The organism is Streptomyces spinosus (genome assembly GCF_020400655.1).
GTDB classification, from domain to species: domain Bacteria; phylum Actinomycetota; class Actinomycetes; order Streptomycetales; family Streptomycetaceae; genus Streptomyces; species Streptomyces argyrophylli.
On the sequence record NZ_JAINRC010000004.1, the window covers coordinates 56,482 to 112,323 of the forward strand.

The 55,842-nt window shown below is 73.6% G+C and carries 52 protein-coding genes, 2 pseudogenes and 1 riboswitch (1 of these 55 only partly in view); of the genes and pseudogenes, 26 read left to right on the forward strand and 28 right to left on the reverse strand.

Annotated features, from left to right (window positions below):
- Positions 1-38, forward strand: partial view of a nucleopolyhedrovirus P10 family protein gene (locus LG395_RS09505; protein WP_225809080.1) — the final stretch only. It extends 688 nt beyond the left edge of the window; only the last 38 of its 726 coding nucleotides appear in the window; the start codon falls outside the window, past its left edge; it ends in the stop codon at positions 36-38.
- 30 nt (positions 39-68) lie between these two features.
- Here LG395_RS09505 and LG395_RS09510 read toward each other — a convergent pair whose 3' ends face one another.
- The 4 genes from LG395_RS09510 to LG395_RS09525 all read right to left on the reverse strand — a co-directional run bounded on the left by LG395_RS09510 (position 69) and on the right by LG395_RS09525 (position 3,931).
- Positions 69-872, reverse strand: coding sequence for an enoyl-CoA hydratase/isomerase family protein (locus tag LG395_RS09510; protein WP_171157583.1), 804 nt, complete (start codon positions 870-872; stop codon positions 69-71).
- Positions 873-989: 117 nt separating this feature from the next.
- Positions 990-1,211, reverse strand: a complete 222-nt coding sequence (locus LG395_RS09515) for a helix-turn-helix domain-containing protein (RefSeq protein WP_004002281.1) — start codon at positions 1,209-1,211, stop codon at positions 990-992.
- Between the two features lie 335 nt (positions 1,212-1,546).
- Positions 1,547-3,145: an ABC-F family ATP-binding cassette domain-containing protein gene (locus LG395_RS09520; protein WP_103813044.1), complete on the reverse strand. Its 1,599-nt coding sequence runs from the start codon at positions 3,143-3,145 to the stop codon at positions 1,547-1,549.
- A 93-nt stretch (positions 3,146-3,238) separates the two neighbouring features.
- Positions 3,239-3,931, reverse strand: coding sequence for a hypothetical protein (locus LG395_RS09525; RefSeq protein WP_225809081.1), 693 nt, complete (start codon positions 3,929-3,931; stop codon positions 3,239-3,241).
- 235 nt (positions 3,932-4,166) lie between these two features.
- Here LG395_RS09525 and LG395_RS09530 point away from each other — a divergent pair, with 235 nt between their 5' ends.
- The gene (locus LG395_RS09530) at positions 4,167-4,403 is read left to right on the forward strand and encodes a VOC family protein (RefSeq protein ID WP_225809082.1); all 237 of its coding nucleotides are present in this window, start codon (positions 4,167-4,169) and stop codon (positions 4,401-4,403) included.
- A gap of 131 nt (positions 4,404-4,534) precedes the next feature.
- On the opposite strand, the gene LG395_RS09535 is transcribed toward LG395_RS09530, so the two are convergent.
- The 3 genes from LG395_RS09535 to LG395_RS09545 all read right to left on the reverse strand — a co-directional run bounded on the left by LG395_RS09535 (position 4,535) and on the right by LG395_RS09545 (position 8,157).
- Positions 4,535-5,950, reverse strand: a complete 1,416-nt coding sequence (locus LG395_RS09535) for a hypothetical protein (protein WP_225809083.1) — start codon at positions 5,948-5,950, stop codon at positions 4,535-4,537.
- 214 nt (positions 5,951-6,164) lie between these two features.
- Entirely contained in the window at positions 6,165-7,292 is a 1,128-nt protein-coding gene (locus tag LG395_RS09540; RefSeq protein ID WP_225809084.1) for an alpha/beta hydrolase, read from the reverse strand.
- A gap of 133 nt (positions 7,293-7,425) precedes the next feature.
- A complete protein-coding gene (locus LG395_RS09545) occupies positions 7,426-8,157 on the reverse strand; it encodes a class II aldolase/adducin family protein (RefSeq protein ID WP_171157578.1) in 732 nt (243 codons plus the stop codon).
- Between the two features lie 178 nt (positions 8,158-8,335).
- On the opposite strand from LG395_RS09545, the gene LG395_RS09550 reads away from it, so the two are divergent.
- From LG395_RS09550 to cobI, 10 genes are all read left to right on the forward strand, one after another.
- Positions 8,336-9,172, forward strand: a complete 837-nt coding sequence (locus tag LG395_RS09550) for a lysozyme (protein WP_225809085.1) — start codon at positions 8,336-8,338, stop codon at positions 9,170-9,172.
- A gap of 143 nt (positions 9,173-9,315) precedes the next feature.
- The gene (locus LG395_RS09555; protein WP_225809086.1) at positions 9,316-10,563 is read left to right on the forward strand and encodes an inorganic phosphate transporter; all 1,248 of its coding nucleotides are present in this window, start codon (positions 9,316-9,318) and stop codon (positions 10,561-10,563) included.
- A 34-nt stretch (positions 10,564-10,597) separates the two neighbouring features.
- Positions 10,598-10,825 carry a hypothetical protein gene (locus LG395_RS09560; protein WP_225809087.1) on the forward strand — a complete coding sequence of 76 codons (228 nt, stop codon included), beginning with the start codon at positions 10,598-10,600 and terminating at the stop codon, positions 10,823-10,825.
- Positions 10,826-10,983: 158 nt separating this feature from the next.
- Positions 10,984-11,125: riboswitch (cobalamin riboswitch) on the forward strand.
- Between the two features lie 101 nt (positions 11,126-11,226).
- The gene (locus LG395_RS09565) at positions 11,227-12,171 is read left to right on the forward strand and encodes a cobalamin biosynthesis protein (RefSeq protein WP_225809088.1); all 945 of its coding nucleotides are present in this window, start codon (positions 11,227-11,229) and stop codon (positions 12,169-12,171) included.
- Complete coding sequence (locus tag LG395_RS09570) at positions 12,168-13,676, forward strand: cobyric acid synthase (protein ID WP_225809089.1); 1,509 nt, start codon at positions 12,168-12,170, stop codon at positions 13,674-13,676. The genes LG395_RS09565 and LG395_RS09570 overlap by 4 nt, the downstream gene beginning before the upstream one ends.
- A complete protein-coding gene (gene cobN, locus LG395_RS09575; protein WP_225809090.1) occupies positions 13,673-17,323 on the forward strand; it encodes a cobaltochelatase subunit CobN in 3,651 nt (1,216 codons plus the stop codon). Before LG395_RS09570 ends, cobN begins: the two co-directional genes overlap by 4 nt.
- The gene (locus tag LG395_RS09580) at positions 17,320-19,320 is read left to right on the forward strand and encodes a putative cobaltochelatase (RefSeq protein WP_225809091.1); all 2,001 of its coding nucleotides are present in this window, start codon (positions 17,320-17,322) and stop codon (positions 19,318-19,320) included. The genes cobN and LG395_RS09580 overlap by 4 nt, the downstream gene beginning before the upstream one ends.
- Positions 19,320-19,919 (forward strand): cob(I)yrinic acid a,c-diamide adenosyltransferase, encoded by a 600-nt coding sequence (cobO, locus tag LG395_RS09585; protein WP_225809092.1) that lies wholly within the window; start codon positions 19,320-19,322, stop codon positions 19,917-19,919. The genes LG395_RS09580 and cobO overlap by 1 nt, the downstream gene beginning before the upstream one ends.
- Positions 19,919-21,286: a cobyrinic acid a,c-diamide synthase CobB gene (locus LG395_RS09590; RefSeq protein ID WP_225809093.1), complete on the forward strand. Its 1,368-nt coding sequence runs from the start codon at positions 19,919-19,921 to the stop codon at positions 21,284-21,286. Before cobO ends, LG395_RS09590 begins: the two co-directional genes overlap by 1 nt.
- Positions 21,283-22,014, forward strand: coding sequence for a precorrin-2 C(20)-methyltransferase (gene cobI / locus LG395_RS09595; protein WP_225809094.1), 732 nt, complete (start codon positions 21,283-21,285; stop codon positions 22,012-22,014). The genes LG395_RS09590 and cobI overlap by 4 nt, the downstream gene beginning before the upstream one ends.
- Positions 22,015-22,025: 11 nt before the next feature.
- Here the strand turns inward: cobI and LG395_RS09600 are convergent, their stop codons facing one another.
- The gene (locus LG395_RS09600; protein WP_171157557.1) at positions 22,026-22,754 is read right to left on the reverse strand and encodes a ZIP family metal transporter; all 729 of its coding nucleotides are present in this window, start codon (positions 22,752-22,754) and stop codon (positions 22,026-22,028) included.
- 82 nt (positions 22,755-22,836) lie between these two features.
- On the opposite strand from LG395_RS09600, the gene cobM reads away from it, so the two are divergent.
- From cobM to cobC, 6 genes are read left to right on the forward strand one after another with little or no spacing between them, the layout of a single operon-like run.
- Complete coding sequence (gene cobM / locus LG395_RS09605; RefSeq protein WP_225809095.1) at positions 22,837-23,655, forward strand: precorrin-4 C(11)-methyltransferase; 819 nt, start codon at positions 22,837-22,839, stop codon at positions 23,653-23,655.
- Positions 23,652-24,887: a precorrin-6y C5,15-methyltransferase (decarboxylating) subunit CbiE gene (gene cbiE, locus LG395_RS09610; protein ID WP_171157553.1), complete on the forward strand. Its 1,236-nt coding sequence runs from the start codon at positions 23,652-23,654 to the stop codon at positions 24,885-24,887. Before cobM ends, cbiE begins: the two co-directional genes overlap by 4 nt.
- Entirely contained in the window at positions 24,884-26,566 is a 1,683-nt protein-coding gene (gene cobJ, locus LG395_RS09615) for a precorrin-3B C(17)-methyltransferase (protein WP_225809096.1), read from the forward strand. Before cbiE ends, cobJ begins: the two co-directional genes overlap by 4 nt.
- The gene (locus LG395_RS09620) at positions 26,563-27,153 is read left to right on the forward strand and encodes a precorrin-8X methylmutase (protein WP_171157549.1); all 591 of its coding nucleotides are present in this window, start codon (positions 26,563-26,565) and stop codon (positions 27,151-27,153) included. Before cobJ ends, LG395_RS09620 begins: the two co-directional genes overlap by 4 nt.
- Positions 27,150-28,070, forward strand: coding sequence for a sirohydrochlorin chelatase (locus tag LG395_RS09625; protein WP_225809097.1), 921 nt, complete (start codon positions 27,150-27,152; stop codon positions 28,068-28,070). Before LG395_RS09620 ends, LG395_RS09625 begins: the two co-directional genes overlap by 4 nt.
- Positions 28,060-29,163 (forward strand): Rv2231c family histidinol phosphate aminotransferase CobC, encoded by a 1,104-nt coding sequence (gene cobC / locus LG395_RS09630; RefSeq protein ID WP_225809098.1) that lies wholly within the window; start codon positions 28,060-28,062, stop codon positions 29,161-29,163. The genes LG395_RS09625 and cobC overlap by 11 nt, the downstream gene beginning before the upstream one ends.
- A 244-nt stretch (positions 29,164-29,407) precedes the next feature.
- Here cobC and LG395_RS09635 read toward each other — a convergent pair whose 3' ends face one another.
- From LG395_RS09635 to LG395_RS09655, 5 genes are all read right to left on the reverse strand, one after another.
- Positions 29,408-30,319, reverse strand: a complete 912-nt coding sequence (locus tag LG395_RS09635; RefSeq protein WP_225809099.1) for an SCO1860 family LAETG-anchored protein — start codon at positions 30,317-30,319, stop codon at positions 29,408-29,410.
- Positions 30,320-30,474: 155 nt separating this feature from the next.
- Positions 30,475-31,566: an amidohydrolase family protein gene (locus tag LG395_RS09640; RefSeq protein ID WP_225809100.1), complete on the reverse strand. Its 1,092-nt coding sequence runs from the start codon at positions 31,564-31,566 to the stop codon at positions 30,475-30,477.
- A gap of 17 nt (positions 31,567-31,583) precedes the next feature.
- The gene (locus tag LG395_RS09645) at positions 31,584-32,378 is read right to left on the reverse strand and encodes an amino acid ABC transporter ATP-binding protein (protein WP_225809101.1); all 795 of its coding nucleotides are present in this window, start codon (positions 32,376-32,378) and stop codon (positions 31,584-31,586) included.
- Positions 32,375-33,208, reverse strand: a complete 834-nt coding sequence (locus LG395_RS09650; protein WP_171157537.1) for an amino acid ABC transporter permease — start codon at positions 33,206-33,208, stop codon at positions 32,375-32,377. Before LG395_RS09650 ends, LG395_RS09645 begins: the two co-directional genes overlap by 4 nt.
- On the reverse strand, positions 33,205-34,053 hold the full coding sequence (locus tag LG395_RS09655; RefSeq protein ID WP_171157536.1) for a transporter substrate-binding domain-containing protein: 849 nt from the start codon (positions 34,051-34,053) through the stop codon (positions 33,205-33,207). The genes LG395_RS09650 and LG395_RS09655 overlap by 4 nt, the downstream gene beginning before the upstream one ends.
- A gap of 139 nt (positions 34,054-34,192) precedes the next feature.
- Here LG395_RS09655 and LG395_RS09660 point away from each other — a divergent pair, with 139 nt between their 5' ends.
- The 5 genes from LG395_RS09660 (at position 34,193) to thpD (ending at position 38,780) form a co-directional block, all read left to right on the forward strand.
- Positions 34,193-35,293 carry a pyridoxal-phosphate-dependent aminotransferase family protein gene (locus LG395_RS09660; RefSeq protein WP_171157534.1) on the forward strand — a complete coding sequence of 367 codons (1,101 nt, stop codon included), beginning with the start codon at positions 34,193-34,195 and terminating at the stop codon, positions 35,291-35,293.
- A gap of 348 nt (positions 35,294-35,641) precedes the next feature.
- On the forward strand, positions 35,642-36,160 hold the full coding sequence (gene ectA / locus LG395_RS09665; protein ID WP_171157532.1) for a diaminobutyrate acetyltransferase: 519 nt from the start codon (positions 35,642-35,644) through the stop codon (positions 36,158-36,160).
- 13 nt (positions 36,161-36,173) lie between these two features.
- Complete coding sequence (ectB, locus tag LG395_RS09670) at positions 36,174-37,445, forward strand: diaminobutyrate--2-oxoglutarate transaminase (RefSeq protein ID WP_225809102.1); 1,272 nt, start codon at positions 36,174-36,176, stop codon at positions 37,443-37,445.
- 30 nt (positions 37,446-37,475) lie between these two features.
- Positions 37,476-37,880, forward strand: a complete 405-nt coding sequence (locus LG395_RS09675; protein ID WP_171157528.1) for an ectoine synthase — start codon at positions 37,476-37,478, stop codon at positions 37,878-37,880.
- Positions 37,881-37,886: 6 nt separating this feature from the next.
- Entirely contained in the window at positions 37,887-38,780 is an 894-nt protein-coding gene (gene thpD / locus LG395_RS09680) for an ectoine hydroxylase (protein ID WP_171157526.1), read from the forward strand.
- An 86-nt stretch (positions 38,781-38,866) separates the two neighbouring features.
- Here the strand turns inward: thpD and LG395_RS09685 are convergent, their stop codons facing one another.
- The 4 genes from LG395_RS09685 to LG395_RS09700 form a co-directional block, all read right to left on the reverse strand.
- Positions 38,867-39,928 (reverse strand): aminotransferase class V-fold PLP-dependent enzyme, encoded by a 1,062-nt coding sequence (locus LG395_RS09685; protein WP_171157524.1) that lies wholly within the window; start codon positions 39,926-39,928, stop codon positions 38,867-38,869.
- A gap of 95 nt (positions 39,929-40,023) precedes the next feature.
- A complete protein-coding gene (locus tag LG395_RS09690) occupies positions 40,024-40,743 on the reverse strand; it encodes a DsbA family oxidoreductase (RefSeq protein WP_225809103.1) in 720 nt (239 codons plus the stop codon).
- Positions 40,744-40,847: 104 nt separating this feature from the next.
- Positions 40,848-41,450, reverse strand: a complete 603-nt coding sequence (locus tag LG395_RS09695; protein WP_225809104.1) for a DUF1349 domain-containing protein — start codon at positions 41,448-41,450, stop codon at positions 40,848-40,850.
- A 31-nt stretch (positions 41,451-41,481) separates the two neighbouring features.
- A complete protein-coding gene (locus LG395_RS09700; RefSeq protein WP_171157518.1) occupies positions 41,482-43,011 on the reverse strand; it encodes an aldehyde dehydrogenase (NADP(+)) in 1,530 nt (509 codons plus the stop codon).
- Between the two features lie 152 nt (positions 43,012-43,163).
- On the opposite strand from LG395_RS09700, the gene LG395_RS09705 reads away from it, so the two are divergent.
- The 3 genes from LG395_RS09705 (at position 43,164) to LG395_RS09715 (ending at position 46,000) form a co-directional block, all read left to right on the forward strand.
- Positions 43,164-43,937, forward strand: a complete 774-nt coding sequence (locus LG395_RS09705) for an IclR family transcriptional regulator (protein ID WP_171157516.1) — start codon at positions 43,164-43,166, stop codon at positions 43,935-43,937.
- A gap of 40 nt (positions 43,938-43,977) precedes the next feature.
- Positions 43,978-44,451 (forward strand): GNAT family N-acetyltransferase, encoded by a 474-nt coding sequence (locus LG395_RS09710; RefSeq protein WP_225809105.1) that lies wholly within the window; start codon positions 43,978-43,980, stop codon positions 44,449-44,451.
- A 94-nt stretch (positions 44,452-44,545) separates the two neighbouring features.
- Positions 44,546-46,000: a peptidoglycan D,D-transpeptidase FtsI family protein gene (locus tag LG395_RS09715; protein WP_225809106.1), complete on the forward strand. Its 1,455-nt coding sequence runs from the start codon at positions 44,546-44,548 to the stop codon at positions 45,998-46,000.
- 4 nt (positions 46,001-46,004) lie between these two features.
- Here the strand turns inward: LG395_RS09715 and LG395_RS09720 are convergent, their stop codons facing one another.
- The 11 genes and pseudogenes from LG395_RS09720 to LG395_RS09770 all read right to left on the reverse strand — a co-directional run bounded on the left by LG395_RS09720 (position 46,005) and on the right by LG395_RS09770 (position 55,790).
- Positions 46,005-47,402 carry an NCS2 family permease gene (locus LG395_RS09720; protein ID WP_225809107.1) on the reverse strand — a complete coding sequence of 466 codons (1,398 nt, stop codon included), beginning with the start codon at positions 47,400-47,402 and terminating at the stop codon, positions 46,005-46,007.
- Positions 47,403-47,623: 221 nt separating this feature from the next.
- Positions 47,624-48,421 carry an HAD family acid phosphatase gene (locus LG395_RS09725; protein ID WP_171157510.1) on the reverse strand — a complete coding sequence of 266 codons (798 nt, stop codon included), beginning with the start codon at positions 48,419-48,421 and terminating at the stop codon, positions 47,624-47,626.
- A 155-nt stretch (positions 48,422-48,576) separates the two neighbouring features.
- A pseudogene (locus LG395_RS09730) lies at positions 48,577-49,524 on the reverse strand (pectinesterase family protein).
- Between the two features lie 269 nt (positions 49,525-49,793).
- Positions 49,794-50,490 (reverse strand): annotated as a pseudogene (locus LG395_RS09735) (carbohydrate ABC transporter permease); the annotation flags it as partial.
- Positions 50,433-52,166, reverse strand: a complete 1,734-nt coding sequence (gene araD, locus LG395_RS09740; RefSeq protein ID WP_225809108.1) for an L-arabinonate dehydratase — start codon at positions 52,164-52,166, stop codon at positions 50,433-50,435. The pseudogene LG395_RS09735 and the gene araD, both read right to left, overlap by 58 nt.
- The gene (locus LG395_RS09745; protein WP_225809109.1) at positions 52,163-53,074 is read right to left on the reverse strand and encodes a dihydrodipicolinate synthase family protein; all 912 of its coding nucleotides are present in this window, start codon (positions 53,072-53,074) and stop codon (positions 52,163-52,165) included. The genes araD and LG395_RS09745 overlap by 4 nt, the downstream gene beginning before the upstream one ends.
- Entirely contained in the window at positions 53,071-53,727 is a 657-nt protein-coding gene (locus LG395_RS09750; protein WP_225809110.1) for a GntR family transcriptional regulator, read from the reverse strand. Before LG395_RS09750 ends, LG395_RS09745 begins: the two co-directional genes overlap by 4 nt.
- A 302-nt stretch (positions 53,728-54,029) precedes the next feature.
- Positions 54,030-54,311 (reverse strand): hypothetical protein, encoded by a 282-nt coding sequence (locus LG395_RS09755; protein ID WP_171157502.1) that lies wholly within the window; start codon positions 54,309-54,311, stop codon positions 54,030-54,032.
- Between the two features lie 37 nt (positions 54,312-54,348).
- Positions 54,349-54,654: an NIPSNAP family protein gene (locus LG395_RS09760; RefSeq protein WP_171157500.1), complete on the reverse strand. Its 306-nt coding sequence runs from the start codon at positions 54,652-54,654 to the stop codon at positions 54,349-54,351.
- A gap of 99 nt (positions 54,655-54,753) precedes the next feature.
- Entirely contained in the window at positions 54,754-55,341 is a 588-nt protein-coding gene (locus LG395_RS09765; protein WP_225809111.1) for a TIGR03086 family metal-binding protein, read from the reverse strand.
- A gap of 2 nt (positions 55,342-55,343) precedes the next feature.
- Complete coding sequence (locus LG395_RS09770) at positions 55,344-55,790, reverse strand: DUF6010 family protein (RefSeq protein ID WP_225809112.1); 447 nt, start codon at positions 55,788-55,790, stop codon at positions 55,344-55,346.
- Positions 55,791-55,842: the final 52 nt, after the last annotated feature.

Here is a 55,842-nt window from a genome sequence, read left to right on the forward strand (position 1 = left end):
GCCCGACGGTGGCCGTGCTGGTCACCGCGGTGGGCTGACCGGCTCCAGGCGCCCGGCCGGGCGCCGGCTCATTCGCCGAGGCCGGCCAGGTCCCGCAGCCGTCGTGCCTGGGCGGCGCGCTCGGCCGCGCGCTGCTCCTCGTACGTCCGGTCGAGGGCACCGCGGAGCAGCGCCTTGGTCTCCACCACCGCGTCCCGCGGGGCGGCCATGACCGCCGCCGCCAGGTCCCGCACCGCCCCGTCCAGTTCCCCGGCGGGCACGGCGAGGCTGGCCAGCCCGCTCGACACCGCTTCCTCGGCGCCGACGAACCGCCCGGTCACGCAGATCTCCAGCGCGCGGGCGTACCCGACGAGGCCGACCAGCGGGTGGGTGCCGGTCAGATCGGGGACGAGGCCGAGGCTGGTCTCGCGCATGGCGAACTGCACGTCGTCGGCGACGACGCGGAGGTCGCAGCCGAGGGCGAGCTGGAAGCCGGCCCCGATGGCATGCCCCTGGACGGCGGCGATGGACACGATGTCGGTCCGCCGCCACCAGGTGAACGCCTCCTGGTATTCGGCGATGGTCGCGTCGATCCCGGCGTCGTCACGGCGCGCGAGGTCGATGAAGGTCGGCTCGCCCGGGATCCCCTCCGGGGTGAACATCTGACGGTCCAGCCCGGCGGAGAAGGACTTGCCCTCGCCACGCAGCACGACGACCCGGACGGAGCCCGGCAGCGACCGCCCGGCCTCGGCGAGCGCCCGCCACAGGGCGGGGCTCTGGGCGTTGCGCTTGGCCGGGTTGGTCAGCGTCACCGTGGCGAGCGCGTCGTCGACGGTGAGCCGTACGCCGTCCTTGTCGAGTGCGGGAGCGAGGTCCTGCTCGGGCGAAGCCATGGGGCGCCTCCGATGGGTGCGGTCAGCAGAGCGAAGCTAAGTGACTGCACAGTAACCACCCGGCCGGTCGGTCTGCCGACCGGGTGGCCACCATCGAAGCCGATGGGCCGCCCGGAGTCAGGACGAAGCGGCCTTCTTGCCCCGGGTCGCTCCGCCACGCCCACGGAGCGTGACGCCCGACTCGCTGAGCATCCGGTGCACGAAGCCATACGAGCGGCCGGTCTCCTCGGCCAGCGCCCGGATGCTCGCACCGGAGTCGTACTTCTTCTTCAGGTCTGCCGCGAGCTTGTCGCGCGCGGCGCCGGTCACCCGGCTGCCCTTCTTCAGAGTCTCGGCCACCCGTGCCTCCTCATGGGAAGTGCGCTCTGGTCTCCTCATGATCACCCCTCCTGGGCGTGATGGCCACCCATTCGGCAAGGTCCGTGAGACATCGTTGTGACGACAGGAGCCGGTCCCCACAAGCGGAATGGGTGATTCCATGGGGTGCGACCCATAGGGCCGTCCGGGTGGATTCGTGAAGTGCCAGGTCAGGAACGCGCGGCGGCCGATCCCCCGACAGCCGGGGGATCGGCCGGAAAATGCGTGTACGACACACCGCGGTACGAGGAGATCTCACACAGATGATGGATCACCGATGGGCCGAATGATCCAGAGCCGGTGGATCAGTCCTGCGGTCAGGCCAGGGCGACGAGATCCGCGTAGTCGGAGCCCCACAGGTCCTCGACGCCGTCCGGCAGCAGGATGATCCGCTCCGGCTGGAGCGCCTCGACGGCGCCCTCGTCGTGGGTGACCAGGACGACCGCGCCCTTGTAGGTGCGCAGGGCGCCGAGGATCTCCTCGCGGCTGGCCGGGTCCAGGTTGTTGGTCGGCTCGTCCAGGAGCAGCACGTTCGCCGAGGAGACGACGAGCGTGGCCAGGGCGAGCCGGGTCTTCTCGCCGCCGGAGAGGACACCGGCCGGCTTGTCGACGTCGTCGCCGGAGAACAGGAAGGAGCCGAGCACCTTGCGGACCTCGACCAGGTCCATGTCGGGGGCGGCCGAGCGCATGTTCTCCAGGACCGTGCGGTCGGCGTCCAGGGTCTCGTGCTCCTGCGCGTAGTAGCCGAGCTTGAGCCCGTGACCGGGGACGACCCGGCCGGTGTCCGGCGTCTCCACCCCCGCGAGCAGCCGCAGCAGGGTGGTCTTGCCGGCGCCGTTGAGGCCCAGGATGACCACCCGGGACCCCTTGTCGATGGCCAGGTCGACGTCGGTGAAGATCTCCAGCGAGCCGTACGACTTCGACAGGCCCTCGGCCATCAGCGGGGTCTTGCCGCAGGGCGCGGGCTCCGGGAAGCGGAGCTTGGCGACCTTGTCGGACATCCGGACGTCCTCGAGGCCGGAGAGCAGCTTCTCGGCGCGGCGGGCCATGTTCTGCGCGGCGACCGTCTTGGTGGCCTTGGCGCGCATCTTGTCGGCCTGGGCGTTGAGCGCCGCGGCCTTCTTCTCGGCGTTGGCCCGCTCGCGCCTGCGGCGCTTCTCGTCGGCCTCGCGCTGCTGCTGGTAGAGCTTCCAGCCCATGTTGTAGATGTCGATCACGGACCGGTTCGCGTCCAGGTAGAACACCTTGTTGACGACGGTCTCGACCAGGTCGACGTCGTGGGAGATCACGATGAAGCCGCCGCGGTAGGTCTTCAGGTAGTCGCGCAGCCAGATGATCGAGTCGGCGTCGAGGTGGTTGGTCGGCTCGTCCAGGAGCAGGGTGTCCGCGTCGGAGAACAGGATGCGGGCCAGCTCGATACGGCGGCGCTGACCGCCGGAGAGCGTGTGCAGCGGCTGGCCGAGCACCCGGTCGGGCAGGTTCAGGGCGGCGGCGATCGTGGCGGCCTCGGCCTCGGCGGCGTACCCGCCCTTGGTGAGGAACTCCGTCTCCTGGCGCTCGTACTGCTTCAGGGCCTTCTCGCGGGTGGACCCCTTGCCGTTGGCGATGCGCTCCTCGTTCTCGCGCATCTTGCGGATCAGTACGTCGAGTCCGCGGGCGGAGAGGATGCGGTCGCGGGCGAGGACGTCCAGGTCACCGGTGCGGGGGTCCTGCGGGAGGTAGCCGACCTCGCCGGAGCGGGTGATCGTGCCGCCCGCGGGGATGCCCTCACCGGCCAGGCACTTGGTGAGAGTGGTCTTGCCTGCGCCGTTGCGGCCGACGAGGCCGATGCGGTCGCCCTTGGCGACACGGAAGGTGGCGTTCTCGATGAGGACGCGCGCACCGGCGCGCAGCTCGATACCGGAGGCGGAGATCACGGACAGACTCCAGGGCGTACAGGGGTTGGCGGGTGGGCGGCTGAGGACGTTCCCGCCGTCTAATGCGCGAGGAGAAAGGCCATGGGGGAAAGTCTAACGGGGTCGTGCAAGCGGTTTACCGCCTCCGGTCCCGCGGGGCGCGGGCGCGGGGGATCCGTTGCCCAGCGGGGTGCGGCCCGGCGCGATCCGGCCCAGGTCGTCCAGGGCGACGAGCTGGCCGGTCCACGCGGCGTCCGCGCAGGGCTGGGCGAGGAGCAGGGCCGCGCCCCGGCGCACGGCGCCCTCGGGGAGGAAGGCGCAGCCGTCCCGGGCGGGCAGCACCCAGCGCAGGTCGCCGTCGGCGGTGCGGTACGCGGTGACGCGGCGGGGGGCCACCACGGCGAGGATGCCGCGGCCGAGGGGGCGCAGCACGCCGGCGCCGCCCTGGGCCGGGAGCCACTCGGCCGCGTCGGGCAGGGCCCGGTGCCAGCGCACGGACCGGCCGTCGGTGGCGGTGAGCAGACCGTCGTCCCAGAGCGCGATCGCCTCCCCGCGCGCGTGCACCACGTCGACGGGCCGGTGCCCCGCGCGCGCGTAGCGCCACCGGAGCGCTCCGGTACGGCTGTCGTGGGCGGCCACGGCGCCGTCCCGCACCCGCGCCGCCCAGGTCCCCGTGACCGGCCCGGCGGTCAGGAGCCGGTCGCCGTAGGGAACCGGCCGCAGCTGCCGGGCGGCGCCGAGCAGGCCGAGGGTGACGACGGCCAGGAGGAGGGCGACGGCGAGGCGGCCCACGGGTGGAAGTGCCACCTCACCCCCTTCGGGTACCACCGTCCCAGGATCAGCCGCCGAGCGTAGTCACCGCGGACCGGGCCGGCCCGGTGGCCGGGCGGGCGCGGGCGGGAAGTCCCCCCGTTCGGCGGGGCGGGGGCCGTCCGCCGGGGCGCCCGGCGCCGGACCCGGCCGGCGCGCCGGCGCGCCGCGTCCCGTCGCGCCGGGGCGTTGTCGGTGGCGGCTGCGAGACTCCAGGAGCGGGGCGCAACCGATGCACGAGGGCGTGACCGGCATGGCGGGCCCGGGTGGCGGCGCACGGCCGGGCATCCGTCCCACGCTGCCCCACGCGGACGCCGGGGCGGCGATCCGGCGGCTCACGGGGGCCCTGGGCGTCACCGGGCTGCCGGTGTACGAGGCACAGGACGGCAGGGTGGTGCACGCCGGGCTGGTCCGGAGCGGCGTGGCCGCCCGCGCCGGCGGGCCGTGGAGCACGCGGTGGAGATCCTGATGCCCCCGGCGGACCGGGACCACGGCTCGCGGGACTACGCGCGGGGGCGCGTCCGGAGCTTCAGGACGTACGCCCCCCGGGACCGGCGCCCGAGCCGCTCCCCCGCCGCACCCGCGCCGTCGGCCTTCCGCTCAGCCTCCGGTGTGCACCTGGAACGCGGCCCGGCGGACGGCTTTGGCCAGGGCCGGGTCGGGGTGGGCGGCGGCGAGGGCGACCAGGACCTGCACGGTGCGCGGATGGCCGACGGCGCGGACCTCGTCGAGCAGCTGGGGCACGGTGGGCTGCACCGCGGACTCCAGGTGCCGGACCAGCATCGGCGCCTCGCCGTGGTCGGCGACGGCGGCGGCGGTGTCCACCCAGAGCCAGGTGGCCTCGTCCCGGGTGAGCACCTCGTGGGCGTCCTCCGGGTCGACGCCGTCGTGCTCGGCCAGCCACAGCAGGGCGTACGGCCGCAGGGCCGGCTCGTCCACGACGGACCGCACGTCGGGCTCGGCGGGGGCGCCGACGACGCGCAGCGCCTCGAAGGCCAGGCCGCGCAGCAGGGCGTCGTCGCCCCGGGCGGCGGCGATCAGCTCGGTGACGGCGCTGCCGACGGGGCGGGCGGCGAGCCAGGCGCGGTACTCGGCGCGGGCCGCGTTGGGACGGAGCTGGGCGCAGCCGCGCAGCATGTCCTCGGCGGACTGCTCGATGTTGCCGGCGGGGCTCTGCGCGGCCACGCAGATCTGCTCCAGCTTGACCCAGACCGCCCAGTTGCCGAGCGGGGTGAGCGTGGCCTGGCCGTCGCCGTAGGTGAGGGCGCCGACGGAGGCCAGGGCGCGCAGCGCCCAGTCCAGCAGGGGGGCGAGCGGGGCGTCGGCGGGGACGGATTCCGCCGGGGCCGGGGCTCCGGCGGGCTGTCCGGTGCCGGGTTCGTAGGCGACCTCGCAGCGTTCGGTGCGCAGTTCGGTGACCCGCTGCTGGAGCAGGTCGAGCAGCTGTTCGACGGGGACCGGTCCGGCGGACAGCTGGAGGAAGGAGAGCACCTGGGGCATGGCCGAGACGACCTCGGCGACGGCGGCCGACTCGTGTCCGTCGGGTTCGGGGCAGGCGAGCGACCAGGCGTCGAAGAGGGCGACCCAGCCGCGCAGCACGGCGCTGTCGTCGCGGTCCCAGGCGCGCAGTCGCCAGCCGGGGCGCGCGCTGTCGCCGTGCACCTCGACGAGTCCGGCGAGGCGGGCGGTGTCCCAGTGGACGCGGACCTGAGCGTCGCTCAGGCCGAGGTCGGCGGCGGCGCGTTCGGTGGTGGCGTCGGAGAGGGTGGCCTTGCCGTCGGCGGTGGCGCCGGCGCGGCCGGGGCCGAGCGCGGTGTCGGCCCAGCGGGCGACGCGGACCGCGCCGGCCAGACCGGCGCGGGCCATTCCGGCCAGTTCGGCCGGTGCGGGGGTGCCCTCCGGCGGCCGGGGTGCGGGGCGGCGTGGGCGCCGCTGGTTCACAGCTCTGGGGGCGGCGGCCAGGGGTCGCGGTCGGACGAGTCGAAGCCTGGAGTCGCGCGGGATACGGGACGTCACGGGTGCAGTCTTCCGGTTGACGGTCCGAAAACCCAAACGGAATGTCACGGCGGGCGACGGGGCTGGCCAACGCACCGGGTGCGCAAGGGCCGGGGAGGCGCGATCGCGCCAGTCGTACGCCCCTAAACGGAATGTTTCGCGCCGGTGCCGGCGGCACGGGCTCCGGGGCGTCCCGCCGGCCCGGGAGGCAGCGGTGTCACAGCAGCCCCTTGCGTCACATCAGCGGGGTCAGGAACCGTCGCAGCTGCTCCTCGTACTCCCCGGGGTCCGCGTTCCACATCGCCGCGTGCGGGGCGTCCGCGACGGTGTGCAGGGAGACGAGGTCGGCGCGGCGCCGGGCGAGCCCGCGGGAGAACTCCCAGGGGGCGACCCGGTCGCCGGGGCCGTGGATGATCAGGGTGGGGACCCGGAGCCGTCGGGGGTCGGCGATCTCGGCGACCCGGTCGGCGTGCAGTCCGGCCCGGCCCTGCGCGGCCCGCACAGCGAGCGGCAGCAGCGGTCGCGGGGTGTGGCGGGCCCTGGCCAGGGCCCGCAGGGTGGCCTCCCAGCTGAGCACCGGGGAGTCCAGGACGAGGCCGGCGATGCGGTCGCGGACCGCGGAGTGCTCGGCGGCGCGCAGGGCCATGGTGGCGCCGGTGGACCAGCCGAGCAGGACGACCCGGCGGGCACCGTGGCCGAGGGCGTGACGGATCGCCGCCTCGACGTCCCGCCACTCGGTGTCGCCGAGGTGGTTCAGGCCGTCCGGCGGGCGCGGGGCGCCGAGGTCGCCGCGGTAGGCGAGGGCGAGGACGGGCAGCCGGCGGCCGTGCAGGAAGCCCATCACGTTCATGGTGTGCTCGCGGGTGGTGCCGAGGCCGTGCACGGCGATCACCCAGGTGTCCCGCTCGCCGGGCACGAACCAGGCGGGCAGGGGGCCCAGCTCGCCGGGCACGTCGACGTCGGTGTGGTCCAGGCCGAGGGCGGCGCCGGGGTCGCCGACGTACACGTGGGGGGTCAGCCAGGCCGCGTCGCCGGGGGCGAAGGTGCCGTGGGTGACGCGTTCCAGACGCCGTACGACCGTGTCCGCGGTGTGCTGGGCCCCCTCCAGGACGGGGCCGACGACCGCGTGGGAGCCGTCGCCGGCGAGGCCGTAGGTGCCGGGGCGCAGGGCCGCCAGGTCGCGGGTGAGCGTGATCTGGCCGGCGGCCGTGCCGTGCACGGTGAGGCGGGGCTCGGTGGGCAGCGGGCGGCCCGCCGGGGTCTTCAGCGCGGCGTCGCTGGCGAGCCGGCCCGCGGCGACGGACGCCATCGCGGCGGCCAGGACCGCGGTGAGCCCGGCGGCGGTGGCTTTGACGGTGCGCACGGCTCCAGTGTCGGCGGGGCCGCCGCCACCGGCCAGCGGAGGCGGGGACCGCCACGGTGCGGGCGGGTGCGGCACCGCCCGGTGCGGACGTCGTGGCTGGGCGCCGTCGCGACGCGTCGAGGACAGCAAGGGGTCACCTCCGTTGGCCGTATCCCTTCAAGCGTTCCCCGGCTTCGGCCAGTTGTGCCTCCGTCAGCAGGGAGGGGGTCAGACCCGGCACGGAGGACGCCGTGAGCCACAGCCGGCACATCCACTCCAGCTGGGCGGTGCGGTCGTAGGCCTGGCCGAGCGTGGCGCCGTAGGTGATCGTGCCGTGGTTCCGCAGGAGGCAGCCGGAGCGGCCGGTGAGGGCGCGGAGCATGTTTCCGGCCAGCTCGTCGCTGCCGTAGGCGGCGTAGGGGGCGACGCGCACGGGGCCGCCGAGGGCGGCGGTCATGTAGTGGACCGGCGGCAGCTCGGACACCAGCGTGGAGACGGCGGTGGCGTGCACGGCGTGGGTGTGGACGACGGCGCGGGCGTCGGTGGTGCGGTAGACGGCGAGGTGCATGGGCAGCTCGCTGGTCGGCGTGAGCGTGCCGAGCACCTGGCGTCCGGTGAGGTCGACGCCGGTGATGTCGTCCGGGGTGAGCCGGTCGTAGGGGACTCCCGACGGTGTGACCAGGACGAGGTCCCCGACGCGGGCGGAGACGTTGCCGGAGGTGCCGACCACCAGTCCGTCGGCGACGGTCCGGCGTGCGGTCGCGACCAGTTCCGCCCAGAGCCGCGCCTCGTCCCGAGGCGCCCGCCCCTGCCGCACGTCCGGTCGCCCGCTGTCCTGCCGCCCGTTCTGGTGCCCGTCGTCCGTGTTCCGCAGCGTTTCAGCCATGCCGTGATCCTGTCAGCCCGACCGGCGCGGAGCGCCCGGGGCGGCCGCTGCCGTGCGGAAACGATACGGCCGAACGGGCGGACATCACGCCGAAACGCCATGAACCGGCGTCGACGCGGTGACCAGCGGGCCTTCAATGATCCCTCTTGCCGACTGGACGTCCACCCCGGGGAGACGCATGGCCCGTGAACGCACCCCTGCCCGCCGCCGTGCCGGTGCCCTCGCGGCGGCCACGGCGGTCCTCGCCCTGGCGACCGTCACGACCGCCTCCGCCGGACCACTGGTGCCGCCCGGCGGACCGCGGGCCGCAGCGCCCCCGGTGCCGGGCGCGCTGTCGGTGCTGTCGGGGCTGCCCGCGCTGCCGCTCCTGTCCGGGACGCCGCCCAGGGGGCACGACGTGTCGTCCCACCAGAGGGGGGTCGACTGGGCGGCCGCCCGGGCGAGGGGCGCGCGGTTCGTCTACGTCAAGGCGACCGAGTCCACGGGCTACCGCAACCCCTACTTCTCCGGGCAGTACTCGGGCGCCCGCGCGGCCGGCCTGATCCGGGGCGCGTACCACTTCGCCCGGCCGGACCGGTCCTCCGGCGCCGAGCAGGCGGCCTACTTCGTGCGGCACGGCGGGGGCTGGCGGGCGGACGGCTGGACGCTGCCGCCCGCGCTGGACATCGAGTACAACCCCTACGACGCGAAACACAAGTGCTACCGGGTGGGCAAGGCCCGGATGGTCCGCTGGATCCGGTCGTTCAGCGACGAGCTCAAGAAGCGGACCGGCCGCCGTCCGGTGATCTACACCACCACCCAGTGGTGGAAGATGTGCACCGGGAACAGCCGCGCCTTCTCCTCCTCGCACGCCCTGTGGATCGCCCGCCACGGCACCTCACGGCCGGGCGCGCTGCCGGGCGGCTGGCGGTACTGGACGTTCTGGCAGCACGCCGTCAAGGGCAGGCTGCCGGGTGACCAGGATCTCTTCAACGGCTCCCTGAGCCGGCTGCGGATCTTCGCGCGCGGCCACTAGCCAAGGCGCGCCTGGGCCGACGGCGCGAAGCGGAACCCCGTACGCGTGTTACCGACACCCTCACGCCCGCCTCAGTTCATCTTCCGTTCACCCAGGTTGCCTACGTTCATCCAGCCAATGACCTCGAACGATTGCCTGGGTAAATGGAAAGCTTCTCGCTGATCCTCGCGATTGTGGTGGTAACCGCACTCGCGTTCGATTTCACGAACGGTTTCCACGACACCGCGAACGCGATGGCCACCACCATCTCCACAGGCGCCCTGAAGCCGAAGATCGCGGTCGCCATGTCCGCCGTCCTCAACCTCGTGGGCGCCTTCCTCTCCGTGGAGGTCGCGAACACGATCTCCAAGGGTCTCGTCGACGAGACCGGCATCCGTCCCGAGGTCATCTTCGCCGCCCTGGTCGGCGCGATCCTCTGGAACCTGCTGACCTGGCTGGTGGGTCTGCCCTCCAGCTCCTCGCACGCCCTCATGGGCGGCCTGGTCGGCGCCACCGTCGCCTCCGCCGGCTTCGGCGCCGTCCACGGTGACGTCCTGGTCACCAAGGTGCTGCTCCCGGCCGTCGCCGCGCCGGTCGTCGCGGGCCTCGCCTCGCTGCTGGCCACCCGGTTCTCCTACGGCGTCGGCGGCACCGCCGACGGCGAGGCCACCCGCAAGGGCTACCGCGCCGGCCAGATCGCCTCCGCCGGCCTGGTCTCCCTCGCGCACGGCACCAACGACGCCCAGAAGACGATGGGCATCATCACCCTCGCCCTCGTCGCGGGCGGCTCCATCGCCCCCGGCTCCAACCCTCCCACCTGGGTGATCCTCTCCGCGGGCATGGCCATCGCGCTCGGCACCTACATCGGCGGCTGGCGCATCATCCGCACCATGGGCACGGGCCTGACCGACCTGGAGCCGCGCCAGGGCTTCGCCGCCCAGACCAGCGCCGCGACCGCCATCCTGGCCTCCTCCCACCTCGGCTTCTCCCTCTCCACCACGCACGTCGTCTCCGGCTCGGTGATGGGCGCGGGCCTCGGCCGCAAGGGCGGTGTGGTCCGCTGGTCCACCGCGACCCGCATGTTCGTCGCCTGGGCGCTGACCCTGCCCGCCGCCGCGCTGGTCGGCGCGGGGGCCGAGTCCGTGACCGGCCTGGGCGACTGGGGCACCGCCGTCGTCGCCGTCTTCCTGGTCGCCGCGAGCGCCGCGATCTGGAAGATCTCCCGCCGCGAGGTCGTCGACCACACCAACGTGGTCCAGGAGACCGAGCCGGCCGGTGTGGTCACCACCGCCATCGCCGCCGTGACCCCGCCCCCGGCGGGCATGGTCACCGAGGACCTGACGGCCACCATCCCGGCCCCGGCCACCGAGCCCGCCCCGGCCCCGGCCGCCCCGCCGGCCGCCGCGGTCTGACCCCGCGCACACGGTTACTGAAGGAAGCATCCCCATGAAGATCGACTGGGCGGCCCTCGGCTCCGTCTTCGGCGTCAGCCTCGCGTCCACGGTGGGCCTGGTGGTCCTGTTCACCCTTGGCATCAACGGCCTGTCGCGCCGTGAGAAGGCCGCGGCCCGGGGCGGGTCCGCCGCCCTCGCCGTCACCGGCGCCTACCTGTGCTTCGCGGCCTGCGCGGCGGCGGTGGCGTACGGCATCTACCTGATCGTCGTCAAGCCCTGACGGTCCGGAACCTGACAACGGCCCCGCCGGGCCACCGCCTCGACGGGACCGGCGGGGCCTTCGCATGCCGTCGCACCGGCCTTGCGGCCGCCGCCCGGCAAACCGGCGGTGTGGGCCTCGGCACAGTCCGGCGTCCCAGGTCAAAGGCAAGTTGACGGCCGTTCCGGGCACGTGGTGGACTGCCCAGGCCATGTACGGCGGCAGGAGAGGAAGCCGGTGCGAATCCGGCGCGGTCCCGCCACTGTCACCGGGGAAGAACCCCCGGGAGCCAGGAACTCTCACCGCCGATTCACGTCGAACCAGGGCGCGGACACCCTGAGTGAGGACACATATCGCCATGCTCGGCTGCCGATCGAGGACCCGTACCAGGACCGTTCCTGTTCCCCCCGCCGGCTGAGCCGATGGGTGCCGATCGCACATACGCGTACGGTGCCGCCGCCGGCGTCCTCGGTGACCTGCTCCTCGGCGACCCGCGCCGCGGGCACCCGGTCGCCGTGTTCGGCCGGGCGGCCGGGGCCGTGGAACGCGCCCTGTGGCACGACCACCGTGGCTGGGGCGCCCTGCACACCGCCGTGTGCGCCGGCGGCGCCGTCGCCCTCGGCGCGCTGGCCGCACGCGCCGTACGCCCCCGCCGTACCGCTTCCACCGCGCTGACCGCCGCCGCCACCTGGGCCGTCGTCGGCGGCACCTCGCTCGCCCGGGAGGCCCGCGCCATCGGGCGCGCCCTGGAGGCCGGGGACGTCGAGGCGGCCCGGGCCCGGCTGCCGCACCTGTGCGGCCGGGACCCGCAGGCCCTGGACGCCGACGGCATCGCGCGGGCCGTGGTCGAGTCGGTCGCCGAGAACACCTCCGACGCCGTGGTCGGCGCGCTCGTCTGGGGCGCCGTGGCCGGGGTCCCGGGGCTGCTCGGGTTCCGGGCGGTCAACACCCTGGACGCGATGGTGGGTCACAAGTCGCCCCGCCACCGGCGCTACGGCTGGGCCTCCGCCCGCCTCGACGACGTCGCCGGCTGGCCGGGCGCCCGGCTGACCGCCGCGCTCGCCGCCGTGGCCGGACCCGATCCGCGTGGCGCCCTGCGCGCCTGGAGGGCCGACGCGCACAGGCACCCCAGCCCCAACGCCGGTCCCGTGGAGGCCTCCTTCGCGGGCGCCCTCGGCGTCCGCCTGGGCGGCACGCTCTCCTACGGCGGCCGGGTCGAACACCGCCCGCCGCTGAACGGCGCCACCGGACGGCCGGTCCGCGCCACCGACATCGACCGGGCCGTGCGGCTCTCCCGCCGCGTCGGCCTGCTCGCGCTCGGCACCACGCTGGGCGCGCGCGCCCTGCTGAAAGGACGTGGCAAGTGAACGGTGGTCTCCTCGTCGCCGGCACCACCTCCGACGCGGGCAAGAGCGTCGTGACGGCGGGCATCTGCCGCTGGCTGGTGCGCCAGGGCGTGAAGGTCGCGCCGTTCAAGGCGCAGAACATGTCGCTGAACTCGTTCGTCACGCGCGAGGGCGCGGAGATCGGCCGGGCGCAGGCCATGCAGGCCCAGGCCTGCCGGGTCGAGCCGACCGCGCTGATGAACCCCGTGCTGCTCAAGCCCGGCGGCGAGCAGAGCAGCCAGGTGGTGCTGCTGGGCAGGCCGGTCGGCGAGCTGAGCGCGCGCGGGTACCACGGCGGGCGCCGGCAGCGGCTGCTGGGCACGGTGCTGGACTGCCTGGCCGAACTGCGGGGCACGTATGACGCGGTGATCTGTGAGGGGGCGGGAAGTCCTGCCGAGATCAACCTGCGGCGGACCGACATCGTCAACATGGGGATCGCGCGGAACGCGCGGCTGCCCGTGCTCGTCGTCGGCGACATCGACCGCGGGGGTGTGTTCGCCTCCTTCTTCGGCACCGTCGCCCTGCTCTCCCCCGAGGACCAGGAGCTGGTCGCCGGGTTCCTGGTGAACAAGTTCCGGGGCGATGCCGGCCTGCTGGAGCCCGGGCTGGACATGCTGCGGGACCTCACCGGACGGCGGACGTACGGCGTGCTGCCGTTCCGGCACGGGCTCGGCATCGACGAGGAGGACGGCCTCAGGGTGTCCCTGCGGGGCACGGTCCGGGAGTCCGCCGTGGCGCCCCCGGTCGGCGAGGACGTGCTGCGGGTCGCCGTGTGCGCGGTGCCGCTGATGTCCAACTTCACCGACGTGGACGCGCTGGCCGCCGAACCGGGTGTGGTCGTGCGGTTCGTGGACCGCCCGGAGGAGCTCGCCGACGCCGATCTCGTCGTCGTCCCGGGCACGCGCGGGACGGTGCGGGCGCTGGAGTGGCTGCGCGAGCGCGGGCTGGCGGACGCGCTCGTCCGCCGGGCCGCCGAGGGGCGCCCCGTCCTCGGCGTGTGCGGCGGCTTCCAGATCCTCGGCGAGCACATCGAGGACGACGTCGAGAGCCGGCGCGGGCATGTCGACGGGCTCGGCGTCCTGCCCGTGCGGGTACGGTTCGCCCGCGAGAAGACCCTCACCCGGCCCAGCGGCGAAGCCCTCGGCGAACGGGTCGACGGCTACGAGATCCACCACGGGGTGGCCACCGTCGAGGGCGGCGAACCCTTCCTGGACGGCTGCCGGGTGGGCCAGACCTGGGGCACCCACTGGCACGGCTCGCTGGAGTCGGACGGCTTCCGGCGGGCCTTCCTGCGCGAGGTGGCCGCCGCCGCGGGCCGCCGCTTCGTGCCCGCGCCGGACACCTCCTTCGCCGCGCTGCGCGAGGAGCAGCTCGACCGGCTCGGCGACCTGATCGAACAGCACGCGGACACGGACGCGCTGTGGCGGCTCATCGAGTCGGGCGCGCCGCAAGGACTGCCTTTCATTCCACCGGGAGCGCCCGCATGAGCACAGTGTTGTTGTTGTCGACCGCCGACACGGATCTGCTGGCCGCCCGGGCGTCCGGCGCCGGCTACCGCATCGGCAACCCCACCCGCGTCGACGTCACCGGGGAGCTGCCCGCTCTGCTCGAGGGCGCGGACCTCGCCGTCGTGCGGCTGCTGGGCGGCAAGCGGGCCTGGGAGGACGGGCTGGCCGCGCTGAAGGCGTCCGGCGTCCCCACCGTGCTGCTGGGCGGTGAGGCCGTGCCGGACGCCGAGCTGATGGCGGAGTCCTCGGTGCCGGCCGGCGTGGTCGCGGAGGCGCTGAGGTACCTGGTCGAGGGCGGCCCGGCGAACCTGCTGGAGCTGTCCCGGTTCCTGTCGGACACCGTGCTGCTGACCGGTGAGGGCTTCGAGGAGCCGCGCCGGATGCCGGAGTTCGGCGTGCACGGCGCGTACGAGCTCCAGGACGGCCGGCCGACCGTGGGCGTGCTCTTCTACCGGGCGCACGAACTGAGCGGCAACACCGCCTTCGTGGACACCCTGTGCGAGGCGATCGAGGCGCGCGGCGCCAACGCCCTCCCGGTGTACTGCGGTTCGCTGCGCGGCGCGGACCCCGCCCTGTACGAGCTGCTGGGGCGGGCCGACGCGCTGGTCGCCACGGTGCTCGCGGCCGGCGGCACGCACGCCTCCCAGGCGTCGGCGGGCGGTGACGAGGAGTCCTGGGACATCGGCGCGCTGGCCGAGCTGAACGTGCCGGTGCTGCAAGGGCTGTGCCTCACCTCCTCGCGGGCCGCGTGGGAGGAGTCCGACGCGGCCCTGTCCCCCATGGACGCGGCGATGCAGGTGGCGATCCCGGAGTTCGACGGCCGGCTGATCACCGTGCCGTTCTCCTTCAAGGAGCAGGGCCCCGACGAGGTGCCGGTGTACGTCGCCGACCCCGAGCGGGCCGCCCGCGTGGCCGGGATCGCCCTCAGGCACGCCCGGCTGAAGCACAAGCCGAACGCGGAGAAGAGGATCGCGCTGGTCTTCACGGCGTACCCGACCAAGCACTCCCGGGTGGGCAACGCGGTCGGTCTGGACACGCCCGCGTCGGCGGTCCGGGTGCTGGACGCGCTGCGGGACGCCGGGTACGGGGTCACGGAGTACCCGTCCGGCGGCGACGAGCTGATCCACCGGCTCATCGAGGCCGGCGGGCACGACGTGGAGTGGCTGACCGAGGAGCAGCTGGCCGCCGCGCCCGCGCGGGTGCCGCTGGCCGACTACCGGGCCTGGTTCGAGAAGCTGGACCCCGCGCTGCGGGACGCGATGACCGAGGCGTGGGGCGAGCCGCCGGGCGGCCTCTACGTCGACGGCGACGACATCGTGCTCGCCTCTTTGCGGTTCGGCAACGTCGTGGTCATGATCCAGCCGCCGCGCGGCTTCGGCGAGAACCCGATCGCGATCTACCACGACCCCGACATGCCGCCGTCGCACCACTACATGGCGGCGTACCGGTGGCTCGAGAACTCCTTCGGCGCGGACGCGATCGTGCACATGGGCAAGCACGGCACGATGGAGTGGCTGCCGGGCAAGGGCCTGGGGCTGAGCGCCGGCTGCGCCCCGGACGCCGTCCTCGGCGACCTGCCGCTGATCTACCCGTTCATCGTGAACGACCCCGGCGAGGGCACCCAGGCCAAGCGGCGCGGGCACGCCACCGTGGTCGACCACCTGGTGCCGCCGATGGCCCGCGCGGACACCTACGGCGACCTGGCCAAGCTGGAGCAGCTGCTGGACGAGTACGCGCTCGTGTCCGACCTGGACCCGGCGAAGGCGCCGGCCGTCCGCGCGCAGATCTGGACCCTGGTCAAGGCGGCGGAGCTCCACCACGACCTGCACGTCGACGAGCAGCCCGGCGACGACGCGTTCGACGAGTTCGTCATGCACATCGACGGCTACCTGTGCGAGATCAAGGACGTGCAGATCCGGGACGGCCTGCACATCCTCGGCGGCGGCCCGGTCGGCGAACCGCGGGTGAACCTCGTGCTGGCCGTGCTGCGCGCCTCGCAGGTGTGGGGCGGCCGGGCGAACGCGCTGCCCGGTCTGCGGGCCGCGCTGGCGGCGCACTTCGGGCTGGCGGAGAAGGAGCTGCTCGCCGAGCCGGGCACCCCGGTGAAGGTGCCGGTGGAGCTGACGGACCTGGTTCAGGGCCCGTCCCGGAGCGCCGCCGACGCCATCGACCTGCTGGAACAGCTGTGCCGGCGGATCGCGGAGGGCATGGAGGCGCGGGCGTGGGACCGTACGGTCGTCCCCGCCGTCCTGCGGGGCGTGCTCGGCGCCGACATCCCCGACGCGGTCGCCGTGCTGGAGTTCGCGTGCGACGAGGTCGTCCCCCGGCTGGCGCGGACCACCGACGAGATCGGGCACATCCTGCGGGCCCTGGACGGCGGTTACGTCCCGGCGGGCCCGTCGGGCTCCCCGACCCGGGGCCTGGTCAACGTCCTGCCGACGGGCCGCAACTTCTACTCGGTCGACCCCAAGGCGATCCCGTCCCGGCTGAGCTGGGAGGTCGGCCAGTCGCTGGCGGACTCGCTGGTGCAGCGGTACCTGAGCGACACCGGGGAGTACCCCCGGTCGGTGGGGCTCACGGTGTGGGGCACGTCCGCGATGCGCACCCAGGGCGACGACATCGCCGAGATCCTGGCACTGCTGGGCTGCCGCCCGGTGTGGGACGACGCCTCGCGCCGGGTGACCGGCTTCGAGGTGGTCCCCCTCGCCGAGCTGGGGCGCCCGCGCATCGACGTCACGGTCCGCATCTCCGGGTTCTTCAGGGACGCGTTCCCGCACGTGGTCGGGCTGATCGACGACGCGGTGCGGGCGGTGGCGGAGCTGGCGGAGCCGGCCGAGTCCAACTACGTGCGGGCGCACGTGGAGGAGGACGCCGCCGGGCACGGCGACCGGCGCCGGGCCACGGCCCGGATCTTCGGCTCGAAGCCGGGGGCGTACGGCGCCGGTCTGCTGCCGCTGATCGACGCCCGGAACTGGCGCAGCGACGCCGACCTGGCCGAGGTGTACGCCGTCTGGGGAGGCTACGCCTACGGGCGCGGCCTCGACGGGCGCGCGGCGCGCGGGGACATGGAGACGGCGTTCCGGCGGATCGCGGTGGCGGCGAAGAACGTCGACACCCGTGAGCACGACCTCGTCGACGCCGACGACTACTTCCAGTACCACGGCGGCATGGTCGCCATGGTCCGGCACCTGACGGGCGCCAACCCCGAGGCGTACGTGGGCGATTCGGCCGTACCGGACCAGGTCAGGACGCGGACGCTGGGTGAGGAGACGCACCGGGTGTTCCGGGCGCGGGTGGTCAACCCGCGCTGGATGGCGGCCATGCGCCGGCACGGCTACAAGGGCGCCTTCGAGATGGCGGCGACCGTGGACTACCTCTTCGGCTACGACGCGACGGCGGGCGTGGTCGACGACTGGATGTACGAGAAGCTCAGCGCCGAGTACGTCTTCGACCCGGAGAACCGGGACTTCATGAAGAAGTCCAACCCGTGGGCGCTGCGCGGGATCACCGAGCGGCTGCTGGAGGCGGCGGACCGCGGCCTGTGGGCGGAGCCGGACGCGGACACGCTGGAACGGCTGCGCGCCACCTATCTGGAGCTGGAAGGCGACTTGGAGGGCGACCAGTGACCACCCCGTTCCCCTTTACGGCCGTCGTCGGCCAGGACGACCTGCGGCTCGCGCTGCTGCTGAACGCCGTGTCGCCGGCGGTCGGCGGTGTGCTGGTGCGCGGCGAGAAGGGCACCGCGAAGTCCACGGCGGTACGGGCGCTGTCGGCGCTGCTGCCTCAGGTGGCCGTCGTCCCCGGGTGCCGGTTCTCGTGCGATCCGGCCTCCCCCGACCCCGGCTGCCCGGACGGACCGCACGAGCCCGGCGAGGGCGCCGAGCGTCCGGCGCGGATGGTCGAGCTGCCGGTCGGCGCCTCCGAGGACCGGCTCGTCGGCGCCCTCGACATCGAGCGGGCGCTCGCCGAGGGAGTGAAGGCCTTCGAGCCGGGCCTGCTGGCCGAGGCGCACCGGGGCATCCTCTACGTCGACGAGGTGAACCTGCTCCACGACCACCTGGTCGACCTGCTGCTGGACGCGGCGGCGATGGGTGCCTCGTACGTGGAGCGCGAGGGTGTGTCCGTGCGGCACGCGGCCCGGTTCCTGCTCGTCGGCACCATGAACCCCGAAGAGGGCGAGCTGCGCCCGCAGTTGCTGGACCGGTTCGGGCTGACCGTGGAGGTGGCCGCCTCACGGGAGCCGGAGCAGCGGGTGGAGGTCGTGCGGCGCCGGCTGGCGTACGACGACGATCCGGCCGCCTTCGCCGCGCGCTGGGCCGGCGAGGAGGCCGCCGTACGGCAGCGGATCGTGGCGGCGCGGGACCTGCTGCCCCGGGTGCGGCTGGGCGACGGGGCGCTGCGGCAGATCGCGGCGACCTGCGCGGCCTTCGAGGTGGACGGCATGCGCGCCGACATCGTGATGGCCCGTACGGCGACCGCGCTGGCCGCGTGGGCCGGGCGGACCGACGTGCTCGCGGAGGACGTGCGGCAGGCCGCGCTGCTGGCGCTCCCGCACCGCAGGCGGCGCAACCCGTTCGACGCGCCGGGCCTGGACGAGGACAAGCTGGACGAGACGCTGGAGCAGTTCTCCGGTGAGTCCCCCGACGACGATCCCGGCCCCGACGGCCCCGGTGGGGGCGGCGGACAGCCGGCGCCCGACAGCGGTCCGCGGGGCGACGGCGCCGGCGACGCGCGACCCGAGACGGGTGAGGGCGGGCAGCCGCAGGCGTCCGGCGGGCGGGAGCAGTCGGCCGTACGGGCCGCGGAACCCTTCCGGGCCAAGGCGCTGACCGTCCCCGGTGTCGGCGAGGGTGTGGCCGGGCGGCGGTCGCGGGCACGGACCGAGCACGGGCGGACCACCGGGGCCCGGCGGCCCCGGGGGGCGCTGACCAAGCTGCACCTGGCGGCGACCGTGCAGGCCGCCGCGCCGCACCAGCGGGCGCGGGGCAGGTCCGGGCCGGGGCTGGTCGTGCGGCGGGACGATCTGCGGCAGGCGGTCCGTGAGGGGCGCGAGGGCAACCTCGTGCTGTTCGTCGTGGACGCCTCGGGGTCGATGGCGGCGCGGCAGCGGATGAGCGCCGTGAAGGGCGCCGTGCTGTCGCTGCTGCTGGACGCCTACCAGCGACGGGACAAGGTGGGCCTGGTGACGTTCCGGGGCTCGGGCGCCGAGGTCGCGCTGCCGCCGACGTCCTCGGTCGACGCCGCCGCCACGCGGCTGGAGTCGCTGCCGACCGGGGGGCGTACGCCGCTCGCCGCGGGGCTGCTCAAGGCGCACGAGGTGCTGCGGGTGGAGCGGCTGCGGGACCCGGCGCGCCGGGCGCTGGTGGTCGTGGTGACCGACGGGCGGGCCACCGGCGGCCCCGAGCCGGTCGCCCTCGCGGGGCGGGCGGCGCGGCTGTTCGCGGCCGAGCAGGTCGCGTCCGTGGTCGTGGACTGCGAGTCGGGGCCGGTGCGGCTCGGGCTCGCCGGACAGCTGGCCGGTGAGCTGGGCGGCACGGCCGTCACGCTGGACGACCTGCGGGCCGACTCGATCGCCGGGCTGGTCAGGGATGTGCAGGGGACGACGAAGAGGAGGGCCGCGTAATGCCGCAGGGACAGCCGAGTGTCGTACCGGACGACGGGCTGACGACCCGTCAGCGCAGGAACCGTCCGCTGGTCGTCGTGCACACGGGCGTCGGCAAGGGCAAGTCCACCGCCGCGTTCGGGCTCGCGCTGCGCGCCTGGAACCAGGGGTGGCCCATCGGGGTGTTCCAGTTCGTCAAGTCGGCGAAGTGGAAGGTCGGCGAGGAGAACGCGCTCAGGGTGCTCGGCGCCTCCGGCGAGGGCGGGAGCGTCGACTGGCACAAGATGGGCGAGGGCTGGTCGTGGGTCCAGCGCGACGCGCAGATGGACAACGAGGAGAAGGCCCGCGAGGGCTGGGAGCAGGTGAAGCGGGACCTGGCCGCCGAGACGTACCGGCTGTACGTGCTCGACGAGTTCGCGTACCCGATGCACTGGGGCTGGGTCGACACCGACGAGGTCGTCGACGTGCTGCGCGGCCGTCCCGGCACCCAGCACGTGGTGATCACCGGGCGGAACGCGCCGGAGAAACTGGTGGACCTCGCCGACCTCGTCACCGACATGTCCAAGGTCAAGCACCCCATGGACGCGGGGCAGAAGGGCCAGAAGGGCATCGAGTGGTGATGTCCGTCCCCCGGCTGGTCATCGCCGCGCCCTCCTCGGGCAGCGGCAAGACCACCGTCGCCACGGGGCTGATGGCCGCGTTCGCCGCGCGGGGGCTCGCCGTGTCCCCGCACAAGGTCGGACCGGACTACATCGACCCCGGGTACCACGCCCTCGCGACCGGACGGGCGGGGCGCAACCTCGACGCGTACCTGTGCGGGCCGGAGCTGATCGCTCCGCTGTTCCTGCACGGGGCGCGGGGGTGCGACCTCGCGGTGGTCGAGGGCGTGATGGGGCTGTTCGACGGGGCCGCCGGCGAGGGTGAGCTGGCGTCCACCGCACAGGTCGCCAAGCTGCTGCGGGCGCCGGTGGTGCTCGTCGTGGACGCGTCCTCGCAGTCGCGGTCGGTGGCGGCGCTGGTGCACGGGTTCGCGTCCTGGGATCCCGAGGTGCGGGTCGGTGGCGTGATCCTGAACAAGGTCGCCTCCGACCGGCATGAGCAGTTGCTGCGGGAGGCGCTGGACGCGGCGGGGGTGCCGGTGCTGGGCGCCTTGCGGCGGGCCGAGCAGGTGGACGTGCCCTCGCGGCACCTGGGGCTGGTTCCGGTCGCCGAGAGGCGCGCCGCCGCGGTCGACGCCGTCGCGGCGATGGCCGCGCAGGTGGTACGAGGGTGTGACCTGGAAGCGCTGGAGGCACTCGCCCGCAGCGCCGGTGCCCTCCCGGGGGGCTCCGCCCCCTGGACCCCCGAGCCGCCCGCCCACGACGACCCGTCGGCCGGCGGGCGCGGGCCCGTGGTCGCCGTGGCCGGCGGGCCCGCCTTCACCTTCTCCTACGCCGAGCACACCGAGCTGCTCGCCGCCGCCGGTGCCGAGGTCGTCACCTTCGACCCGCTGCGGGACGAGCGACTGCCCGGGGGAACCGCCGGGCTGGTGATCGGCGGCGGCTTCCCCGAGGTGTACGCCGCCGAGCTGTCCGCCAACGAGCCCCTGCGCAAGGCCGTCGCGGACCTCGCGTGCTCCGGCGCCCCCGTGGCCGCCGAGTGCGCCGGTCTCCTCTATCTGTGCCGCGAGCTGGACGGGCAGCCCCTGTGCGGGGTGCTCGACGCCACCGCGCGGATGACCGGCCGGCTGACCCTCGGCTACCGGGACGCCGTGGCCGTCGGCGACAGCGCGCTGGCGGCGGCCGGGACGCGGATGCGGGGTCACGAGTTCCACCGCACCGCCGTCGAGCCGGGCGCCGGCGCCGCTCCCGCCTGGGGCGTGCGGGCCCCGGTCCGGCGGGTCGAAGGTTTCGTACAGCAGGGCGTGCACGCGAGTTACCTGCACACGCACTGGGCGTCCGAGCCCGGTGTCGCCCGTCGGTTCGTGGAGAGGTGCCGGACGTCATGAGCAGCAGGCTGGTCGGGGTCGGGGTCGGTCCCGGTGATCCGGAGCTGGTGACCGTGAAGGGGGTCAACGCGCTGCGGGCCGCCGATGTCGTCGTCGTACCCGTCCTGGACACCGGGGAGCGGGGGCGGGCCGAGGCGACGGTCCTGCACTACGTGCCCGCGGAGAGGATCGTCCGGGTGGTGTTCGCGCTGAACGAGCGGACCGACCGGGCGCGGCGGGAGGCGGCCTGGGACGCGGCCGGTGCCCGGGTCGCCGAGCTGCTCGCCCGGCACGGGTCCGTCGCGTTCGCCACCATCGGCGACCCGAACGTGTACTCGACGTTCACGTACCTCGCGCAGACCATCGCCGAGCTGGTGCCGGGTGTCACCGTGGAGACGGTGCCCGGGATCACCGCCATGCAGGATCTCGCGGCGCGCTCGGGGGCCGTGCTGACCGAGGGCACCGAGCCGCTGACCCTGGTGCCGGTGACGGCCGGGTCGGCGGTGCTGAAGGAGGCGCTGGCGGGGCCGGGGACGGTCGTGGCGTACAAGTTCGGGCGGCAGGCCGCCGAGGTCGCGGAGGCGCTGCGGGAGACCGGGCGGCTCGGGGACGCGGTGTGGGGCTCGGCGCTGGGGCTGCCGGAGGAGTCGGTGCGGCCGGCCGCCGAGCTGGACGGGACGCCGCTGCCGTACCTGTCGACGCTGATCGCGCCACCGCGCCGGGACGGCGGCCGGGGCGGAAAGCTGTGACACGGCCCGGTTCATCCCGTGACGCCCACCACCAGCCAGATGAAGGCCGCGCCCGCGATCGTGCACAGCAGGGTGGAGCGGGCGGGGTGTTCGTGGTGGGCCTCGGGGAGGATCTCCGCCGCGGCGAGGTACAGCAGCGCGCCGCCGAACAGGCCGAGATAGCCGCCGAGGACGCCCGCCGGGACGGTGAGGAACGTGGACGCGGCGGCTCCGGCGACGGGGGCGACCGCGTCCGCGAAGAGCATGGCCAGGGCCTTGCGGCGGGCGTTGCCGTACAGGCTGGTGAGGGTGAAGGTGTTGAAGCCGTCCGCGAAGTCGTGGGCGATGACGGCCAGCGCGACCGCGGTGCCCATCCCCTCGCCCACCTGGAACGACGCGCCGATCGCCACGCCGTCCATCAGGCTGTGGCCCACCATCGCCCCGGCCGCCGTCAGGCCCACCTCGGGGGCCCTGTGCCGGTGTTCGTCCGCCCCGTGCGAGGCCCGGCGGACCGCCAGCAGGCGTTCCACCAGATGGGCGAGGAGGAAGCCGGCCAGGAACAGCAGGAGCGCGGCCGGGACGCCGTGGACCTCGGCGCCCGCCGCCCGCAGCGCCTCGGGCAGCAGGTCCAGGCAGGCCACCCCGAGCATCAGCCCGCCGGCCAGGCCCAGCACCAGATGGCGGCGGTCGGTCACCCGCTGTGCCGTCCAGCCGCCGGCCAGCGTCATCAGGAACGCGCCGAGCGCGACGAAGACCGCCATAGGCCCTTGCTATCGGATGGAACCGCGTTCCCGCACGTCCGACAGCCATAACCGCAGTACTCGTAGGAGAGGACCGATTCCCATGGCCGATGCCCCCACCGGCAAGGTGACCTTCGTCGGTGCCGGCCCCGGCGCCGCCGACCTGCTGACGTTCCGTGCCGCGCGCGCCATCGCCGAGGCCGACGTCGTGATCTGGGCCGCGAGCCTGGTCCAGGCGGAGGTCCTCGGACACGCCCGCGAGGACGCCGAGATCCTGGACTCGGCGGCCATGTCGCTGGAGGACGTCGTCGCGGTGTACCGACGCGCGTTCGAGGAGGGACTCCGGGTGGCCCGCATCCACTCCGGCGACCCGGCCCTGTGGGGCGGCACGCAGGAGCAGCTGGACCGCTGCCAGGAGATCGGCATCGCGACCGAGGTCGTGCCGGGCGTCTCCTCCTTCTCCGCCGTGGCCGCGCTGGCCCGGCGCGAGCTGACGATTCCCGAGGTCGCGCAGTCCGTGGTGCTGACCCGGCTGGGCGGGGGCAAGACGCCGATGCCGCCCGGCGAGGAGGTCCGCGAGTTCGCCCGTCACGGGACCACCATGGCGATCTTCCTGTCGGCGGCGCGCAGCGGGCAGCTGGTGCGGGAGCTGCTGGAGGGCGGCTACCCGACGAGCACCCCGGTGGTGATCGCGTACCAGGCGACCTGGCCGGAGGAGCTGGTCGTGAAGTGCACGATCGGCACGCTGGAGGAGACCGTCAAGGAGCACCGGCTCTGGAAGCACACACTGTTCCTGGTCGGTCCGGCGCTGGACGCGCACGGAACGCGTTCGCACCTGTACCACCCGGGTCACTTCCACGGCTACCGCAAGGCCGACCCCGAGGCGCGGCGGGCGCTGCGCGAGCAGCGGGCGAAGAGTTGATCACCGTCGTCGGTGCGGGGACCGGGGCGCCGGTGCCCGCGGACGTCCTCGCCGGGGCCGCGCTGGTCGTCGGCGGGCGGCGGCACCTGGACGCCGTACGGCTGCCCGAGGGGGCGGAGCGGGTGGTGCTCGGTCCGCTGGCTCCGGCGCTGGAGGCCATCGCCGGGTACGTCGGCAAGGAGCTGCCGGTGGTCGTGCTGGCGTCCGGGGACCCGGGGTTCTTCGGGATCGTGCGGGCGCTGGCCGAACGGTTCGGGTCCGGGCTGCTGGACGTGCGGCCGGGGGTGTCCTCCGTGGCCGCCGCCTTCGCCCGGATCGGACTGCCCTGGGACGACGCGGTCGTGGTCAGCGCGCACGGCCGGGACCTGCGGACGGCGGTGAACGTGTGCCGGGCGCGGCCGAAGGTGGCCGTGCTGACCGGGCCCGGCGCCGGTCCGGCCGAGCTGGGGGCCGCGCTCCCCGGTGACCGGACCCTGGTCGTGGCGCGCGCGCTCGGCGATCCGGGGCGGGAGCGCGTGGAGCGGGTGACGGCCGCCGAGGCGGCGGCGCGGGACTGGGGCACGGCGGTGAGCGTGGTGCTGTGCCTGGACGAGTCGCGGGCGCTCGGCGCGGTGCGGACGGTGGCCGGTGTGCCCGGCGCGCCGGACCGGTGGGCCCTGGAGGAGGGCGCGTTCGCGCACCGGGACTCGATGATCACCAAGTTCGAGGTGCGGGCGCTGGCCCTGGCCCGGCTGGGGCCGCGCCTGGGCGACCTGGTGTGGGACGTGGGCGCCGGGTCGGGCTCGGTCGCGGTGGAGTGCGCGCGGCTCGGGGCCGCCGTCGTCGCCGTGGAGAAGACCCCGGACGGGGTGGCGCGCATCCGTGCCAACGCGGACGCCCACGGCGTCGGCGTGGAGGTGGTGCACGGCTCGGCGCCGGACGCCCTGGCGGGGCTGGCCGGCGATCCCGACGCGGTGTTCGTCGGCGGCGGGGGCCGGGAGCTGCCCGCCGTGGTGACCGCGTGCGCGCGGCGGGCCCGGCGGACGGTCGTCGTCGCCATGGCCGCGCTGGACCGGGTGCCGGCGGCCCGGCAGGCGCTGGCGGAGGCCGGGTTCACCTGCGACGGGGTGCTGTTGCAGTCCTCGCGCCTCGCGCCGCTGCCGGGGGACGTCACCCGGCTCGCGGCCACCAATCCTGTGTTCCTGCTGTGGGGCGTGAGAACCCCGGTGTCTAGTGAAGGAGTAGTCCAGTGATCGGCCTGTTTTCCGCCACCGCGGCGGGGGCGGCGGCGCGGGACCGGCTGGCCGCGGCCTGGCCGGAGCGCACGCGCGTCTACGAGGGTCCCGTCGGGGAGGCCGTCCGGGCCGCGTTCGCGGAGTGCGAGCAGCTGGTGTGCTTCCTGGCGACCGGCGCGGTGGTACGGCTGCTCGCACCGCTGCTCGCCGGCAAGGCGGCCGACCCGGGTGTGGTGTGCGTGGACGAGGGCGGCCGGTTCGCGGTGTCGCTGCTCGGCGGGCACGGCGGCGGTGCCAACGCGCTCGCCCGCGAGGTGGGCGCGGTGCTGGGCGCCGAGCCGGTGGTGACGACCGCGACGGACGCGGCCGGGCTGCCGGGCCTGGACACGCTCGGGCTGCCGTACGAGGGGTCGGTCGCCGCGGTCTCCCGTGCGCTGCTGGACGGCGAACCGGTCGCGCTGGAGGCGGAGGTGGCGTGGCCGCTGCCGCCGCTGCCGGTGGCAGCCGAGGGGGCGTACACGATCCGGGTGACCGACCGGGCCGTCACGGCGGGCGAGCGGGAGGTGCTGCTCCGGCCGCCGTCGCTGGTGGTCGGGGTCGGCGCGTCGAAGGGCGCGCCGGCCGAGGAGGTCGTCGGCCTGGTCGAGGAGGCGCTGCGGGAGGCGGGCCTGTCGCCGCGGTCGGTCGCCGAGCTGGCCACCGTGGACGCCAAGGCCGGGGAGCCGGGCATCGTGGCCGCCGCCGAACGGCTCGGGGTGCCCCTGGTGTCGTACTCCGCCGGGGAACTGGCGGCGGTCGAGGTGCCCAACCCGTCCGAGGCGCCCCTCGCGGCCGTCGGCACCCCGTCGGTCGCGGAGGCCGCCGCCCTGGTCCGGGGCGGTGAACTCCTCGTCCCCAAGCGGAAGTCGGGCGCGCGGCCCGCCATGGCGACCTGTGCGGTCGTACGGCGTCCGGGGCGCGGACGGCTGGCGGTCGTCGGCCTCGGGCCGGGCGCCCGGGACCTGCTCACCCCGCGCGCGGCGGCCGAGCTGCGGCGGGCGTCGGTGCTGGTCGGGCTCGACCAGTACGTGGACCAGATCCGCGATCTGCTGCGGCCCGGCACCCGGGTGCTGGAGTCGGGGCTCGGCGCGGAGGAGGAGCGGGCCCGGACGGCGGTCGCACAGGCCCGCGAGGGGCACGCGGTGGCGCTGATCGGCAGCGGGGACGCGGGCGTGTACGCCATGGCCTCCCCGGCGCTCGCCGAGGCCTCGGACGACATCGACGTGGTCGGGGTGCCCGGGGTGACGGCCGCGCTGGCCGCCGGGGCGGTCCTGGGCGCGCCGCTGGGCCACGACCACGTGTCCATCAGCCTGTCCGACCTGCACACGCCCTGGGACGTCATCGAGCGCCGGGTGCGCGCGGCGGCCGAGTCGGACCTCGTCGTCACCTTCTACAACCCACGCTCCCGGGGCCGCGACTGGCAGCTGCCGAAGGCGCTGGGCATCCTCGCCGAGCACCGGGACGCCGGAACTCCGGTCGGTGTCGTCCGCAACGCCTCCCGCGCCGACGAGTCCGCCCGGATCACCACGCTCGCCGCGCTCGACCCCGCGACGGTCGACATGATGACGGTCGTGACGGTGGGCAACACCGCGACCCGGAACATCGCCGGGCGCATGGTGACACCGCGCGGCTACCGCTGGCAGGAGGACCCGAGGTGAACCGCGTCGTGCACCCGATCGAGCAGGAGTCCTACCGGCGGCTGCGCGCCCGCCTGGACACCTCGCACTTCCCGCCGCTGACCCGGGCGGTGGTGGAGCGGGTCATCCACTCCGCCGCCGACCTGGAGTACGCGGACGACCTCGTCATGGACGAGGGCGAACTGGCGGCCGCGCACGCGGCGCTGCACGCAGGGGCGCCGGTGGTCGTGGACGTCGAGATGGTGGCCGCCGGGATCACCCGGCGCGAGACCGTCTGCCGGCTGAGGGACGCGGTGGCCGGGCCGGGCCTGACCCGGTCGGCGCACGCGATCCGGCTCGCGTACGAGCAGGTCGGTCCCGGTGCCCTCTGGGTGATCGGCAACGCGCCGACCGCGCTGGAGGAGCTGCTGACCCTGGACGCCGCCCCGGCGCTCGTCATCGGCCTGCCCGTCGGCTTCGTCGGTGCGGTCGAGTCCAAGGCCGCGTTGCGGATGAGCGGTCTGCCCGCCGTGAGCAACGTGTCCGAGAAGGGCGGGTCGGCGGTCGCGTCCGCCGCGCTCAACGCCCTGCTGTACCACCCCGCTTCACACTCCGAGGAGAACGCGTGACCACCCCGCCCGCCCTGCTCATCGCCGGCCACGGCACCCGTGACGACGCCGGCGCCGAGGCGTTCCGTGCCTTCGTCCGGGAGCTGGGGCGCCGCCACCCCGGGCTGCCCGTCGCCGGCGGTTTCATCGAGCTGTCCCCGCCGCCGCTGGGCGAGGCCGTCACCGAGCTGGTCGAACAGGGCGTACGCCGGTTCGCCGCCGTGCCGCTGATGCTGGTGTCCGCCGGGCACGCCAAGGGTGACATCCCGGCGGCGCTGGCCCGTGAGAAGGAGCGCCACCCGGGCATCTCGTACACCTACGGCCGTCCGCTGGGCCCGCACCCGGCGCTGCTGGGCGTGCTGGAGCGGCGGCTGGACGAGGCGCTGGGCGGCACGGACCGCTCGGAGGCGACCGTGCTGCTGGTCGGGCGCGGCTCCACCGACCCCGACGCCAACGCCGAGGTGTTCAAGGCGGCGCGGCTGCTGTGGGAGGGCCGGGGGTACGCCGGGGTGGAGACGGCGTTCGTGTCGCTCGCGGCGCCGGACGTGCCGAGCGGGCTGGACCGGTGCGCGGCGCTGGGGGCGCGGAGGATCGTCGTCCTCCCCTACTTCCTGTTCACCGGCATCCTGCCGGACCGGGTGCGGCGGCAGACCGAGGAGTGGGCCGCCGCGCACCCGGGGACCGAGGTGCGCTCGGCCGACGTCCTCGGGCCCGAGCCGGAGCTGCTGGACCTGGTGATGGAGCGGTACGAGGAGGCCGTCAAGGGCGATCTGCGCATGAACTGCGACTCGTGCGTGTACCGGATCGCGCTGCCCGGCTTCGAGGACAAGGTCGGGCTGCCGCAGCAGCCGCACTTCCACCCGGACGACGACGACCACCACCACCACGGGCACGGGCACCACCCTCACGGGGGGCACTCGCACAGCCATGCGCACTGAAGCGACCGCCTGGTCCGGCGGGTCCGGGCACGACCTGCGGCACCACGGGGACGCGGAGGTGCGGGACGACGGGGCCGCGTTGGTCGACCTCGCCGTCAACGTCCGTGCGGACACGCCCCCGGGGTGGCTGCGAGAGGAGATCGCCGGCTCGCTGTCGTCCCTCGCGGCCTACCCGGACGGGCGGGCCGCGCGGGCGGCGGTCGCGGCGCGGCACGGGCTGCCGGTGGAGCGGGTGCTGCTGACGGCGGGCGCGGCGGAGGCGTTCGTGCTGCTCGCCCGGGCGCTGAAGGTCCGTCGGCCGGTCGTCGTGCACCCGCAGTTCACCGAGCCGGAGGCCGCGCTGCGGGACGCCGGGCACAGCGTGGACCGGGTGCTGCTGCGGGAGGCGGACGGGTTCCGGCTGGATACGGCTGCCGTGCCGGAGGACGCCGACCTGGTGGTGATCGGCAACCCCACGAATCCGACGTCGGTGCTGCATCCGGCGGAGGCGGTCGTCCGGCTCGCCCGGCCGGGGCGGACGCTGGTGGTGGACGAGGCGTTCATGGACGCCGTGCCCGGTGAGCGGGAGGCGCTGGCCGGGCGGACGGACGTGCCGGGGCTGGTGGTGCTGCGCAGCCTCACCAAGACCTGGGGGCTGGCCGGGCTGCGCATCGGGTACGTGCTGGCCGCGCCCGAGGTGATCGCCGAGCTGGAGCGGGCGCAGCCGTTGTGGCCGGTGTCGACACCGGCGCTGGCGGCCGCGCGGGCGTGTGTGGCGCCGAGGGCGCTGGCGGAGGCGGGGCACGCGGCGCACCGCATCGCCGGGGACCGGGCGCACCTGGTCGCCGGGCTGGCGGCGTTCGCCGCTCGCGGAGTGCGGGTGGTGGAGGCGGCGGAGGGTCCGTTCGTGCTGGTCCGTATGCCGGGCGCGGCCGGGGTGCGTCGGCGGTTGCGGGAGCTGGGCTACGCGGTGCGCCGGGGTGACACGTTCCCGGGGCTCGGGGAGGAGTGGGTACGGGTCGCGGTGCGGGACCGGGCGACGGTGAACGGGTTCCTGCGGGCGCTGTCGTCCGCACTGGAGTCGCCGGCCCACCCGGCTGTGCCGCCCGGCTGAGAGGCCGGGCCACCGACCGGCGGGGGGCGCGGCGCGAGGCCGTCCGTGCACCGCCGGCGGGACCGGTCACGCGCACCGCCGACGGGACCGCCCCCGGCGTTCCCCCTCCCCCCTGCTGCCGCCAGGTGACCGCTCCCCCAGCCACCCCGACCCGACCGCTTCCCCGGCCACCGCCCACGTGACACACCCCCCGCCACGGCCGGCCACCCGGCGGCCCCGGCACCGGCCCAGCCGCAGCCCCCCGTCAGCTCTTCCGGCGTCGGGCCACGGCGACCGCTCCCCCGCCCGCCAGCAGCAGGGCGAGTGCGCCGCCCGCGATGTACGGGGTCGCCGAGCTGCCGCCGGTCTCCGCGAGGTCGGCTGCGGCGGGGGCGCCCTGGGGGCGGGGGCCGGCGGCCGGGTCGTGGCTCGGTGCCGGGGTCGTGGCGGGCGGGGTCACCGGGGACTCGCAGGTGGCCTTGGCCAGGGTGACCGTGCCCTCGACGTCGGCCACGTTCAGCTTCAAGGGGTTGACGTACACCTTGAGTTCGAGGGCGGTCGCGGCGGCCGTACGGGTCGTGGTGCTCCGCCGGGACAGGTCGAGACGGACCTCGCCGACGCCGGGCACCTTCACCTCGGTCGGGCCGCCGGCGGTGAGGGTGACGCGCTTGCCGAGGACGGTGACGGCACCGAGGACGTTCGCGGAGGCGACCGGTGCCCTGCCGGCCTCACAGGTCGCCCTGGCGGTGATCGTGTCGGCCTTGATCAGGGACAGCAGGGGCAGGCCGGGGACGTGCAGCTCGGCGTGGACGACCCGGACCGAGCCCTCGGCGCGCCGCGCGGTCGCCGTGGCCCTGGCCTGGGCGACGTCCGCGCCGAGGACGGTGAACGGCTTGCCGCCGTTCACGCCGTCGAGGCGGGCGGACAGCGCGGTCCGGCCGGCGCTGCGCGGTGCCTGGACCTCGTTGAGGGAGACCGCGAGCGGGACGTTCACGGTCTTGTCGAGCAGGGACACGCCGAGCCCGGTGCGCAGGACGACGGCGGAGGCGCGACCGTGGGCACCGGTCGCGTGCGCGGCGCCCGCGCCCCCCAGGACCACGGGCGCCGAGGCGAGGGCCGTGGCCGTCGCGAGGACGGTGAGACGGCGTGCGGACATGCGGAAGTTGTTGCTGTTCAAGGCGGTGGGACCCCCAGACGGAACCTGCTTGGGACCCGTCAACCTTGTCCCCGGTGTGGGTGAACGGTCAGCGATCCGGGGTTACTTCACCCAAACGTGGATTTTCCGCAAGCCGATTCGATTCCAGGGCGAAATCGGCCCGATCACGGGAACGTCTACTCGACCACCCGTCCGTTCAGCACCACCCGCCGGGGCGCCGCCAGCACCCGTACGTCCGCCCGGGGGTCGGCCTCGTACACCACGAGGTCGGCCGGGGCGCCCTCCTCCAGCCCGGGCCGGCCGAGCCAGGCGCGGGCCGCCCAGCTCGTGGCGGCGAGCGCGTCGAGCGGCGGGATGCCGGCGGCGACCAGTTCGGCGACCTCCTCCGCGACCAGCCCGTGCGGCAACGACCCGCCGGCGTCCGTGCCGACGAAGACCGGGATGCCGGCGTCGTAGGCGGCGCGCACGGTGTCGTACCGCCGCTCGTGCAGCCGGCGCATATGGGCGGACCAGCGCGGGAACTTCTTCTCGCCGCCGTCCGCGAGCCGGGGGAAGGTGGCGATGTTGACGAGGGTCGGGACGATCGCGACACCCCGCTCGGCGAACAGCGGGATCAGGTCCTCGGTGAGGCCGGTGGCGTGCTCGATGCAGTCGATGCCCGCCTCGACCAGGTCGCGCAGGGAGTTCTCGGCGAAGCAGTGGGCGGTGACCCGGGCGCCGAGCCGGTGGGCCTCGGCGATGGCCGCCTCCACCGCCCCGCGCGGCCAGCAGGGGGCCAGGTCGCCGAGGTCGCGGTCGATCCAGTCGCCGACCAGCTTGACCCAGCCGTCGCCGCGCCGGGCCTCCCGGCCGACGTAGGCGACGAGGTCGTCCGGCTCGATCTCCCAGGCGAAGTTGCGGATGTAGCGGCGGGTGCGGGCGATGTGCCGGCCCGCCCGGATGATCTTCGGGAGGTCGTCGCGGTCGTCGATCCAGCGGGTGTCGGAGGGCGAGCCCGCGTCGCGGACCAGCAGGGTGCCGGTCTCCCGGTCGGTGAGCGCCTGCTTCTCGGCGGTGTCCGCGTCGACCGGACCCTCGGCGCCCAGCCCCACGTGGCAGTGGGCGTCGACGAGGCCGGGCAGCGCCCAGCCCTCGACGGTGGTGACGTCGCGGGCCCCGGCGGGGCGGTCGTAGCAGACGCGGCCCCCGACCACCCACAGCTCGTCACGGACGTCGTCCGGCCCGGCCAGGACCCGGCCCTTCACGTGCAGCACCGCACCATCGCTCATGCCCGCACCCTAACGGCCTACGGCTCGGACTTGCCCACCTGCTCCGAGGTCTCCTCCTCGACCTCGGCCATGGCCGGGTCGAGCAGCCGGGAGAGGAAGTGCCGAGTGCGCTCGTGCTGCGGGTCGCCGATCACCCGCTCCGGGCTGCCGTCCTCGACGATCACACCGCCGTCCATGAAGACGACCCGGTCGGCGACCTCGCGGGCGAACGTCATCTCGTGCGTGACGACCATCATCGTCATGCCCTCCCGCGCGAGCCGGCGCATGACGGCGAGGACGTCGCCGACCAGCTCCGGGTCGAGCGCGGAGGTCGGCTCGTCGAAGAGCATCACCTCGGGGCCCATGGCGAGCGCGCGGGCGATGGCGACGCGCTGCTGCTGGCCGCCGGAGAGGGAGGACGGGTAGGCGTCCGCCTTCTCGGAGAGGCCGACGCGGGCCAGGTTCTCGGCGGCGACGCGCGCGGCCGTCCCCTTGTCCCGCCCGAGGACGCGGCGCTGCGGCAGCGTGAGGTTCCCGGTGACGTCCAGGTGCGGGAAGAGGTTGAACTGCTGGAAGACCATGCCGATGCGGCGGCGTACGGCGTCGATGTCCACGTCGGGGTCGGTCACCTCGGTGCCGCCGACGAAGACCTGCCCCTTGGTGGGCTCCTCCAGCAGGTTCACGCAGCGCAGCAGCGTGGACTTGCCGGAGCCGGAGGGGCCGATGACGCAAACGACCTCGCCCTGGCCGATCTCCAGGTCGATGCCGCGCAGCACCTCGTTGTCGCCGAAGGACTTGTGCAGTCCGCGGACCTCGATCTCCGGGCGGCTCACCGGATCGCCTCCTGGGCCTTGGATTCCATGCGGCGGACGACGAAGCTGAGCGGGATGGTGACCAGCAGGTAGCACAGGCCCGCGACCAGGATCGGCGTGGAGTTGGCGGTCGTACTGGCGAGGTCGCGGCCGAACTTGGACAGTTCCCGCTCCTCCAGGGTGACACCGAGGAACAGCACCAGCGAGGAGTCCTTGAAGAGCAGGACGAGTTCGTTGGTGAGCGGCGGCAGGATGATGCGGAAGGCCTGCGGGACGATGATGGAGACCATGGCCTTCGCGGGCGAGAAGCCGAGCGAACGGGCCGCCTCCATCTGTCCCTTGGGCACCGCCTGGATGCCGGCCCGGATGGTCTCGGCCATGTACGCGGCCGAGACCAGGCCGAGCGCCAGGGCGACCTTGCCGTAGGTGCCGCCCGGGATCTCCGTGCCGGGGAAGGCGAGGGGCACGGCGACGCCGACGAAGATGAAGATCAGCAGGGCGGGCAGCCCGCGGAAGATCTCGATGTAGACGCCCGCCAGCCAGCGGTAGGGGCCCACGGAGGACAGCCGCATCAGCGCGATGACCATGCCGAGGACGAGTCCGACGACGAAGCCGGACAGCGTGTAGAGCACGGTGTTCTTCAGCGCCAGCGTGATGACGTCCGGGAACATCTGCTTCGCGATGTCCGCCTGGGCGAACTGGTTCTGCAGCCGGCCCCAGTCCGCCGTGACCGCGAAGGCGATCACGGCGGCGGCGAAGACGGCGTACTGGACGCCGCGTGACAGGCTGCGCTTCTGACGCCGGGTCAGTCCCTTTTTCTTCGGCTGGAGGGCTGTGTCCGTGTCGGTCATGAGGCGGCGGGAGAGGCGACGGAGGCCTCGTACGGGCCGATCCACTGCTCGTAGATCTTCTTGTAGGTGCCGTCGGCCTTCGCGGTCTTGATCGCCTTGTTGACGGCGTCGAGCAGCGCCTTGTTGCCCTTCTTGACGGTGAAGCCGTACTGCTCACCGGTCTTGAGGTTGTCGACGACCTTGAACTTGTCCGCGTTGGCCTTGTCCTTCAGCCAGCCCTGGACGACCGGGTAGTCGATCACGACGGCCTGGACCTGGCCGGTGCGCAGGCCGTTGAGGACGGCGTCGGAGGACTCGAAGGAGATCGGGTCGTAGCCCTTGCTCTTGACGTAGTCCTCGCCGGTGGTCTGCGCCTGGGCGCCGAGCTTCTTGCCCTTGGCCTTGACGTCGGCGAGCGAGCCGATCCCGCTGTTCTTGTCGACGAGGACGGCCTGGGTGGCCTCGAAGTACGGGTCGGAGAAGTCGACGTTCTTCTTGCGCTCGGCGGTGATGGTCATGCCGGCGGCGGCCAGGTCGCACTCGCCCGAGTTCAGGAAGGCACCCGTCTTGAAGTTCTCGAAGGGCGTGTCGAGGATCTGCTGCTTGACGCCGAGGTCCTTGGCGACGAGGTCGACGAGGGAGACGTCGAAGCCCTGCACCTTGCCGTTCACCTCCGACTGGAACGGCGGGTACGGCAGGTGGGTGCAGGTGGTCAGCTGACCGGCCTTGACCAGGTGGACGCCCTTGACCGTGGTCTTGCCGCTCCCCGAGTCGCTGGAGGAGCAGCCGGCCGCGACGAGCACGAGTGCGGCGGTCGCGGTGGTGGCGGCCAGGAGGCGGGTCCGGCGCCCGGCGAGCGTTTTCATGGGGGAGGTCTCCTGTCGGGGAACTAAGGGTTCCGATTATAAGGACGGGTTTGAGTCTCTCAAATCAAACCGATGGCCAGGCGGGCCCCCGACCTAAGATCGGGGGAGTCGGCCCCCGAGAGACGAAGAGAGCACCGCCGTGACCCACCCCTTCCTCGACCTGCCCCCGCTGACTGCCGAGCGTTTCGCCGCCATCGAGGACGGGGTGGCCCGGCTGCTGGACACCCGTCAGGACGTCCTGATCACTCAGGGCGAGGCGCTGCTGCCGCTGGAGGGCGCGATCCGCGCGGCCGCCGGTCCGGGCACGGTGGCCCTGAACGTGATCACGGGCCCCTACGGGCAGACCTTCGGCAACTGGCTGCGCGACGCCGGCGCCACGGTGCACGACCTCTCCGTCCCCTTCCACACGGCGGTGACCGCCGCGCAGGTCCGGGAGGCGTTCGCCGAGCACCCGGAGATCGACTTCGTGTCGCTGGTGCACGCCGAGGCGGCGACCGGCAACACCAACCCGGTGGCGGAGATCGGTGAGGTGGTGCGGGAGCGGGGCGCCCTGTTCTACCTGGACGCGGTGGCCTCCGTGGGCGCCGAGCCCGTGCTGCCGGACGCGTGGGGCGTGGACCTGTGCGTGATCGGGGCGCAGAAGGCGATGGGCGGCCCGGCGGGTGTGTCGGCGATCTCGGTGAGCGAGCGGGCGTGGGCCCGGATGGCCGCCAACCCGAACGCCCCGCGCCGCTCCTACCTGTCCCTGCTGGACTGGAAGGAGCGCTGGATCGACGCCGGCCGCAAGGCGCTGCCGCACGCTCCGGCGCAGCTGGAGATGCTGGCACTGGAGGCGTGCCTGGAGCGCATCGAGTCGGCGGGCCTTGAGTCGGTGATGGCCCGGCACCGGCGCGCGGCGCTGGCCTCGCGGGCCGGCGCGGTCGCACTGGGCGGGGGCCTGGAACCGTACGTGTACGAGGAGAGGGACGCGGCACCGGTCGCCACGACCCTGCGGGTGCCGTCCGGCGTGGTGGCCTCGGACCTGGTGGCCCGCGCCCTGGCGGCCGATCCCGCCCTGCCGCTCGCGGCGGGCGGCGGCGCCCTGGCCCGGGAGATGATCCGCGTCAACCACTACGGCCCCGACGCGACCCCGGGCGCGGTCCACGGCTCCCTGGCGGCACTGGGCGCGGCGCTCGCCGAGCAGGGCGTGCCGGTGGACCCCGCCGCCGCCCGCGCGGCGGTGGAGCACGCCTGGCGTTGACCGGCGATCCGCGGTCATCCCGGGAACGCGGCGGAACCCGGGACGCAACGAAAACGGCTCGCGCACACCGCGCGGGCCGTTTTCACATCGTGAATTCCAATTACTTTCACAAACTCCGCCAATTCTCCGGGCGATAGCTTCCCGTCTTCTTCTGCCCGCTTTTTGCAGGGCTAAACAAGAGAGTTTGCCGACACGTTTGCCGCGCTTTCCGATCTGTGACACACTCCACAGCGAATGAGATTTGTACGGATTTGCCGTGGGGCATTACGGACATTTCACCGTCACAGCGAGAACCCTTCGCGTTCGCTCCCGTGCATTTTCGAATTCGCCTCGCTAAATTCGTGCCGCATGACTGCCGCACCCGCAGACCTGCTCATCGAACAACCGGCGACGACCGACGGAGCCGCGCTCTGGCGTCTCGCCAAGGAATCGAGAACCCTCGACCTGAACTCCTCCTACAGCTATCTGCTGTGGTGCCGTGACTTCGCCGGCACCTCGGCGGTGGCGCGCGGCGCGGGCGGGGAGCCGGTCGGCTTCGTCACCGGATACCTGCGGCCGGACCGCCCCCGCACGCTGCTCGTCTGGCAGGTGGCCGTCGACCCCGCCCACCGGGGCCACGGCATCGCCGCCAAGCTGCTGGACGGGCTGACCGCCCGGCTCGTCGCGGAGCGGGGGATCACCGACGTGGAGACCACCATCACGCCCGGCAACACCGCCTCCGAGCGGCTGTTCACCTCCTTCGCCGAGCGGCACGGCGCACGGGTGACCCGCGAGGTGCTGTTCCCGGCCGAACTGTTCACGGACGGCCCGCACGACCCCGAAGTCCTCTACCACATCGGCCCGTTGACCGACTCCACCGCCCACTGAGGAGCGAATCACCGTGACCATCACCCAGCCCGACCTCAGCGTCTTCGAGACCCTGGAGTCCGAGGTGCGCAGCTACTGCCGCGGCTGGCCCACCGTCTTCGACCGCGCGCGGGGCAGCCGGATGTACGACGAGGACGGTCATGCGTACCTCGACTTCTTCGCCGGCGCCGGCTCACTCAACTACGGCCACAACAACCCCGTCCTCAAACGGGCGTTGATCGACTACCTGGAACGGGACGGCGTCACCCACGGCCTGGACATGTCGACCACGGCCAAGCGCACCTTCCTCCAGGCCTTCCAGGACCTGGTCCTGCGCCCGCGCGACCTGCCGTACAAGGTCATGTTCCCCGGGCCGACCGGCACCAACGCCGTCGAGTCGGCGCTGAAGCTGGCGCGGAAGGTGAAGGGCCGCGAGGCGATCGTGTCGTTCACCAACGCCTTCCACGGCATGTCGCTGGGCTCCCTCGCCGTGACCGGCAACGCCTTCAAGCGCGCCGGCGCGGGCATCCCGCTGGTGCACGGCACGCCCATGCCGTTCGACAACTACTTCGACGGCACGGTCCCGGACTTCCTGTGGTTCGAGCGGCTGCTGGAGGACCAGGGCTCCGGGCTGAACAAGCCCGCCGCCGTGATCGTGGAGACCGTGCAGGGCGAGGGCGGCATCAACGTGGCCCGGCCCGAGTGGCTGCGCGCGCTGAAGGAGCTGTGCGAGCGGCAGGACATGCTGCTGATCGTCGACGACATCCAGATGGGCTGCGGCCGTACCGGCGCGTTCTTCTCCTTCGAGGAAGCCGGCATCACCCCGGACATCGTCACCGTGTCGAAGTCGATCAGCGGCTACGGGCTGCCGATGTCGCTGTGCCTGTTCAAGCCCGAGCTGGACGTGTGGGAGCCGGGCGAGCACAACGGCACCTTCCGCGGCAACAACCCGGCCTTCGTGACCGCCACCGCCGCCCTGGAGACGTACTGGACCGACGGCGCGGCCATGGAGAAGCAGACCCGCGCCCGGGGCGAGCAGGTGGAGCAGGCCCTGATCTCCATCACCGAGGAGAACCTGGCCGACGTGAAGGAGTACCGCGGCCGCGGGCTCGTGTGGGGCCTGGAGTTCCACGACACGTCCCGGGCCTCCCGGGTCGCCCGCCGCGCCTTCGAGCTCGGGCTGCTGATCGAGACGTCCGGCCCCCGGGGCGAGGTCGTCAAGCTGCTGCCGGCCCTGACCATCACGCGCGACGAGCTGGACGAAGGACTCGGCGTCCTCGCCCGCGCCGTCCGCGAGACCGCCTGACCACACCCAGCAAGGAGGAAGTGCACCCCCATGATCGTCCGTTCGTTCAAGGACATCGAAGGCACCGACCGGCACGTCAGGGCGAAGTCCGGCACCTGGGAGAGCAAGCGGATCGTCCTCGCCAAGGAGCGCGTCGGCTTCTCCCTGCACGAGACCATCCTGTACGCCGGGACCGAGACGTCGATGTGGTACGCCAACCACATCGAGGCCGTCGTCTGCACCAGGGGCGAGGCCGAACTCACCGACCAGGAGACCGGGAAGACGTACACCATCACCCCCGGCACCATGTACCTCCTCGACGGCCACGAGCGGCACACGCTGCGCGTCAAGGAGGACTTCCACTGCATCTGCGTGTTCAACCCGCCGGTCACCGGCCGGGAGGACCACGACGAGAACGGCGTCTACCCCCTGCTCACCGAGCCCGAGGAGGTGTGAGGACCCATGACCACCGCCACCGTGAAGGACCTCTACCCGACCCGCGGCACCGCCGAGGTGACCGTCCCCCGTCAGGACCCCGTCCTGTGGGGTGCCCCGGACACCCCGGGTCCGATCGGGACGGCCGATCTCCAGGCGTACGAGCGGGACGGCTTCCTCGCCGTCGACCAGCTGATCGGCCCGGACGAGGTCGAGGTCTGCAAGCGTGAGCTGGACCGGCTGGTCGCCGACCCGGCGATCCGTGCCGACGAGCGCTCGATCGTGGAGCCCGGGTCCAAGGAGATCCGCTCGGTCTTCGAGGTGCACCGGATCAGCGAGGTGTTCGCGAACCTGGTGCGCGATCCGCGCGTGGTCGGCCGCGCCCGGCAGATCCTCGGCTCGGACGTGTACGTCCACCAGTCCCGGATCAACGTCAAGCCGGGTTTCGGCGCGAGCGGCTTCTACTGGCACTCGGACTTCGAGACCTGGCACGCCGAGGACGGCCTGCCGAACATGCGCACGGTGTCCGTCTCCATCGCGCTGACCGAGAACCACGACACCAACGGCGGCCTGATGATCATGCCGGGTTCGCACCGGACGTTCCTGGGCTGCGCCGGTGCCACGCCGAAGGACAACTACAAGAAGTCCCTTCAGATGCAGGACGCGGGCACGCCGTCGGACGAGGCGCTGACCGCGCTGGCGGGCGAGCACGGCATCCGGCTGTTCACCGGCAGGGCCGGCTCGGCGACCTGGTTCGACTGCAACGCCATGCACGGCTCCGGCGACAACATCACGCCGTTCCCGCGCAGCAACGTCTTCATCGTGTTCAACAGCGTGGAGAACACGGCGGTGGAGCCGTTCGCGGCGCCGGTGCGGCGGCCGGAGTTCATCGGGGCGAGGGACTTCACCCCGGTGCGGTAGCCGCCCCCCGACCACCGGGCCGGGGCCTCCTCGTGTGGGACGGGAGGCCCCGGCCCGGTCGTGCCGGCCGGACGGCGGCCGGCGGGTCAGCCGGCCAGCGCCTCCAGCAGCCGGTCCACGTCGGCGGCCGTGTTGTACAGGTGGAAGGCCGCGCGCAGGTTGCCCGCGCGGTCGGAGACCTCGATGCCCGCCTCGCTCAGCCCGGCCTGCCGGGAGCCCAGTGCGGGAACCGAGACGATCGCCGAGCCCGGGGCGGGCACCGGCTCGTGACCGAGGCCGGCGAGACCGGCGCGGAACCGGTCGGCGAGGGCGACGTCGTGGGCGTGCACGGCGTCCACCCCGAGTTCCTCGATCAGCTCCAGCGAGCGCCGCAGTCCCGCGAAGGTGAACAGCGCGTGGGTGAGGTCGAACCGCCGGGCGGAGCGGGCGAGCTCGGCCACCGGGCCGTAGCAGCTGTCCCACGGCCGCTCGGCCGCGACCCAGCCGGCGAGCAGCGGGGTCAGCCCGCCGAAGTCTTCGGGGACGGTGAGGAAGGCGGCGCCGTGCGGACCCAGCAGCCACTTGAAGGAGACGCTCGCGGTGAAGTCGTAGGCGTCCGCCTCCACCGGGAGCCAGCCGGCGGCCTGGGAGAAGTCGACGTAGGTGCGGGCGCCGTGGGCGCGGGCGGCCTCGCGCAGGGCGGTCAGGTCGGCGATCCGGCCGTCGGCGGACTGGGCGGCGCTGACCGCGACGAGCGCGGTGCCCGGCCGGACGGACTCGGCGATCCGCTCCAGCGGGACCGTGCGGACCTTGAGGTCGCCGCGGACGTGGAAGGCGTTGAGCACGGAGGTGAAGTCGTCCTCGGCGGTGAGGACTTCGGCGCCCGCCGGGAGCGAGGCGGCGATCACACCGGTGTGCGCGGCGACCGAGGCGCCCGCCGCGACCCGGGTGACCGGGACGCCGGCGAGCCGGGCGAACGCGGCCCGGCTCGACTCCACGTCCTCGTACAGCGGGGTCAGCGGCCGGCCCTCGGCCCGCATGAGCGCCGCCTCCTGGAGGGCGGCGACGGTGCGGGCCGGCAGCAGGCCGTTGCTCGCGGTGTTGAGGTAGATGCTCTTCGGGGTGAACTCGGCGCGGACGAGGCTCTCGAACGTCTCCGTGGGCTCCATGGGTCCACTCTGCGGCCCAGGGAACTACACGTCCATCGCGAACTTTTACGTGGTTCCTCTTAGCGGCGCTTATACGACCGCCCCGACCTGCGCTTTCAGCCCTGCTGCGGGACCGCGCACCCGTCCGGCCCGCACGCCTGGGCGTCACCCTGCTCGACGAGCCTCAGCGGCGAGCGCTCGCCCCAGGCCTGGGTGAGCGCCTGGGTGAAGACCTCGGCGGGCTGGGCGCCGGAGACGCCGTACGTCCGGTCGAGGACGAAGAACGGCACCCCGGTCGCGCCGAGCTGGGCGGCCTCGCGCTCGTCGGCGCGGACCTCGTCGGCGTAGCGGGCGGGGTCGGCGAGCACCGCGCGGGCGGCGTCGGCGTCCAGTCCCGCCTCGACGGCCAGCTCCACCAGGCGTTCGTCGCCCTCGGTGAAGACGGACCGCTCCTCGGCGAAGTTCGCCCGGTAGAGGATCTGGATCAGCTCGTCCTGCCGGCCCCGCTCCTTGGCGAAGTGCAGCAGGCGGTGCATGTCGAAGGTGTTGCCGTGGTCGCGGTCCCGGGTGCGGTAGTCCAGGCCCTCGGCGGCGGCCTGGGCGGCCAGGTTGTCCTCGCCGGCCTGGGCCTGCGCCTCGCTCATGCCGTACTTCCTGGTCAGCATGGTGAGCACCGGCTGGACGTCGCCCTTGGCGCGGCCCGGGTCCAGTTCGAAGGAGCGGTGCACCACCTCGACGTAATCGCGGTGCGGGAAGGCAGCCAGCGCCTTCTCGAAGCGGGCCTTGCCCACGTAGCACCAGGGGCAGGCGATGTCGCTCCAGATCTCGACGCGCATGTCTTCGGTTCTCTCCAGGTCGTACGGGCGCGGGGGCTCTCCCCGACCGGTGCGTGAACGTTCAAGCAGCCGGTTTCATTCCCGGGCCGCCGCGCCCGCGAGCCTCAGCCACCGTCCCGCAGGCCGCCCGGCCCGCCGGGCCGGAACGCGATGTGGTCGTACCTCACCGCGCACCCCTCCCCCACCGGCGACTGCGCCATGAACCCGACCAGCACGGCACCCGCCTCCTCCTCCCCCAGGGTGAAGAACCGGACGAAGGTCCAGCGCACGCCGTCCCGGGAGGCGTGGAAGGCGAAGGCCCGCCCCGTCCGGCTGACCCGCAGCCACACCGAGTCCCCGTCCACCGTGAAGGAGTTGGCGTCGTCGGAGCGCCCCCGGGTGACCACCGTGCACACGGTGGGCACGTCCGGGGAGTACTCCAGACAGAGCTTGGCCCAGGCCCGCTCGCCCGCGTGGACGTACAGCACCCCGGCGTCGAACGCGTCCCGGAACCCCACGGAGACCCGGGCGACCAGCCGGAAGTCCCCTTCCGGCGGCGCGCCGAGCAGCCGGGGCGCGTCGGAGGCGGGTTCCAGTGCGTCACCGTCCGGCGGCACGAACCGGTCCTGACGCGGCCCGGCCCGCCCGGTCAGCACACCGTCCTCGTAGGACCAGTGACCGTCCGGGCCGTGGGCCTCGAGCGGGAAGGGCACCTCGGGAATGTCCAAGTCCGTCTGCCTCTCCTCACCCTCCTCGGCGCTACCGCTCCAGAATCCCGTTGAACCGCCGCGGGAGCCCCAGGGGGTTGTCGTCCTTCAGCTCGTCCGGCAGCAGGGCCTCGGGCGCGTTCTGGTAGACCACCGGCCGCAGCCACCGCTCGATGGCGGTACCGCCGACGGACGTCGACGTGGACGTGGTGGCCGGGTAAGGCCCCCCGTGATGCTGCGCGGGCGCCACCGCGACCCCCGTCGGCCAGCCGTTGACCAGCACACGCCCGGCGAGCGGCGTCAGCTCGGCGAGCAGCTCCGGGCCCCGCCCCCGCCCGGCGGCCTCGTCCGAGGACACCTGGACGGTCGCCGTGAGGTTGCCGGGCAGCCGCGACAGCACCGCCGTGGCCTCGGCCTCGTCCGCGTAGCGGGCCACCACGGTGACCGGCCCGAAGCACTCCTCCAGCAGCAGGTCGTACGCGCCCCGCGTGGCCAGCTTCTGCGCCGGCACCGTGAGGAACCCGGCGCTGACCGCGTGTTCGCCGCCCGCGCCCGGGGTGACCGGCGACTCGACGTCCGGCAGCTCGGCGCGCTCGGCGACCCCGGCGACGAAGTTGTCCCGCATGCGGTGGTCGAGCAGCACCCCGGCGTCGGTGTCGCTGACGGCGTCGGTCAGGGACTTCACCAGCCGGTCGCCGGCCGCGCCGGACGGCACCAGCACCAGGCCGGGCTTGACGCAGAACTGGCCCACACCGAGCGTCATCGACCCGGCGAGCCCGCCGCCGATCTCCTCGGCCCGCTCGGCCGCGGCGGCCTCGGTGACCAGGACCGGGTTCAGCGAGCCGAGTTCGCCGTGGAACGGGATCGGCACCGGGCGCGCGGCGGCGGCGTCGAACAGCGCCCGCCCGCCGCGCACCGAGCCGGTGAAGCCGGCCGCGGCGACCAGCGGGTGCTTGATCAGCTCGACGCCCGCCTCGAAGCCGTGCACGAGTCCGACGACGCCCGCGGGGATGCCGTGCTCGGCGGCGGCCCGGCGCAGCACCTTGGCGACCAGCTCGGACAGGGCGGGGTGGTCGGGGTGGGCCTTGACGACGACCGGGCAGCCGGCGGCCAGCGCGCTCGCGGTGTCGCCGCCGGCGACGGAGAAGGCGAAGGGGAAGTTGGAGGCGGAGTAGACGGCGACGACGCCGAGCGGCACCTTGTAGCGGCGCAGGTCCGGGACGGGCGGGGTGGCGGTGTCGTCGGGGTGGTTGATGATGACGTCGAGGAAGGCGCCCTCGTCGACGATGTCGGCGAAGGCCCGCAGCTGGTAGCAGGTGCGGGCGAGTTCGCCGGTCAGCCGGGCGGGGCCGAGCGCGGTCTCGGCGTCGGCGGTCTCGACGAGGCCGTCCTTCGCCGCGTCGAGACCCGCGGCGGCCGAGCGCAGGAACGCGGCGCGGACCGCGCGGTCGGTGAGGGCGTCGCGCGCGGCGTGGGCCGCCCGGACGGCCGCGTCCACCTCCTGGGCTGTGGCCTCCACCGCAACCTGTTCACGCTGCTTCCCGGTGCGCGGGTCGACACTCCAGACTGGTGCTGCTGCCACCGCGGGTCCCTCCCAGTAAAGGCCGCATTGTCTACGACGATCCAGGCTCACCCATCAGCCGCGTTCGATATACTGAACGCTGTCTCTGATGATGAATACGCTGCTCGGAGACTATATAACTCAGGTCCTGTCGAACGAAGGGGTCAAGGGCGATGACGGCAGGCGACACAGGGGGCGGGGCGCAGGTCAAGTCCGCGGTACGGACCGTTGAGCTGCTCGAATACTTCGCCGGCCGGCCCGGTATGCACTCCCTCGCGGCCGTCCAGGAGGCCGTGGGATATCCCAAGTCCAGCCTGTACATGCTGCTGCGCACGCTCGTGGAGCTGGGCTGGGTGGAGACGGACGCGACGGGCACGCGGTACGGCATCGGGGTGCGGGCGCTGCTGGTCGGTACGTCGTACATCGACGGCGACGAGGTGGTGGCCGCCGCCCGCCCGACCCTGGACCGGCTCTCCGACGACACCACGGAGACCATCCACCTGGCCCGGCTCGACGGGACCAACGTGGTCTACCTGGCCACCCGCCAGTCCCAGCACTACCTGCGGCCCTTCACCCGCGTCGGCCGCCGGCTCCCGGCCCACTCCACCTCCCTCGGCAAGGCGATCCTCGCCAGCTACACCGACGAGCAGGTGCGCAAGCTGCTGCCTCAGACGCTGCCCGCGCTCACCGAGCACACCATCACCGACCGGGAGAAGCTCATCGAGGAGCTGCACCAGGTACGGGAGCAGGGCTTCGCGGTCGACCGCGAGGAGAACACGCTGGGCCTGCGCTGCTTCGGCGTGGCGATCCCGTACCGCACGCCCGCGCGCGACGCCATCAGCTGCTCGGTGCCGGTGGCCCGGCTGACCCCCGCGCACGAGCAGATGATCAAGGACGCGCTGTTCGACGCGCGGGACCGGCTGACGCTGGCGACGCGCAGGCTCTGACCCGCGCCGGCCGCGGTCCGGGGGCCGTAGGCTCGGTGGCATGGAGATCACGCTGCGGGCCGTACGGGACGGCGACCTGCCGGTGTTCTGCCGGCAGATGACCGACCCGGAGGCCCTGCGGATGGCCGCGTTCGGCCCGGAGGACCCGTACGACCCTCAGGCCCTCGCGGCCTACTGGCAGCGCGTACGGAACTCCTCCGACGTGCTGCGCACGGTCCTGGCCGACGGGGAGGTGGCCGGCAGCACAGCCGTCTACGGCGTGGCCGGCGAGCGCGAGGTGACGTACTGGATCGGCCGCGCCTACTGGGGCCGGGGCGTGGCGACGGCCGCGCTGCGGGCCCTGCTCGCCGAGGTCCCCGAACGGCCGCTGTACGCGCGCGCCGCGGCCGACAACCACGCGTCGCTGCGCGTCCTGGAGAAGTGCGGCTTCCGGGAGGCGGCCCGCGCCCGGGGGTACGCGAACGCCCGGGGCCGCGAGATCGAGGAGGTCGTGCTGATCCTGGAGGGCTCCTGACGTCGCCCCTCGGCGCACGGACGACATGAACGCGTGATGAGAATCCGGGCCGAACGGGAACGATCGCCCCCGTCCCGGTCGTCTTCCCGGCGGGATGAACAAGACGATCAGGCGGGCGTCCGTCTTCGCGCTGCTGCTCGTGCTCGCCCTGCTGGTCAGGGCCACGTGGTTGCAGGTCTACGACGGCAAGGCCCTCGCGGACGACAACGACAACCGGCGGAACGCGATCGCGACCTACTCGCGGCCGCTCGGGAACATCATCGTGGCCGGGAACGCGATCACCGGCTCGACGCGGACGAAGGGGAGCGACCTCGCGTACAAACGCACCTACACGGACGGCGAGCTGTACGCGGCGGTGACGGGTTACGCCTCACAGGCCTACGCCCCCACCCAGCTGGAGGGCGTCTACAAGGACGTGCTCAACGGCACCGACAACCGGCTGAAGACCGTGATGGACACCGTCACCGGCGAGCGCGCCGAACCGGGCGAGGTGCTGACGACGATCGACCCGGCGGTGCAGAAGGCGGCCTACCGCGCGCTCGGCGACAAGAAGGGCGGGGCCGTCGCGATCGACCCGAAGACCGGCAGGATCCTCGCCGTGGTGTCGACGCCGTCGTACGACCCCTCCGCGCTCACCGACGCGAACACGGCCGGCAAGGCCTGGAAGACGCTCAACGCGGACAAGGACAAGCCGCTCACCAACCGCGCGCTGCGCCAGCCGCTGCCCCCGGGCTCGACGTTCAAGCTGGTCGTCGCGGCGGCCGCGCTGGAGGACGGGCTGTACGACAACGTCGACGAGCCGACCGACAGCCCCGACCCGTACCGGCTGCCGGGTACGGTGACCGACCTGGCGAACGAGAACAAGTCCGCACCCTGCCGTAACGCCTCGATCCGCGTCGCCCTGCGGTACTCGTGCAACAACGTCTTCGGCCACATGGCCGTCCGGCTCGGCCAGGACAAGGTGAGGGCCATGGCCGAGAAGTTCGGCTTCGACGACGACGCGCAGGACGTTCCGGTGCGGGCCTACGCCAGCGTGTACCCGTCCGGAATGGACCAGGCGCAGACCGCGCTGTCCGGCATCGGCCAGTTCGACGTCACCGCGACCCCGCTCCAGATGGCCATGGTGTCCGCGGCCATCGCCAACGGCGGCAAGCTGGTCTCGCCGCACATGGTCTCGCAGATCACCGACAGCGGCGGCGACGTGCTGAAGGACTACGACGACAGCGCCGGCACCAAGGAGATCGTCAGCTCCACCACCGCCGAGCAGCTCCGGTCGGCGATGGAGACGGTGGTGAAGGACGGCACCGGCACGAACGCGCTGATCGACGGGGTGACCGTCGGCGGCAAGACCGGTACCGCCCAGCACGGCGAGAACAACAGCAAGACGCCGTACGCCTGGTTCACCTCCTACGGCAAGTCCGGCGGCAACGGCAAGGAGGTGGCCGTCGCGGTGATGGTGGAGCAGTCGGACGCGGCCCGCTCGGAAGTGAGCGGCAACGGGCTGGCGGCGCCGGTGGCCAGGGCGATGATGCAGGCGGCCCTGAAGTAGTCCCTCACCTCACCCCGAGGAGCTGCTCCACCGGGTCGATCGCGAAGTACACCAGGAAGAGGGCCGAGACCGCCCACAGCAGCCAGTTGACCTCGCGTGCCCTGCCCACCACCGTCTTGATGAGCACGTAGGCGAGGAACCCGGCGCCGATCCCGTCGGTGATGGAGTACGTGAACGGCATCGCGGCGATGGTGAGGAATGCCGGGACGGCGATCTCGTAGTCGTCCCAGTCGATGTGCTTGACGTGGGTCATCATCAGGAAGCCCACGGCGATCAGCGCGGGCGCCGCCGCCTGGAGCGGGACGATGGTGAGCAGCGGGGTGAGGAAGAGGGCGAGACCGAACAGGCCACCGGTGACCAGGTTGGCGAAGCCGGTGCGGGCGCCCTCTCCGACACCGGCCGCCGACTCGATGTAGGCGGTGTTGGAGGAGGCGGAACCGATGCCGCCGACGACGGCCGCGGCGCCGTCGATGAACAGCACGCGGCCGATGCCGGGCACCTGGCCCCGCTCGTCCAGCAGCCCGGCCTCCGCGGTGATGCCGACGATCGTGCCCATGGCGTCGAAGAAGTCCGACAGGATGAGGGTGAAGACCAGCAGGACGGCGGTGAGGACTCCGGCCTCGGCGAAGCCGCCGAACAGGCTGAAGTGACCGACCAGTCCGAAGTCCGGGGCGGCGACGACCTTGTCGGGGACCTCGGGTGTGGTCAGGCCCCAGCTCTTGATGTCGGCGACGGCGTCGATGACGATCGCGACGACGGTCATCGTCACGATGCTGATGAGGATCGCGCCCTTCACCCTGCGGGCGAGCAGCGCGACGGTGAGCAGCACGCCGAGGCAGAAGACCAGCACCGGCCAGCCGGTGAGCCGGCCGACGGCGCCCAGCTGGACCGGGACGGTGGTGTGGGCGGCGTCCGGGACGCGGCTGACGAACCCGGCGTCGACGAAGCCGATGAAGGCGATGAACAGGCCGATGCCGACGCCGATGGCCTGCTTGAGCTGCTGCGGGATCGCGTTCATGACCGCTTCCCGCAGACCGGTGAGCACCAGCACGCAGATGACGACGCCTTCGAGGACGACCAGACCCATGGCGTCCGCCCAGCTCATCAGCGGGGCGAGCTGGAAGGCGACGACGGCGTTGAGGCCGAGTCCGGCGGCGATGGCGAGGGGCAGATTGCCGCCGACGCCCATGACGACCGTCATCACGCAGGCCACCAGGGCGGTGGCGGTGACGAGTTGGCCGGTGTCCAGGGTGTGCCCGAACTTGTCCTTGGCGCTCCCCAGGATGATCGGGTTCAGGACGAGGATGTAGGCCATGGTGAAGAACGTGGCGAAGCCGCCGCGTATCTCGCGTCCGAGCGTGGATCCCCGCTCGGAGATCCTGAAGTACCGGTCGACGGACATGGTCCCACTCCTCGTCACCTGAAGATCGGTCGGCGGATGCTGGCTGGATTGTTCCCCTCTCGAACCCGGTACAGGTTTTCTCCGTGTTACGTCCTCGGGTTCGGCCCGGCATACGGCGCCCGGCCCCCGCACGAGGCTTCCCTCCCCGGCCACCGCCACGGCACGGTGCTGCCGGTGGCGGGGGCCGGGTACGAGCGGCTGCTCAGGAGGTACGGACGGGCTCAGCCGACGAAGTACGTCGGGTTCGGCAGCTTGTACGTCCGGTCGGCGTGACCGCCGTCGAGGTCCGAGTACTGGTCGCCGAAGTTGGCGATGATCTCGTAGCCCAGGTCGTCCTCGATGTGCTCGCGCGTCCCGGACTTGTACTGCACGGTCGTGCAGTTCCAGGTGCCCGGGGTGGCGCAGTCCTTCAGGTAGGCCGGCGGGTTGGCCTTGTCCTTGAGGAACACGTGGCCGGCGTCGAGGTTCACGTCGGCGCCGACCTTCTTCAGGTTCTCCACGGCGGCGGCGCGCTGGGCCTCGCTCAGGCCGGAGTTGTAGAAGACCTCGACGCCCTTGGACGCGGCGTAGCGCACGAGCTCCGGGCTGCCGAAGACGGCGGGCCGGTCGGCGCGGTTCACGTAGTCGTTCCAGGTGCCGGAGTTGTACGTGTAGTTGTACCGCTTCTCGTAGTCGAGGCTGAGCAGCAGCGTGTCGTCGATGTCGAAGACGACGGCCGGCCTCTCACCCCTGTGGTGCGCCTTGCGGGCCGCCTTGTCGATGTAGCTCCTGGCGTCGCCGTCCAGCCGCGCCAGGTCCTTGGCGTACGGGCTGTCCGGGGACGCCTGGTAGACGCCGTCGCTGTCGGCGGTGGTGCCGTAGTAGGTGTCGATGTCCTTCACCAGGACCCCGATGTTGTACGGCTCGTGGGTGGAGTTGGCCGTCGACTGACCGGCACCGGCCGCGCCCGCGCCGTACAGCGCCGCACCGGCGACGACACAGGCGGCACCGGCCGCCACCGCCTTGAGGGACTTCCGCATGAATGCTCCGGATCTGATGGGTGAAGTTGATGTATCGGGCCGGAGACTGTCTACGCGCATCACACACACAGGGCGAGCCCTGTTATCCGATCGATACGCGGCCCTCGGCGAGCGGCGGAAGGCCGGCCGCATCGGAGACCGGTCCGGTGTGAGGATCAGAAGGCCGTGTCCGTGCGGCGGCGCTTCCGTCCGGGTGTCCAGTCCCCGAGGCAGGCCGCCGGTGTCGCCGACCCGGCCCGGGCGGCGTCGAGTTGAGGCCGGTTCTCCGGGACGGCGACGACCGCGCCGGGACCGGTGTCGCGGTACTCGGCGAACCGCTGGTTCTGCCACGGGTGGGCCGCCGACATGTCGGTGTAGGGGGCCACCACGTCGATGCCGGGGCCGAGCCAGGTGTCGCGCACGGTGAGCATCGGGCGGGCCGTGGGGTCGCGGAGCCGGGCACCCAGGGGCGGGCCGGCTTGTAGGCGGCGTCCGGGGCCCCGCTGGTGACGCGGGCGTGCGTGACCAGGAAGCCGCGCGGGTTGGCCGCGGCCGTGGAGGGCGCGAACACGAAGCCGTAGGGCGCCGCGGCGAGGTCGGTCCGGTTCAGGGTGCTAAAGCGGCAGCGGTCGAACACCGCCGTCGCCCGGCCGAAGACGAAGTCCACGTCACCCTCGACATGACAGTGGGCGTAGTACTGGCGGGCCGGTGACCGTCGCCGACCCGGAGGTTCCGTAGGTGCCGCCGGGCTTGGGCGTGCCGGCCGCGCGGTCGTACACGACCACCACGTCCCGGGGGTTCTCACAGGCGCCGATCCAGGTCATCTCCGTACGGCCGGCGTCGACGGCGACCGTCTCCCGGTAGGTGCCGGGGACGATCACGAGGGTGCGGCCGGTTCCGGTGGCGGCGGTCACCGCGGCCTGCACGGAGGTGAAGTCGCCGCGGCCGTGCGGGTCGACGTACAGGGTGTCCGGGGTGAGGCGGCGGGCCGGGGTGCCGTAGCGGCCGAACGGGCGCGGCACGGCCTGCGCGGGGACGGAGGCGAGGGCGGGCGCGGTCGCGGCCCCGGCACTCGCGGCGAGGAAACCCCGTCGGGTCAAGGGCGTGGACGTGCTCCTTCTCAGGACGGTTCGGGGGGAGGGACGACCGGGCCGGGGCCGCGCCCGGCCCGGTGGGGTCGGCGCGGTCAGCGCAGGTGTCCGGCGCCCGCGCGGTGGTCGACGAGGCCGGGCACGGCCCGCGGCCGGTCCACCCGGGTCCGCAGGACCGGTGTCCAGCCGGCCCCGGACCGGAGGATCTCGCCGGGCACCTGCGCGTTGTGGACGGCGACGAGGTCCGTCGGCGCGCCGTTGACGTGGTTGTCGGCGGCGGTGACCGGCGCCTCCTTCCACTCGTCCTTCAGGTGGGGCAGGGTGATGTGCCAGAACCGCTTGAGCCGGCCGGCCCCGTCGACCTCGGCGGCCTCGTACAGGTCCCGGTTGACGGACTGGAGGTCCGCGAGGACGAGGATCGCGAAGAACGGCACCCCGCGCCACAGGTCGGCGACCACCGCCGCCGGGAACACCGTGGAGGTGTCCGAGAGCCAGCTGGTGCCGTAGGAGCCGAGCCCCGCGTCGGCGAGGTAACGGGTGATGCCCGTCTGGGAGTTGTAGAGCAGCACCCAGATGGCGGAGGTCAGCACACCGGAGACGGCCCAGGGCGAGAAGACGAGCGCGCGGCCCGGCGCCCGCCCCACGAAGCTCTGGTTGACGATGAGCGCGAGGGCGAGGCCGGACAGCAGCTGGAGTCCGACTTCCACCACGACCCACTGGGCGCTGAAGGTCAGCGTGTCCCAGAACTGCGGGTCGTGGGCGAAGGCCTGGGTGAAGTTGTCCAGGCCCGCGAAGCCGTCCCGCCACGGCTTGGTGGGGTTGTAGTTCCGCAGGCTGTAGGAGAAGACGCTGAGCACCGGGTAGGCGATGAAGCCCAGCAGTGCAGGAAGCGCTTGCTACGTACACGTGCGTGAGGTGTGGCGGGACGGTGGCGGGGGGCCTCAGCCGGCGTACGGGTCCGGCACGGTGCCCGGGCGGGCCAGGAACTCGAAGTCGCAGCCGGTGTCGGCCTGCGTGATCTGCTCGTTGTACAGGGCGCCGTAGCCGCGCTCGTACCGGGCCGGCGGCGGCGTCCACCCGGCCCGCCTGCGCTCCAGCTCCTCGTCGTCCACGTGGAGGTGGAGGCTGCGGGCGTCGACGTCCAGGGTGACGAGGTCGCCGGTGCGCACGAGGGCCAGCGGGCCGCCGACGTACGACTCCGGTGCGACGTGCAGCACGCAGGCGCCGTAACTCGTGCCGCTCATGCGGGCGTCGGAGATGCGGACCATGTCCCGCACGCCCTGCTTCAGCAGGTGGTCCGGGATCGGCAGCATGCCGTACTCGGGCATGCCCGGCCCGCCCTTGGGGCCGGCGTTGCGCAGCACCAGCACGCTGTCGGCGGTGATGCCGAGCGCCGGGTCGTTGACGGTGCGCTGCATGGTCCGGTAGTCGTCGAAGACGACGGCCGGGCCGGTGTGCTTGAGCAGGCGCGGCTCGGCGGCGATGTGCTTGATGACCGCGCCGTCCGGGCAGAGGTTGCCGCGCAGCACGGCCACCCCGCCCTCGCGCGCGACCGGGTTGTCCCGGGGCCGGATGACGTCGTCGTCGTGCACCCGGGCGCCGGCGAGCTGCTCGCGCAGGGTGTCGTGCGCCACCGTCGGCCGGTCCAGGTGGAGCAGGTCGGTGATCCGGGAGAGGAACCCGGGCAGACCGCCCGCGAAGTGGAAGTCCTCCATCAGGTACCTCCGGCCGCCGGGGCGGACGTTGGCGAGGACCGGGACCGTGCGGGCGATGCGGTCGAAGTCGTCCAGGGTGAGCCGGACGCCCGCCCGGCCCGCCATGGCGATCAGGTGGATCACGGCGTTGGTGGAGCCGCCCAGGCCGAGCACGGTGGTGACGGCGTCCTCGAAGGCCTCGCGGGTGAGGATGCCGGACAGACCGCGGTCCCGGTGGACCAGCTCGACGGCGGTCAGGCCCGCCCGCGCCGCCATCCGGTCGTGCCCGGAGTCCACCGCCGGGATGCTGGACGCGCCCGGCACGGTCACCCCGAGCGCCTCGGCGGCGGCGGTGAGCGTGGACGCCGTACCCATCGTCATGCAGTGGCCGGGCGAGCGGGCCAGGCCGCTCTCCAGCTCGGCCATCTCGCAGTCGCCGATGAGGCCGGCCCGCTTGTCGTCCCAGTACTTCCACATGTCGGTGCCCGAGCCGAGGACCTCGCCTCGCCAGTGGCCCGGGAGCATGGGGCCGGCGGGCACGAAGACGGCGGGCAGGCCGACGGAGGCGGCTCCCATCAGCAGCGCGGGCGTGGACTTGTCGCAGCCGCCCATGAGGACCGCGCCGTCGACCGGGTAGGAGCGCAGCAGCTCCTCGGTCTCCATGGCGAGCAGGTTGCGGTAGAGCATGGGGGTCGGCTTCTGGAAGGTCTCGCTGAGGGTGGAGACCGGGAACTCCAGCGGGAAGCCGCCCGCCTGCCACACCCCGCGCTTGACGGCCTGGGCGCGGTCGCGGAGGTGGACGTGGCAGGGGTTGATGTCGGACCAGGTGTTGAGGATCGCGATGACCGGCTTGCCGAGGTGCTCCTCCGGCAGGTAGCCGAGCTGGCGGGTACGGGCGCGGTGGCTGAAGGAGCGGAGTCCGTCGGTGCCGTACCACTGGTGGCTGCGCAGTTCCCCGGGCTTCTTGCGGGGTGCGTTCATATGGACCACCCGGCGGCGATGGCGGCGACCTCGGCGCGCTCGTCCTCGGGAAGCGGCCTGCTCGGCGGGCGGACGTCCCGGCGGCACAGGCCGAGCGCGGCGAGGGCCTCCTTGACGATGGTGACGTTGTTGGCGTTGCCGTGCGCGGCGCGCAGTTCCTCGAAACGGCGGATCTGCTCCCAGACCTTCATGGCGGCCGGGTAGTCCCCGGCGCGCAGCGCCTCGATCATGTTCAGCGAGACGGCCGGGGCGACGTTGACGAGTCCGGAGGTGAAGCCGGTGGCGCCGGCGGAGAAGTAGGAGGGCGCGTACGGCTCGGCGAGTCCCGCGACCCACACGAAGCGTTCCAGGCCCGCGTCCCGGGCGAAGGCGGCGAACCGGGCGGCGTCCGGGACGGCGTACTTGACGCCGATGACGTTCGGGCAGTGGTCGGCGAGTTCGGCGAGCCGGGCGCCGGGCAGCTGGGCGTTGCGCAGGTACGGCACCACGCCCAGCTCCGGGACGGCCTCGGCGATGGCCCGGTGGTAGTCGACCCAGCCGGCCGCCGAGACGTACGGGTGCACGGGCTGGTGGACCATCACCATGTGGGCGCCGAGGTCGCGGGCGTGCCGGGCGGAGGCGACGGCGGTGGGCAGGTCGTGCCCGATGCCGACCAGCAGGGTGGCCCGGCCGCCGGCCTCCTCGGCGGTCGACTCGGTGACGAGCCGGCGCTCTTCGGGGGTGAGGGCGTAGAACTCGCCGGTGTTGCCGCACGGAGTGAGGGTCCTGATCCCGCCTTCGAGCAGACGGCGCAGCAGGGCCCGGTGGGTCTGGAGGTCGACGGAGCCGTCCTCGGCGAACGGCGTCACCGGGATGGCCACCACGTCCGCCAGGGCCGCCCGTTGGCGCTCGAAGGTCACGCTGCTCATCTCTGGCCCTCCTCTGGGCGGGGCTCGGGGAACGCACGGCGCACGAAGGACGCGATGTGCGCGTGCAGGGCGCTCGCGGCGCCGTCGGCGTCACCGTCCAGCGCGAGCCGCAGGATCTCCCGGTGTTCGGCGGCCTCCCGCTCCCAGGAGGGGTCGGCGGCCCAGGCCACGGCGGAGACGAGGGCGGCCTGGTCGCGGACCTCGTCCAGCATCCGGCCGAGCAGCGGGTTGCCGCACGGCAGGTAGAGGGCGCGGTGGAACTCCCGGTTGGCGAGGGAGCGTTCGGCGGCGTCGGCGGCGGCGTCGGCGCGGGTCAGCGCGTCCCGCGCGGCGTCGAGGGACGCGCCCCGCGCGACGGCCCGGCGCAGGGCCTCGGGTTCGAGCAGCAGCCGTACGTCGTAGACCTCGCGTGCCATGTCCGCGTCGACCATGCGCACCGTGACGCCCTTGTACTGGCTCATCACCACGAGTCCGGTCCCGGCGAGGGTCTTCAGCGCCTCGCGCACCGGGGTCTTGGACACCCCGAACTGCGCGGCCAGTTCCGCCTCCACCAGGGCCTGACCGGGCGTCAGCAGCCCGGTCAGGATGCGGTGTTTGATCGCGTCGAGCACGTACTGGGTGCGGGACGGGATCGGGGTGGGCACAGAGGTCATGCGGCCCTCTCGGATCTCACATATCGCGTCTCATATATGACGTACGAAGTACGACGCGTCGAAGGTAGGAGGGGGCCCTGTTGTCGTCAATGGTTGTGACAGAGGAAGTCGGGCGGGGACCGGGGGAGGCCGGCGTGCGGGCGGGACCCGGATCGCGGTGAGCCGCGCCGCAATCCGTGTGCCGCCGCAACGCGGCGAACGCGCCGGGCCAGGCGACCCCCACCTCGGCGCCTCCCTCCGGACGGTGAGCGGCATGGCGGCAGGGGACGGCGCCTCCTCCCCCGTCCGGCTCACCGCACCGGTCAGACCTCCATCACCGCGTCGCAGTCCGGGCACACCAGGGACGCGTACGCGGCGGGGTACCACGGCTCCCCGGGGCGCCCGGAAGGCGTGCCGGGTGCTTTCGTCATCGCGAAGGTGTCCCTGCCGCACAGGGTCCGCGGGCCGGCGGCGTCGGGCCTGTCGGGGGCGGCGGGCGCCGCGTGCACCCTGTGGGGGAGCCGTTGTGCGCCGGGCGGCCCGGCCGTGGGGGTGCGTGCGGCCACGGGCTGTTCGAGCTCGTACACGACGACGATCCCGCTCATGTCTCCACCGTAGGCGCGGCGGCCCGGCGCGGCCCGTTCACCCGCCGCCGGAGCCGGGCAGGCCGAGTTCACGGCCGCGGTAGAAGCCCTCGCGCTCCTCGGCGACGTAGGGGGCCATGGCCGCCCGCCGGCGCCCCTCCGCCTCGGAGGCCCGCCACGCGTCGCACGCCTCGCGGGAGGCCCAGAACGACACCCCGGTGATCTCCTGTCCGTCCTCGGACCAGTACGCGTAGGCCCGGTGCAGTCCCTGCGGTGCGGGCTCCGGGCGCCACGCCCGCTCGAAGTCCTCCAGCGTGCCCGGCTGAAGGCGGCGCGTCGTCACCCACACGTAGTGCTCCTGCATGGCGGCTCCCTCCGTACCCGTTCGGCTCGCCCCCTCCCAGGGTCACCGTAGGCCCGATGCGCCGCTTCCGCCGCCCGGCCCGGGTCCGGCCGCCCCGGGTCAGGCCCGGCGCGGCCATCCGGGGTCCCGGCCGCTGAGGGCGACCGCCCGGTCCAGCGGGGGCGCGTCCGCGGGGACCGGGACGACCGGGCCGAAGGCGCCGTTGCCGCGGCCGGGGTCGTCGGCCGCCACGCGCAGGAAATCGAGGGCCGAGTCGAGGACGGCCGGGTCCGGGGCGTACTCCCGGCCGGTGGCGCGGGCCAGGTCCCAGCCGTGGACCACCAGCTCGTCGGCGACGACGGCGCCCGCGAGCGCGCCCGGCAGGTCCACCCCGCCGGCGCGGGTGTCGCCGGTCCAGGCGGCCGGGTCCCGCCAGGCGTCGGCCAGCTCGTCCAGCGCCTTGGGCAGCTCCTCGCGCCAGCCGGGGCCGAGGTCCGGGAGGGCGGCGTCCGGGCGGGTGTCGGTGGTCGTGCCGAGGTCCTTGCGGGCGGCGTCCCGGAAGGCCACGGACAGCGTCAGCAGGTGGCCCAGCAGGTCGCGCACCGCGTACTGCGGGCACGGGGTGGCGGCGGTGAGCTGCTCGTCGGTCACCGATGCGGCGAGCCGCGCCACGATCCCGGTCTGCGGGCCGAGGTCCACCATGGTCATGATCACTCCTTCGAAGTCGTGCTCCACGGACGAAGGGCTGACCGGCGGGCCTCCCGGAACTCATCGGTGCGGCGCGGCGGCCCCCACGGCGCGCGGCCGCCGCCGAGGCACCAGAGGGCGATCACCGGGTCGCACAGCGCGCAGCCGAACGACGAGTCGTGCGCGAAGGGGATGATCGGGTGCCCCTTGAGGTGGTGGACGACGTCCCACACGGTGTGCAGCAGCCAGCCGACGCCGATGAACGCCCACGAGTCCAGGCCCTTGTAGGCGACCCAGGTGGCGAGCGCCGTGAACGCGAACTCCCACCCGCCGAGGCCGCCGCCGCTGAGGTAGGCGGCCCCCGCACCGGCGACCATGACCGCGTTGAGGCGCCGCCGGTGGGGTTCCGGGACGAGGGACATGAGGGTGACGTAGAGCAGGCCGACGAGAAGGGGGGCTGGGTAGCGCATGCGGTCGACGGTAGGTTCCCGGGCCCCGCCGCCCCAGGGGCTCCCGTGCCAG

Excerpts from the sequence above, each read along its gene's own strand:
- LG395_RS09510 (WP_171157583.1), bottom strand. The coding sequence starts at position 872 with ATGGCTTCGCCCGAGCAGGACCTCGCTCCCGCACTCGACAAGGACGGC.
- LG395_RS09530 (WP_225809082.1), top strand. The coding sequence starts at position 4,167 with ATGCACGAGGGCGTGACCGGCATGGCGGGCCCGGGTGGCGGCGCACGG.
- LG395_RS09545 (WP_171157578.1), bottom strand. The coding sequence starts at position 8,157 with ATGGCTGAAACGCTGCGGAACACGGACGACGGGCACCAGAACGGGCGG.
- LG395_RS09550 (WP_225809085.1), top strand. The coding sequence starts at position 8,336 with ATGGCCCGTGAACGCACCCCTGCCCGCCGCCGTGCCGGTGCCCTCGCG.
- LG395_RS09555 (WP_225809086.1), top strand. The coding sequence starts at position 9,316 with ATGGAAAGCTTCTCGCTGATCCTCGCGATTGTGGTGGTAACCGCACTC.
- LG395_RS09560 (WP_225809087.1), top strand. The coding sequence starts at position 10,598 with ATGAAGATCGACTGGGCGGCCCTCGGCTCCGTCTTCGGCGTCAGCCTC.
- LG395_RS09565 (WP_225809088.1), top strand. The coding sequence starts at position 11,227 with ATGGGTGCCGATCGCACATACGCGTACGGTGCCGCCGCCGGCGTCCTC.
- cobN (WP_225809090.1), top strand. The coding sequence starts at position 13,673 with ATGAGCACAGTGTTGTTGTTGTCGACCGCCGACACGGATCTGCTGGCC.
- cobO (WP_225809092.1), top strand. The coding sequence starts at position 19,320 with ATGCCGCAGGGACAGCCGAGTGTCGTACCGGACGACGGGCTGACGACC.
- LG395_RS09590 (WP_225809093.1), top strand. The coding sequence starts at position 19,919 with ATGTCCGTCCCCCGGCTGGTCATCGCCGCGCCCTCCTCGGGCAGCGGC.
- cobI (WP_225809094.1), top strand. The coding sequence starts at position 21,283 with ATGAGCAGCAGGCTGGTCGGGGTCGGGGTCGGTCCCGGTGATCCGGAG.
- LG395_RS09600 (WP_171157557.1), bottom strand. The coding sequence starts at position 22,754 with ATGGCGGTCTTCGTCGCGCTCGGCGCGTTCCTGATGACGCTGGCCGGC.
- cobM (WP_225809095.1), top strand. The coding sequence starts at position 22,837 with ATGGCCGATGCCCCCACCGGCAAGGTGACCTTCGTCGGTGCCGGCCCC.
- cobC (WP_225809098.1), top strand. The coding sequence starts at position 28,060 with ATGCGCACTGAAGCGACCGCCTGGTCCGGCGGGTCCGGGCACGACCTG.
- LG395_RS09640 (WP_225809100.1), bottom strand. The coding sequence starts at position 31,566 with ATGAGCGATGGTGCGGTGCTGCACGTGAAGGGCCGGGTCCTGGCCGGG.
- LG395_RS09650 (WP_171157537.1), bottom strand. The coding sequence starts at position 33,208 with ATGACCGACACGGACACAGCCCTCCAGCCGAAGAAAAAGGGACTGACC.
- LG395_RS09655 (WP_171157536.1), bottom strand. The coding sequence starts at position 34,053 with ATGAAAACGCTCGCCGGGCGCCGGACCCGCCTCCTGGCCGCCACCACC.
- ectA (WP_171157532.1), top strand. The coding sequence starts at position 35,642 with ATGACTGCCGCACCCGCAGACCTGCTCATCGAACAACCGGCGACGACC.
- LG395_RS09675 (WP_171157528.1), top strand. The coding sequence starts at position 37,476 with ATGATCGTCCGTTCGTTCAAGGACATCGAAGGCACCGACCGGCACGTC.
- thpD (WP_171157526.1), top strand. The coding sequence starts at position 37,887 with ATGACCACCGCCACCGTGAAGGACCTCTACCCGACCCGCGGCACCGCC.
- LG395_RS09685 (WP_171157524.1), bottom strand. The coding sequence starts at position 39,928 with ATGGAGCCCACGGAGACGTTCGAGAGCCTCGTCCGCGCCGAGTTCACC.
- LG395_RS09690 (WP_225809103.1), bottom strand. The coding sequence starts at position 40,743 with ATGCGCGTCGAGATCTGGAGCGACATCGCCTGCCCCTGGTGCTACGTG.
- LG395_RS09705 (WP_171157516.1), top strand. The coding sequence starts at position 43,164 with ATGACGGCAGGCGACACAGGGGGCGGGGCGCAGGTCAAGTCCGCGGTA.
- LG395_RS09710 (WP_225809105.1), top strand. The coding sequence starts at position 43,978 with ATGGAGATCACGCTGCGGGCCGTACGGGACGGCGACCTGCCGGTGTTC.
- LG395_RS09715 (WP_225809106.1), top strand. The coding sequence starts at position 44,546 with ATGAACAAGACGATCAGGCGGGCGTCCGTCTTCGCGCTGCTGCTCGTG.
- LG395_RS09720 (WP_225809107.1), bottom strand. The coding sequence starts at position 47,402 with ATGTCCGTCGACCGGTACTTCAGGATCTCCGAGCGGGGATCCACGCTC.
- LG395_RS09725 (WP_171157510.1), bottom strand. The coding sequence starts at position 48,421 with ATGCGGAAGTCCCTCAAGGCGGTGGCGGCCGGTGCCGCCTGTGTCGTC.
- araD (WP_225809108.1), bottom strand. The coding sequence starts at position 52,166 with ATGAACGCACCCCGCAAGAAGCCCGGGGAACTGCGCAGCCACCAGTGG.
- LG395_RS09745 (WP_225809109.1), bottom strand. The coding sequence starts at position 53,074 with ATGAGCAGCGTGACCTTCGAGCGCCAACGGGCGGCCCTGGCGGACGTG.
- LG395_RS09750 (WP_225809110.1), bottom strand. The coding sequence starts at position 53,727 with ATGACCTCTGTGCCCACCCCGATCCCGTCCCGCACCCAGTACGTGCTC.
- LG395_RS09755 (WP_171157502.1), bottom strand. The coding sequence starts at position 54,311 with ATGAGCGGGATCGTCGTCGTGTACGAGCTCGAACAGCCCGTGGCCGCA.
- LG395_RS09760 (WP_171157500.1), bottom strand. The coding sequence starts at position 54,654 with ATGCAGGAGCACTACGTGTGGGTGACGACGCGCCGCCTTCAGCCGGGC.
- LG395_RS09765 (WP_225809111.1), bottom strand. The coding sequence starts at position 55,341 with ATGACCATGGTGGACCTCGGCCCGCAGACCGGGATCGTGGCGCGGCTC.
- LG395_RS09770 (WP_225809112.1), bottom strand. The coding sequence starts at position 55,790 with ATGCGCTACCCAGCCCCCCTTCTCGTCGGCCTGCTCTACGTCACCCTC.